The sequence below is a fragment of the Sphingomonas arvum genome (assembly GCF_026013565.1).
GTDB classification, from domain to species: domain Bacteria; phylum Pseudomonadota; class Alphaproteobacteria; order Sphingomonadales; family Sphingomonadaceae; genus Sphingomicrobium; species Sphingomicrobium arvum.
Map to the genome: position 1 here is coordinate 1,156,402 of NZ_JAPDOB010000002.1, position 53,721 is coordinate 1,210,122.

General features: G+C 67.3%; 62 protein-coding genes, 2 pseudogenes and 2 riboswitches (1 of these 66 only partly in view). Of the genes and pseudogenes, 28 read left to right on the plus strand and 36 right to left on the minus strand.

What is annotated here, in order from left to right; all coding sequences use genetic code 11:
- A protein-coding gene (gene fmt / locus OMW55_RS13360) for a methionyl-tRNA formyltransferase (RefSeq protein ID WP_264883837.1) crosses the window boundary here: on the minus strand, nt 1–378 show its start. The gene continues 528 nt to the left of window position 1, outside the view; only the first 378 of its 906 coding nucleotides appear in the window; its start codon is at nt 376–378; its stop codon lies beyond the left edge, outside the window.
- A gap of 47 nt (nt 379–425) precedes the next feature.
- Between fmt and recR the strand changes: the two genes are divergently transcribed.
- A complete protein-coding gene (gene recR, locus OMW55_RS13365) occupies nt 426–1,022 on the plus strand; it encodes a recombination mediator RecR (RefSeq protein WP_264883839.1) in 597 nt (198 codons plus the stop codon).
- Between the two features lie 31 nt (nt 1,023–1,053).
- Nucleotides 1,054–1,608, plus strand: coding sequence for a peptide deformylase (gene def, locus OMW55_RS13370; RefSeq protein ID WP_264883840.1), 555 nt, complete (start codon nt 1,054–1,056; stop codon nt 1,606–1,608).
- Here def and OMW55_RS13375 read toward each other — a convergent pair.
- Entirely contained in the window at nt 1,605–2,000 is a 396-nt protein-coding gene (locus OMW55_RS13375) for a four-helix bundle copper-binding protein (protein WP_264883843.1), read from the minus strand. The genes def and OMW55_RS13375 overlap by 4 nt on opposite strands.
- 105 nt (nt 2,001–2,105) lie before the next feature.
- Between OMW55_RS13375 and rmuC the strand changes: the two genes are divergently transcribed.
- Nucleotides 2,106–3,605, plus strand: a complete 1,500-nt coding sequence (gene rmuC / locus OMW55_RS13380) for a DNA recombination protein RmuC (protein ID WP_264883844.1) — start codon at nt 2,106–2,108, stop codon at nt 3,603–3,605.
- A gap of 6 nt (nt 3,606–3,611) precedes the next feature.
- Here rmuC and OMW55_RS13385 read toward each other — a convergent pair whose 3' ends face one another.
- From OMW55_RS13385 to OMW55_RS13420, 8 genes are read right to left on the minus strand one after another with little or no spacing between them, the layout of a single operon-like run.
- Nucleotides 3,612–3,971: a COG3650 family protein gene (locus OMW55_RS13385; RefSeq protein WP_264883845.1), complete on the minus strand. Its 360-nt coding sequence runs from the start codon at nt 3,969–3,971 to the stop codon at nt 3,612–3,614.
- A gap of 8 nt (nt 3,972–3,979) precedes the next feature.
- On the minus strand, nt 3,980–4,783 hold the full coding sequence (locus OMW55_RS13390) for a TrmH family RNA methyltransferase (RefSeq protein WP_264883847.1): 804 nt from the start codon (nt 4,781–4,783) through the stop codon (nt 3,980–3,982).
- 40 nt (nt 4,784–4,823) lie between these two features.
- The gene (locus OMW55_RS13395; protein ID WP_264883848.1) at nt 4,824–5,096 is read right to left on the minus strand and encodes an HPr family phosphocarrier protein; all 273 of its coding nucleotides are present in this window, start codon (nt 5,094–5,096) and stop codon (nt 4,824–4,826) included.
- Nucleotides 5,093–5,500, minus strand: coding sequence for a PTS sugar transporter subunit IIA (locus tag OMW55_RS13400; protein ID WP_264883849.1), 408 nt, complete (start codon nt 5,498–5,500; stop codon nt 5,093–5,095). Before OMW55_RS13400 ends, OMW55_RS13395 begins: the two co-directional genes overlap by 4 nt.
- A gap of 20 nt (nt 5,501–5,520) precedes the next feature.
- Nucleotides 5,521–6,453 carry an RNase adapter RapZ gene (gene rapZ, locus OMW55_RS13405; protein WP_264883851.1) on the minus strand — a complete coding sequence of 311 codons (933 nt, stop codon included), beginning with the start codon at nt 6,451–6,453 and terminating at the stop codon, nt 5,521–5,523.
- Entirely contained in the window at nt 6,450–6,884 is a 435-nt protein-coding gene (locus OMW55_RS13410; protein WP_264883853.1) for an HPr kinase/phosphorylase, read from the minus strand. Before OMW55_RS13410 ends, rapZ begins: the two co-directional genes overlap by 4 nt.
- Nucleotides 6,881–8,500 (minus strand): sensor histidine kinase, encoded by a 1,620-nt coding sequence (locus tag OMW55_RS13415; RefSeq protein ID WP_264883854.1) that lies wholly within the window; start codon nt 8,498–8,500, stop codon nt 6,881–6,883. The genes OMW55_RS13410 and OMW55_RS13415 overlap by 4 nt, the downstream gene beginning before the upstream one ends.
- Complete coding sequence (locus tag OMW55_RS13420) at nt 8,469–9,197, minus strand: response regulator transcription factor (RefSeq protein WP_264883856.1); 729 nt, start codon at nt 9,195–9,197, stop codon at nt 8,469–8,471. The genes OMW55_RS13415 and OMW55_RS13420 overlap by 32 nt, the downstream gene beginning before the upstream one ends.
- A gap of 205 nt (nt 9,198–9,402) precedes the next feature.
- Here OMW55_RS13420 and OMW55_RS13425 point away from each other — a divergent pair, with 205 nt between their 5' ends.
- Nucleotides 9,403–11,010 carry a phosphoenolpyruvate carboxykinase gene (locus OMW55_RS13425; RefSeq protein WP_264883858.1) on the plus strand — a complete coding sequence of 536 codons (1,608 nt, stop codon included), beginning with the start codon at nt 9,403–9,405 and terminating at the stop codon, nt 11,008–11,010.
- Between the two features lie 46 nt (nt 11,011–11,056).
- Here OMW55_RS13425 and OMW55_RS13430 read toward each other — a convergent pair whose 3' ends face one another.
- Nucleotides 11,057–11,512, minus strand: a complete 456-nt coding sequence (locus OMW55_RS13430; protein ID WP_264883860.1) for a vgr related protein — start codon at nt 11,510–11,512, stop codon at nt 11,057–11,059.
- Between the two features lie 109 nt (nt 11,513–11,621).
- Between OMW55_RS13430 and OMW55_RS13435 the strand changes: the two genes are divergently transcribed.
- From OMW55_RS13435 to mltG, 3 genes are all read left to right on the plus strand, one after another.
- The gene (locus OMW55_RS13435; RefSeq protein ID WP_264883861.1) at nt 11,622–11,858 is read left to right on the plus strand and encodes an acyl carrier protein; all 237 of its coding nucleotides are present in this window, start codon (nt 11,622–11,624) and stop codon (nt 11,856–11,858) included.
- A 102-nt stretch (nt 11,859–11,960) separates the two neighbouring features.
- Nucleotides 11,961–13,223, plus strand: a complete 1,263-nt coding sequence (gene fabF, locus OMW55_RS13440; protein WP_264883863.1) for a beta-ketoacyl-ACP synthase II — start codon at nt 11,961–11,963, stop codon at nt 13,221–13,223.
- Between the two features lie 35 nt (nt 13,224–13,258).
- On the plus strand, nt 13,259–14,224 hold the full coding sequence (gene mltG / locus OMW55_RS13445; protein WP_264883865.1) for an endolytic transglycosylase MltG: 966 nt from the start codon (nt 13,259–13,261) through the stop codon (nt 14,222–14,224).
- A gap of 70 nt (nt 14,225–14,294) precedes the next feature.
- Here mltG and OMW55_RS13450 read toward each other — a convergent pair whose 3' ends face one another.
- The 8 genes from OMW55_RS13450 to OMW55_RS13480 all read right to left on the minus strand — a co-directional run bounded on the left by OMW55_RS13450 (nt 14,295) and on the right by OMW55_RS13480 (nt 20,390).
- Nucleotides 14,295–14,633, minus strand: coding sequence for a hypothetical protein (locus OMW55_RS13450; protein WP_264883866.1), 339 nt, complete (start codon nt 14,631–14,633; stop codon nt 14,295–14,297).
- Between the two features lie 106 nt (nt 14,634–14,739).
- Complete coding sequence (locus OMW55_RS14000; RefSeq protein WP_407822148.1) at nt 14,740–14,961, minus strand: SH3 domain-containing protein; 222 nt, start codon at nt 14,959–14,961, stop codon at nt 14,740–14,742.
- A gap of 85 nt (nt 14,962–15,046) precedes the next feature.
- A complete protein-coding gene (locus OMW55_RS13455) occupies nt 15,047–15,448 on the minus strand; it encodes a MarR family winged helix-turn-helix transcriptional regulator (protein ID WP_319950677.1) in 402 nt (133 codons plus the stop codon).
- Between the two features lie 107 nt (nt 15,449–15,555).
- The gene (locus tag OMW55_RS13460) at nt 15,556–16,956 is read right to left on the minus strand and encodes a leucyl aminopeptidase family protein (protein ID WP_264883867.1); all 1,401 of its coding nucleotides are present in this window, start codon (nt 16,954–16,956) and stop codon (nt 15,556–15,558) included.
- A 19-nt stretch (nt 16,957–16,975) separates the two neighbouring features.
- Entirely contained in the window at nt 16,976–18,349 is a 1,374-nt protein-coding gene (gene rimO / locus OMW55_RS13465; RefSeq protein ID WP_264883869.1) for a 30S ribosomal protein S12 methylthiotransferase RimO, read from the minus strand.
- Between the two features lie 43 nt (nt 18,350–18,392).
- Nucleotides 18,393–19,202, minus strand: a complete 810-nt coding sequence (locus OMW55_RS13470; protein ID WP_264883871.1) for a TonB family protein — start codon at nt 19,200–19,202, stop codon at nt 18,393–18,395.
- 45 nt (nt 19,203–19,247) lie between these two features.
- Nucleotides 19,248–20,027: a potassium channel family protein gene (locus OMW55_RS13475; protein ID WP_264883873.1), complete on the minus strand. Its 780-nt coding sequence runs from the start codon at nt 20,025–20,027 to the stop codon at nt 19,248–19,250.
- A 90-nt stretch (nt 20,028–20,117) separates the two neighbouring features.
- On the minus strand, nt 20,118–20,390 hold the full coding sequence (locus tag OMW55_RS13480; protein WP_264883874.1) for a CsbD family protein: 273 nt from the start codon (nt 20,388–20,390) through the stop codon (nt 20,118–20,120).
- Between the two features lie 273 nt (nt 20,391–20,663).
- Between OMW55_RS13480 and OMW55_RS13485 the strand changes: the two genes are divergently transcribed.
- The 8 genes from OMW55_RS13485 (at nt 20,664) to OMW55_RS13520 (ending at nt 27,522) form a co-directional block, all read left to right on the plus strand.
- Nucleotides 20,664–20,945 (plus strand): DUF1294 domain-containing protein, encoded by a 282-nt coding sequence (locus OMW55_RS13485; RefSeq protein ID WP_264883876.1) that lies wholly within the window; start codon nt 20,664–20,666, stop codon nt 20,943–20,945.
- Nucleotides 20,946–21,047: 102 nt separating this feature from the next.
- A riboswitch (glycine riboswitch) is annotated at nt 21,048–21,139 on the plus strand.
- A gap of 1 nt (nt 21,140) precedes the next feature.
- A riboswitch (glycine riboswitch) is annotated at nt 21,141–21,216 on the plus strand.
- Nucleotides 21,217–21,279: 63 nt separating this feature from the next.
- Nucleotides 21,280–22,377 carry a glycine cleavage system aminomethyltransferase GcvT gene (gene gcvT, locus OMW55_RS13490; RefSeq protein ID WP_264883877.1) on the plus strand — a complete coding sequence of 366 codons (1,098 nt, stop codon included), beginning with the start codon at nt 21,280–21,282 and terminating at the stop codon, nt 22,375–22,377.
- A 5-nt stretch (nt 22,378–22,382) separates the two neighbouring features.
- Entirely contained in the window at nt 22,383–22,754 is a 372-nt protein-coding gene (gcvH, locus tag OMW55_RS13495) for a glycine cleavage system protein GcvH (protein ID WP_264883878.1), read from the plus strand.
- Nucleotides 22,751–23,500, plus strand: coding sequence for a class I SAM-dependent methyltransferase (locus OMW55_RS13500; protein ID WP_264883879.1), 750 nt, complete (start codon nt 22,751–22,753; stop codon nt 23,498–23,500). The genes gcvH and OMW55_RS13500 overlap by 4 nt, the downstream gene beginning before the upstream one ends.
- Nucleotides 23,500–24,858, plus strand: coding sequence for an aminomethyl-transferring glycine dehydrogenase subunit GcvPA (gene gcvPA / locus OMW55_RS13505; protein WP_264883881.1), 1,359 nt, complete (start codon nt 23,500–23,502; stop codon nt 24,856–24,858). Before OMW55_RS13500 ends, gcvPA begins: the two co-directional genes overlap by 1 nt.
- A gap of 2 nt (nt 24,859–24,860) precedes the next feature.
- The gene (gene gcvPB / locus OMW55_RS13510) at nt 24,861–26,471 is read left to right on the plus strand and encodes an aminomethyl-transferring glycine dehydrogenase subunit GcvPB (RefSeq protein ID WP_264884019.1); all 1,611 of its coding nucleotides are present in this window, start codon (nt 24,861–24,863) and stop codon (nt 26,469–26,471) included.
- A gap of 2 nt (nt 26,472–26,473) precedes the next feature.
- On the plus strand, nt 26,474–26,929 hold the full coding sequence (locus tag OMW55_RS13515; protein ID WP_264883882.1) for an ABA4-like family protein: 456 nt from the start codon (nt 26,474–26,476) through the stop codon (nt 26,927–26,929).
- Entirely contained in the window at nt 26,926–27,522 is a 597-nt protein-coding gene (locus tag OMW55_RS13520; protein ID WP_264883883.1) for a class I SAM-dependent methyltransferase, read from the plus strand. Before OMW55_RS13515 ends, OMW55_RS13520 begins: the two co-directional genes overlap by 4 nt.
- Here OMW55_RS13520 and OMW55_RS13525 read toward each other — a convergent pair.
- Nucleotides 27,476–28,105, minus strand: a complete 630-nt coding sequence (locus tag OMW55_RS13525) for a phosphatase PAP2 family protein (RefSeq protein WP_264884020.1) — start codon at nt 28,103–28,105, stop codon at nt 27,476–27,478. The two genes, OMW55_RS13520 and OMW55_RS13525, sit on opposite strands and share 47 nt — an antisense overlap.
- A gap of 45 nt (nt 28,106–28,150) precedes the next feature.
- On the opposite strand from OMW55_RS13525, the gene OMW55_RS13530 reads away from it, so the two are divergent.
- Nucleotides 28,151–28,561, plus strand: coding sequence for a PilZ domain-containing protein (locus tag OMW55_RS13530; protein ID WP_264883884.1), 411 nt, complete (start codon nt 28,151–28,153; stop codon nt 28,559–28,561).
- Nucleotides 28,562–28,571: 10 nt separating this feature from the next.
- Here the strand turns inward: OMW55_RS13530 and OMW55_RS13535 are convergent, their stop codons facing one another.
- The gene (locus tag OMW55_RS13535) at nt 28,572–29,210 is read right to left on the minus strand and encodes a PilZ domain-containing protein (RefSeq protein WP_264883885.1); all 639 of its coding nucleotides are present in this window, start codon (nt 29,208–29,210) and stop codon (nt 28,572–28,574) included.
- Nucleotides 29,211–29,364: 154 nt separating this feature from the next.
- Between OMW55_RS13535 and OMW55_RS13540 the strand changes: the two genes are divergently transcribed.
- Nucleotides 29,365–30,312 (plus strand): retroviral-like aspartic protease family protein, encoded by a 948-nt coding sequence (locus tag OMW55_RS13540; RefSeq protein ID WP_264883887.1) that lies wholly within the window; start codon nt 29,365–29,367, stop codon nt 30,310–30,312.
- A 15-nt stretch (nt 30,313–30,327) separates the two neighbouring features.
- Here OMW55_RS13540 and flaF read toward each other — a convergent pair whose 3' ends face one another.
- Complete coding sequence (gene flaF, locus OMW55_RS13545) at nt 30,328–30,669, minus strand: flagellar biosynthesis regulator FlaF (protein WP_264883889.1); 342 nt, start codon at nt 30,667–30,669, stop codon at nt 30,328–30,330.
- A 186-nt stretch (nt 30,670–30,855) separates the two neighbouring features.
- On the opposite strand from flaF, the pseudogene OMW55_RS13855 reads away from it, so the two are divergent.
- The 4 genes and pseudogenes from OMW55_RS13855 to OMW55_RS13560 all read left to right on the plus strand — a co-directional run.
- Nucleotides 30,856–31,041, plus strand: a pseudogene (locus OMW55_RS13855) (motility-associated protein); the annotation flags it as partial.
- 156 nt (nt 31,042–31,197) lie between these two features.
- Nucleotides 31,198–31,827, plus strand: a pseudogene (locus OMW55_RS13550) (FHIPEP family type III secretion protein); the annotation flags it as partial.
- Between the two features lie 280 nt (nt 31,828–32,107).
- Entirely contained in the window at nt 32,108–33,016 is a 909-nt protein-coding gene (locus OMW55_RS13555; RefSeq protein WP_264883891.1) for a flagellar hook-length control protein FliK, read from the plus strand.
- Between the two features lie 17 nt (nt 33,017–33,033).
- Complete coding sequence (locus OMW55_RS13560) at nt 33,034–33,717, plus strand: flagellar hook assembly protein FlgD (RefSeq protein WP_264883893.1); 684 nt, start codon at nt 33,034–33,036, stop codon at nt 33,715–33,717.
- 70 nt (nt 33,718–33,787) lie between these two features.
- Here OMW55_RS13560 and rpsD read toward each other — a convergent pair whose 3' ends face one another.
- Complete coding sequence (gene rpsD, locus OMW55_RS13565) at nt 33,788–34,402, minus strand: 30S ribosomal protein S4 (RefSeq protein ID WP_264883894.1); 615 nt, start codon at nt 34,400–34,402, stop codon at nt 33,788–33,790.
- A gap of 161 nt (nt 34,403–34,563) precedes the next feature.
- On the opposite strand from rpsD, the gene OMW55_RS13570 reads away from it, so the two are divergent.
- Nucleotides 34,564–34,872 (plus strand): chorismate mutase, encoded by a 309-nt coding sequence (locus tag OMW55_RS13570; RefSeq protein WP_264883895.1) that lies wholly within the window; start codon nt 34,564–34,566, stop codon nt 34,870–34,872.
- A gap of 6 nt (nt 34,873–34,878) precedes the next feature.
- Here the strand turns inward: OMW55_RS13570 and OMW55_RS13575 are convergent, their stop codons facing one another.
- The 5 genes from OMW55_RS13575 to OMW55_RS13595 are packed head-to-tail and all read right to left on the minus strand — an operon-like array spanning nt 34,879 to nt 39,639.
- The gene (locus tag OMW55_RS13575; protein ID WP_264883897.1) at nt 34,879–35,604 is read right to left on the minus strand and encodes an RNA methyltransferase; all 726 of its coding nucleotides are present in this window, start codon (nt 35,602–35,604) and stop codon (nt 34,879–34,881) included.
- Complete coding sequence (gene nrdR, locus OMW55_RS13580; RefSeq protein WP_264883899.1) at nt 35,601–36,092, minus strand: transcriptional regulator NrdR; 492 nt, start codon at nt 36,090–36,092, stop codon at nt 35,601–35,603. Before nrdR ends, OMW55_RS13575 begins: the two co-directional genes overlap by 4 nt.
- 3 nt (nt 36,093–36,095) lie before the next feature.
- Entirely contained in the window at nt 36,096–37,403 is a 1,308-nt protein-coding gene (glyA, locus tag OMW55_RS13585; RefSeq protein WP_264883901.1) for a serine hydroxymethyltransferase, read from the minus strand.
- On the minus strand, nt 37,403–37,849 hold the full coding sequence (gene rpiB / locus OMW55_RS13590) for a ribose 5-phosphate isomerase B (RefSeq protein ID WP_264883903.1): 447 nt from the start codon (nt 37,847–37,849) through the stop codon (nt 37,403–37,405). The genes glyA and rpiB overlap by 1 nt, the downstream gene beginning before the upstream one ends.
- Nucleotides 37,850–37,899: 50 nt before the next feature.
- Complete coding sequence (locus OMW55_RS13595) at nt 37,900–39,639, minus strand: hypothetical protein (RefSeq protein WP_264883904.1); 1,740 nt, start codon at nt 39,637–39,639, stop codon at nt 37,900–37,902.
- Nucleotides 39,640–39,814: 175 nt separating this feature from the next.
- Between OMW55_RS13595 and OMW55_RS13600 the strand changes: the two genes are divergently transcribed.
- On the plus strand, nt 39,815–41,320 hold the full coding sequence (locus OMW55_RS13600; protein ID WP_264883906.1) for a DUF1570 domain-containing protein: 1,506 nt from the start codon (nt 39,815–39,817) through the stop codon (nt 41,318–41,320).
- A 38-nt stretch (nt 41,321–41,358) separates the two neighbouring features.
- Here the strand turns inward: OMW55_RS13600 and hemA are convergent, their stop codons facing one another.
- Both hemA and murI read right to left on the minus strand, forming a co-directional pair.
- Nucleotides 41,359–42,570 (minus strand): 5-aminolevulinate synthase, encoded by a 1,212-nt coding sequence (gene hemA, locus OMW55_RS13605; RefSeq protein WP_264883907.1) that lies wholly within the window; start codon nt 42,568–42,570, stop codon nt 41,359–41,361.
- A 63-nt stretch (nt 42,571–42,633) separates the two neighbouring features.
- Nucleotides 42,634–43,416 carry a glutamate racemase gene (gene murI / locus OMW55_RS13610; protein WP_264883909.1) on the minus strand — a complete coding sequence of 261 codons (783 nt, stop codon included), beginning with the start codon at nt 43,414–43,416 and terminating at the stop codon, nt 42,634–42,636.
- A 71-nt stretch (nt 43,417–43,487) separates the two neighbouring features.
- Between murI and plsY the strand changes: the two genes are divergently transcribed.
- From plsY to topA, 4 genes are all read left to right on the plus strand, one after another.
- Nucleotides 43,488–44,087: a glycerol-3-phosphate 1-O-acyltransferase PlsY gene (gene plsY, locus OMW55_RS13615; RefSeq protein ID WP_264883911.1), complete on the plus strand. Its 600-nt coding sequence runs from the start codon at nt 43,488–43,490 to the stop codon at nt 44,085–44,087.
- Complete coding sequence (gene dprA / locus OMW55_RS13620) at nt 44,084–45,169, plus strand: DNA-processing protein DprA (RefSeq protein WP_264883913.1); 1,086 nt, start codon at nt 44,084–44,086, stop codon at nt 45,167–45,169. Before plsY ends, dprA begins: the two co-directional genes overlap by 4 nt.
- A gap of 93 nt (nt 45,170–45,262) precedes the next feature.
- The gene (locus OMW55_RS13625; protein ID WP_264883915.1) at nt 45,263–46,207 is read left to right on the plus strand and encodes a phosphatase PAP2 family protein; all 945 of its coding nucleotides are present in this window, start codon (nt 45,263–45,265) and stop codon (nt 46,205–46,207) included.
- Nucleotides 46,208–46,260: 53 nt separating this feature from the next.
- Nucleotides 46,261–48,756 carry a type I DNA topoisomerase gene (topA, locus tag OMW55_RS13630; protein WP_264883917.1) on the plus strand — a complete coding sequence of 832 codons (2,496 nt, stop codon included), beginning with the start codon at nt 46,261–46,263 and terminating at the stop codon, nt 48,754–48,756.
- On the opposite strand, the gene OMW55_RS13635 is transcribed toward topA, so the two are convergent.
- The 5 genes from OMW55_RS13635 to OMW55_RS13655 all read right to left on the minus strand — a co-directional run bounded on the left by OMW55_RS13635 (nt 48,753) and on the right by OMW55_RS13655 (nt 51,754).
- Entirely contained in the window at nt 48,753–49,496 is a 744-nt protein-coding gene (locus tag OMW55_RS13635) for a HesA/MoeB/ThiF family protein (protein ID WP_264883918.1), read from the minus strand. The two genes, topA and OMW55_RS13635, sit on opposite strands and share 4 nt — an antisense overlap.
- Nucleotides 49,493–49,930: a dUTP diphosphatase gene (dut, locus tag OMW55_RS13640; RefSeq protein ID WP_264883919.1), complete on the minus strand. Its 438-nt coding sequence runs from the start codon at nt 49,928–49,930 to the stop codon at nt 49,493–49,495. Before dut ends, OMW55_RS13635 begins: the two co-directional genes overlap by 4 nt.
- Nucleotides 49,927–51,153, minus strand: coding sequence for a bifunctional phosphopantothenoylcysteine decarboxylase/phosphopantothenate--cysteine ligase CoaBC (coaBC, locus tag OMW55_RS13645; protein ID WP_264883921.1), 1,227 nt, complete (start codon nt 51,151–51,153; stop codon nt 49,927–49,929). Before coaBC ends, dut begins: the two co-directional genes overlap by 4 nt.
- 299 nt (nt 51,154–51,452) lie before the next feature.
- A complete protein-coding gene (locus OMW55_RS13650; RefSeq protein WP_264883923.1) occupies nt 51,453–51,596 on the minus strand; it encodes a hypothetical protein in 144 nt (47 codons plus the stop codon).
- Nucleotides 51,593–51,754, minus strand: a complete 162-nt coding sequence (locus OMW55_RS13655) for a hypothetical protein (RefSeq protein ID WP_264883925.1) — start codon at nt 51,752–51,754, stop codon at nt 51,593–51,595. The genes OMW55_RS13650 and OMW55_RS13655 overlap by 4 nt, the downstream gene beginning before the upstream one ends.
- A 123-nt stretch (nt 51,755–51,877) precedes the next feature.
- Here OMW55_RS13655 and yghU point away from each other — a divergent pair, with 123 nt between their 5' ends.
- Complete coding sequence (yghU, locus tag OMW55_RS13660) at nt 51,878–52,738, plus strand: glutathione-dependent disulfide-bond oxidoreductase (protein ID WP_264883927.1); 861 nt, start codon at nt 51,878–51,880, stop codon at nt 52,736–52,738.
- A 20-nt stretch (nt 52,739–52,758) separates the two neighbouring features.
- Here yghU and rpoH read toward each other — a convergent pair whose 3' ends face one another.
- On the minus strand, nt 52,759–53,664 hold the full coding sequence (rpoH, locus tag OMW55_RS13665; RefSeq protein WP_264883928.1) for an RNA polymerase sigma factor RpoH: 906 nt from the start codon (nt 53,662–53,664) through the stop codon (nt 52,759–52,761).
- Nucleotides 53,665–53,721 lie beyond the last annotated feature (57 nt).

The following is a 53,721-nucleotide window of genomic DNA, read 5'->3' on the forward strand; positions in this document are numbered from 1 at the left end:
CGCCATGATCGCGCGGTGGACGGGCGCGGCGCCTCGCCAGCGCGGCAGCAGCGACGCGTGGACATTGACGCACCCCCGCCTCGGCGCGTCCAGCACGGGCTGCGGCAGGATCAGCCCATAAGCCGCGACTACCGCGGCATCGGCGCCAAGCTCGGCGAACGCCCGCTGCTCCTCCTCGCCGCGCAGCCGGGCTGGGGTGCGCACCTCCAACGCAAGCTCCTCCGCCCGCACGTGCACCGCCGTCCGCTGCAGCTTCTTGCCGCGCTGCGCCGGCCGCGGCGGCTGGCAGTAGACCGCCGCAATCTCGTGCCCGGCCGCGACCAGCGCCTCCAGCGTCGGCACCGCAAAGGGCGGCGATCCCATGAAGATGACCCGCATGGGGCCGCGCTATGGCCTAGTGGGCCACAAATTCCTACATCGCTTGCATGGCATCGCAGGAGATTGAGGCACTGGCCGGGGCGCTGGCGCGGCTTCCCGGACTGGGTCCGCGCTCGGCCCGCCGGGCCGTGCTGCATCTGATGAAGCGGCGGGAATCGGCGCTCGTCCCGCTGCTCGCCGCGCTTCAGACCGTGGCTGACAAGCTCTCCACCTGCTCCACCTGCGGCAATGTCGACACCGCGGACCCATGCAGCATCTGCCGCGATCCCCGGCGCGACACCGCCAGCCTGTGCGTGGTCGAGGAAGTGGCCGACCTGTGGGCGCTCGACCGCGCCCGGCTGTTCCCCGGCCGCTACCACGTCCTCGGCGGCCGCCTGTCCGCCCTTGAAGGCGTTCGGCCTGAGGACCTCGCGATTGACACCCTGGTCCGCCGGGTGTCGGCTGGCGGCGTGGACGAGATCGTGCTGGCGATGAACGCCACGCTGGAGGGTCAGACCACCGCCCATTATCTTGCCGAGCGGCTGGAGAAGTATCCTGTCCGCCTGACCCAGCTCGCCCACGGCCTGCCGGTTGGCGGCGAGCTCGACTATCTCGACGAAGGCACGCTCGCTCAGGCTCTCCGCGCCCGCCGCCCGGTCGCTTGATGCCCGGGCGCCATGCGCCTACCTGCCGTGCATGAGCCTGCTGCCGATCATCGAAATTCCCGATCCCATCCTCCGTGCCCCCTCCGCACCCGTGGAGCGCATCGACGAGGACCTGCAGCGGCTGATCGCGAACATGTTCGAGACCATGTACGAGGCCCCCGGGATCGGACTCGCAGCCGTGCAGGTCGCCGTGCCCCGCCGGCTGGTGGTGATCGACCTTCAGGATCCCGATCCCGACGCCCCGGAGGGCGAGGAAGCACCCCCGGTTCGCCGCCCGCACGTGTTCATCAATCCCGAGATCCTGATCCGTTCGGACGCGCGCAAGGTCTACAACGAGGGCTGCCTGTCCATCCCCGAGCAATATGCCGAGATCGAGCGTCCCGACCTCATCCGCCTCAAGTGGCTCGACGAAGCGGGCCAGTCACAGGAAGGCGAGTTCGACGGCCTGATGTCCGTCTGCCTTCAGCACGAAGTCGACCACCTCGATGGCGTGCTGTTCATCGACTATCTGTCCCGCTTGAAGCGTGACATGATCGTCAAGAAAGTGGTCAAGGCCCGCGGCGTGCGCGGCGGCGCCGCCCTCTAGGCAGCCAGGCTAGCCGCCGCATTCCGGCAGTCCGCCGCACACTCGCGGCAGATTTGCGCACACAACTTGCAATGCTCATGGTCGTGCCGCTCGCACTCCGCCGCGCACTGCTCGCACATGCGGGCGCACAGCTCGAGCAGCTCCTTGAGGATCAGGTTGTCGTCACCCGTGCGCCGCAGTCCCAGCCGTGCGGTCGCCTCGCAGATGTCCGAACAGTCGAGGCACAACCGGATGCACTGCGTCATGTCCATGCCGGTCTCGGCCAGGCACGCATCGGCGCAACTGGCGCACATCTTGGTGCAGTACATCAGGTGGTGCACCGCGTCGGCCAGCGCCTGGTTGTGGTGGGTCGCGCTGGCCGGATGAAGGCCGATCATCTTGCGAATGGACATGGGTTCTCCTCTGTCGTGCAAGCGTCACACTGGCCGCAAGGTTCCGCTTGAGCAAGCCGCGTCGGCGGCGTAGAGTTCTTGCTCTGTTCTGATGGGGCGTAAGGCATGGAAGCGGCGTTGATCCTGGGTGCGGCAATCGTTGCGCTGGTTGCCGGTGTAATGCTCGGCTGGTTGCTTGGACGGCAACCGATTGCCGCCCTGCAGAAGGAAGCTGCGGACCTGCGCGACTGCCGGGTGACGGCGGAGCGAGAGCTTGCTCTCGCCGCCGAACAGGCGCGTCGGCTTCCGCAGACCGAGGAGATGCTGCGCCTGGTCACCGAAGAGCGGGACGAAGCGCGGCAGAAAGTCGCTAGCTTGGCGCCGGTGGCCGAGCGCGCCGCCGCCCAGGAGCAGGAACTCGCCACCGTTCGTGCCGAGAAGGAGCAGCTCGCCGCCGCCAAGGCTGCGTTCGAGCGCGGCGAGGCCGAGCGCCAGCGCGCCTTCGCCGAGCAGTTGAGCCAGGTGAAGGAGCTCGAAACCAAGCTCGAGGCCCGCTTCGGCGAGCTCGCCGGCAAGGCGGTCGAAACCGCCCACGACGCCTTCCTGAAGCGCGCGTCCGAACGGCTCGGCACCGAAAGCAAGGAACACCACGCCAAGCTGCAGAATCTGCTCGGGCCGGTCGAACAGACGCTGAAGCGCTACGAGGAAGGCCTCCAGCGAGTCGAGAAGGAGCGGGTCGACCACTACGCTGGCCTGCGCGAGGCAGTGGAGCTGGTCCGCACCGGCCAGGGCCAGGTCCGCGACGAGGCCCGCCGACTGGTCACCGCGCTGACCTCCAGCCCCAAGCAGCGCGGCCGCTGGGGCGAGAAGAGCCTGGAGAACGTCCTCACCCAGGCGGGGCTGGTCAAGAATGTCGACTTCCGCATGGAAGTATCGGTCGACGGCGGCGAGGAGGGGCGGCTACGCCCCGACGCGGTGGTCAACCTGCCCGAAGGCCGCAAGCTGATCATCGACGCGAAATGCTCACTGAACGCCTATCTCGACGCCTGCGACGAGGTCGACGATGACAAGCGGGCCGTCTGCTTCCGCGCGCACCTCGCTTCCATCGTCCGCCACGCCCAGCAGCTGGGCTCCAAGAACTACTGGGCGCAGTTCGGCGAGTCGGCCGAGTTCGTCGTCATGTACATTCCGGGCGAGCACTTCCTGTCGGCCGCGCTCGAACAGGACCCGGAACTGTGGGAGAAAGCGTTCAAGGACAAGGTGCTGCTGGCGACTCCTACGAACCTGGTTGCGATCGCTCGCACCGTCGCCAGCGTGTGGCGGCAGGAGAGGTTGCAAGGCCAGGCAGAGGAAATTGCGGCGCTCGGCAAGGAACTCCACTCGCGCCTCGCGACCATGGCCGACCATGTCGCACGCATGGGCCGCAACCTCGCCACCGTGAACAGCGCCTACAACCAGATGGTCGGCAGCTTCGAAAGCCAGGTGTTCACCCAGGCCCGCCGGTTCGAGACGCTCGGCGCCGGCAGCGCCAAGGAGATCGCCGCTCCGGCACCGGTCGACGCCGCCCCGCGCCCGCTGACCAAGCTTGCGCCGCCGCTGCCTGAGCTGCCCGAGGCTGCGGAGTAGGGGAAGTTAGCGCGGCTCTCCGCCGCAGCCCTCGAACGCTCGACCATCGATCCGCACCTGCACCTTGTCCGGGTAGGTCCGGTCGCTCATGCCGTCGCTGCATTGTCCATGGACGATGTTCACGCCGATCCGGGGCGACTGATAGATCTCACCCGCGAAGCCGATGATCACCTTCGGCTGCGGCTGAACGATCCGTTGTCCCGGCGCGTTCGCTTCCGTGAACACCATCTCTCGCCCGTCCAGCGTCAGGCTCCAGAACGGCTCCGTCCCCACAGCGCGATAGACGGCGGGGGCAGGGGAGGGTGGCGGCACGGTGGCACAGCCGGCGAGGCCGAGCAGGGCGGCCAGGGGGGCGAGTCGTTGCATAGCCGTCATCATCCGTTCCGCCAGCTTGCTCGAACCTGAAAGGCCATCACCGCTGCCGCGATCGCCGCATTCAGGCTGTCAGCGCGCCCAGCCATCGGGATCTTCACCAGCACGTCGCATTCCGCCTCATAGGCCGCCGGCAGCCCTTGGCTCTCGTTGCCGATCAGCAGAAAGCAGGGCTGCCGGTACTGCGCGTTCAAATAGTCGGTCTCCGTTCGCAGACTGGTCCCGACGAGCTGGCCCGGCCCGTTCCGCAGCCATTCCACGAACTCGCTCCACGTCGCCTGCACCACCTTCTGCGTGAAGACCGCGCCCATCGATGCCCGGACGGCCTCGACCGAATAGGGATCGGCGCTGTCATCCACCAGGATCAGCCCGCCGGCGCCGACCGCATCGCCGGTCCGCAGCACCGTCCCGATATTCCCCGGATCGCGCAGCCGCTCGGCAACGAACCACAAGGGCGCCGTCAGCCGGTCGAGGTTTCGAAGCTGGGTCCGCGGCTGGCGGTAGGCCCCGATCAGCGCCTGCGGGTTATCCTTGCCGCTCATCTTGGCCATAATGTCGGCGCTGGTCTCGATCGCCTCGCCGCCGGTCGCTTCGGTCGCCGCTACGATCTCGGCGGCGAGCGGATGCAGCGGTTGTCCGCCGGCGTAGGCAATCACGCCCGGCAGCACGCCGCTGTCCCGCGCCTCGGCAATGATCCGCAGCCCCTCCGCCAGGAACATGCCGGTTTCCCGCCGCGCCTTCTTGTCGCGTAAGGCTCGCAGGAACTTAACGGTATCGTTGGTGAGCGAGGTGATCAGGCGCGGCATGGCCCGCTCCTAGCGGCTCTGGGCCAAGCAGGGGAGGGTGTTACTCCTCGCCGAACTTGCCCTCGACGAGCTCGACCAGCTGCGCCAGCGCGTGGTCCGCGTCTTGGCCGCTGACTCGGATCTCGATGCTGTCGCCCTTGGCCGCGCCCAGCATCATCAGGCCCATGATCGACGTGCCGCAGACGGCCTGGCCGTCCTTGGCCACCTCGATCTCGGCGGGCAACTGGCTCGCAAGATTGACGAACTTGGCGCTGGCCCGGGCATGCAGGCCGCGCTTGTTCTCCACCAGCACGGTTCGGCTGAGCGCGTTCAAGCGGCCGCCTCGCCCAGGATCTCGGACGCGACCGAAATATACTTGCGCCCGGCCTCGCGCGCCGCCGCCACCGCCGCGCGCACGCCCATCGCCTTGCGGGCGCCTTCCAGCCGGATCAGCATGGGCAGGTTTACGCCCGCGATCACCTCCACGTTCTCGCTCTTCATTAAGCTGATGGCGAGGTTGGACGGGGTGCCGCCAAACAGGTCAGTGAGGATGATGACCCCATCACCGCCGTCAACGCGAGCGATCGCATCCGCGATGTCCTGCCGTCGCGCCTCCATGTCGTCGTCGGCATCGATGCACACCGACTCGATCGCCTCCTGCGGGCCGACCACATGCTCCATGGCGGTGACGAACTCGGCCGCGAGCCGGCCGTGGGTCACCAGAACTAGTCCGATCATTGTGCTTTTGTGTCTCGTTCTCAGATGCTTGCCGCCGGCTCCAGCCCGGACTCGTCCTCGATGGAATCGCTTGGGCTCAGCGACAGGTCGCGATGCCTGATATTCGGCGAAAAGCCTCGGCGGCGCAACCGTTCGGCCATGTCAACCGCCGCAGCCACCGACCGGTGTCGCCCGCCGGTGCACCCGAATGCCACCGCTACGTAGGTCTTGCCCGCCTGCCAGTAGCGCGGGATGAGGTCGGTCAGCAGCTCCTCCACTTGGTTCATGAACGGAGTCCAGCCGTCCTGCGCCGCGACATAATCCTGCACCGGCTGCTCACGCCCGGTCAGCGGCCTGAGCTCATCCACCCAGTGGGGATTGGGGATGAAGCGGAGGTCGAACACTAGGTCGGCCGTGCGGCTGATCCCGCGAGCGAAGCCGAAGCTGGTGATCGTCACCACCGGCTCGTCCGCCTCGCCCCCGTAGCGCCGCCGTAACTCGTCGCGCAGGTCTGCCGGTATGAAATCGGTCGTATCAAGCACCGAATCGGCCGCGAGCCTAAGTGCTGTGGTCAGGTTCCGTTCGCGGGCGATCCCATCTTCGGCCGGCCGATCGGGGGCGAGCGGATGGCGACGGCGGGTCTCGTCGTAGCGGCGAATCAGCTCGGCGCCGCTGGCATCCAGGTAGAGGATCTCGGGGGCGACCCCCTCCACTGCGCGGAACACTGCGGGCAGGTGCTCCGGATCGAACCCGCGGCTCCGGCAGTCCATTCCGATTGCAACGTGCGCCTCACGCCGCGATCGGTCTGCGCCATGCACGAAGTCTTGGATGAGGGCGGTCGGCAGGTTGTCGACCGTGTCCCAGCCCATGTCCTCTAGCGCATCGAGCACGCTCGATTTGCCGGCGCCGGACATGCCGGTCACCAGCAACAGGCGCGGCAGCCTCCGTCCGGTGCGCCGCGCCGCGGCGTTCACTTGAGGCCAAGCCGGTCGAGCGCCAGCGCCACCTTGGAGGGGGCGGAGGCGGTCTTCGCGTCCACGCTGATCAACGGCACGGCGATGCCCAACACTACCCGCTCCCGCGAATCGTCCGGCAGCCGTTGGATGTCGCTGGTTAGTTCCACCACCAGCGCAACGCGGACATCGCTGACGCGCTCCATGTCGACGATGCCGACACCGCGGATCTCCAGCTTGCCCGCAATCGTGTCGGGCGCGTCGGCGAGCAGCTTGTCGCCGGATTTGCGGACCAGGGTCTGGTCGTCGCTGACCAAGATGAAGCCGCGGTCGATCAGCTGCAGCGCCAAGTCCGACTTGCCCGACCCTGAAGGTCCGCAGATCAGCACGGCCCGGCCGTCCATCGCCACGGTACTGGCGTGCATGGTCTCGCTCGACAGGCGCAGGTTCATTGTGTGTTCTCCGGAGTCTCGGGGGCGGCCGGCAGGCGGATGGTAAAGCGTGCGCCCGATGGCGCGTCGTCGCGATTGGCCACGTCAATCTCCCCGTCATGGCCGGTCACGATCGCCTTGGCGATGGCCAGGCCAAGCCCCGAGTGGCGGCCAAACCCGCCACTCTCCGGACGTACTGAATGGAACCGGTTAAAGATCGCTTCACGCGCTTCGGCCGGAACGCCGGGACCCTCATCGTCGATGCGGATGCGCACCTGGTTGCCCAGGCGGGATACCGCCACTTCGACCAGCCCGCCGGCCGGCGAGAAGCTCACCGCATTGTCGATGATGTTGTCGATCGCTCGGGCCAGGCGCCCCGGCTCGCCCAGCACCAGCGCGCTGCCGCGGCGCGGACGGGCGAAGGCGATTCGCACGTTGCCGGTCAGGCGCCGTCCCTCCCAGGCCGACACGAGCTGCCCGACCACGTCGCCAAGGTCGACCGCCTCAAAGCGCGCACGGGCGAGTTCGGCATCGGTCCGCGCCGCTTCGCCGATGTCACCGATCAGCCGGTCGAGCCGGAGCACGTCCTGCCGGACGATGTCGAGCAGCTGCCGCTTCAGCGCCGGATCGTCGATCCGCTCCAGCCCGTCGACCGCGCTGCGCAAGGATGCGAGCGGGTTCTTCAGCTCATGGGTGACGTCGGCGGCGAACGCCTCGATGTTGTCGATCCGCTGGCGCAAGGCCTGGCTCATGTCGCTGACCGAGCGGGCGAGCAGGCCCAGTTCGTCACGCCGGCTGGGCAGGCGCGGGACCTTCACCTCGCGGGCGCGGCCGAGCCGCACCCGGTGGGCAGCCAGTGCCAGTCGATGGAGCGGCCGCGCAATCGTCCGGGCCAGGAACAGCGACAGCAGGATGGAGCTGATCGTGGCGAACAACAGGCCGGCGGCCAGCTTGCGTCGCTCTGCCCGCAGCGTCCGCGTGAAGTTGCGGTCATTGTAGGTGACCAGCAGCACGTTGCCGCTGGCCGTTGGCGTCGCCACTGAGATCACCGGGGTCAGGTCCGGGGCGTTGCGGATGCGGGTCGCGGCCCGGTGATGGCGCGCCGCCTCCATGGCTTCCGGCCAGGCCTGCAGCCGATCGACCGCCGGATCCTCGTAGTCGATCGCCGTTTCCTCGCCCGTGATCAGGTCGAACCCACGGTCAAGCGCCCGCGCGATTGCCTTGGTCCACGGCTGATCGGCTGGATCACGGAGGCGGTAGGTCGGACCAGTGGTCGTCCAGCTGTCCACCAGCACTTGCCCCTCGGGTGCATAGAGCCGGAAGCGGCTGTTGCTCGCTTCGCCGATCCGGTCGAAGAACAACCGCCTCGCGTTTTCGGGCAGGCTGGCGAGGGCCGCGGCCGCCATATGCGCCTCCCGCCGGACCTGCCGCTCGCGTTCGCCTTCCAGCTGGTTGCGGAAGCTGTCCAGGAACAGGATCGCCAGCGCCACCAGCAGCAGGGTGATGACGTTCACCGCCAGAATGCGGCGGCGAAGCGACCAGCCGCGCGACCAGCTGAGCCGCAAGCCGCGCTCGATCGGGTCGTCGCCCGTGACGGCGGGCGGATCACTCCTCGCCAAAGCGGTACCCCACGCCATAGAGCGTCTCGATTGCGTCGAACTCGGGGTCGACGCCGCGGAACTTACGGCGCACCCGCTTGATGTGGCTGTCGATGGTGCGGTCATCGACGTAGACGTCGTCCTGGTAGGCGACGTCCAGCAGCTGGTTGCGGCTCTTCACCACCCCGGGCCGTTGAGCCAGCGCTTCCAGGATCAGGAACTCGGTGACGGTCAGGGTCACGGCCTTGCCGTCCCACACCACCTTGTGACGGGCAGGGTCCATGACGAGCCGCCCGCGTTCGATCAGCGGCTGGTCAGGCCCATCCTGCTCGGCCGTGGCAGGATGGGTCGTCCGGCTCGCGTCCGCCCGACGCAGGATGGCTCGGATGCGGGCGATCAGCAGGCGCTGGCTGAACGGCTTGGCGATATAATCGTCCGCGCCCATCGCGAGCCCAAGCGCCTCGTCCTGCTCGTCGTCCTTCGAGGTGAGAAAGATGACCGGCATCAGTGCCGCCGGCCCATCGCTCTCGCGCAGCCGCTTTAGCAGCTCCATCCCGTCCAGGCCCGGCATCTTGATATCGAATACACCCAGGTCCGCGGGATTGTCGGACAAGGCCTTCAATGCGCTCTGACCGTCCGTGTAGACCCGGGTGACGAAGCCTTCCGCCTGCACCGCGATCGAAACGGAAGTGAGGATGTTGCGGTCGTCGTCGACCAACGCGATGACCTGGCTCATCCTGTCTGTCCTTGCCCCGGGGCAGCGTTAGCACGGTGCCGAAGCGAGACAAGCGGGGGGCATGTTTTTGACCCCATGCAACCGGATCGGTATAGGACCGTTACGACGTTTGTAGCGGCGGCAGCCTCCCACCTGGGGCTTCGCCGCCGTTTGTGTATGAGCGGGGGCTCACGGCTCCCCGGGCAAATCTACAAGGGAGTGGCGAGTGGCAAATCGGGTTCCGCATCATGGCCTGGAGCAGCAGGGTATCAAGACACAGGCCGAGATCTTTTGGAACCTGACCACCGCACCGCTGGTCGAGCAGGCGGTCAGCAGGGGCGAAGGACTGCTGGCCAAGGAAGGGCCGCTGGTGGTCAAGACCGGCCGCCACACGGGGCGCTCGGCCCAGGATCGCTTTGTCGTTCGCGACGAGACCACCGAAAACACCGTGTGGTGGGGCAAGTCGAACAAGCCGATGGACCCGACCGCCTTTGACCGGCTCTACGTCGACTTCCTCAAGGCGCTGGCCGACAAGCCGACCCTGTTCGTCGCCGATCTCCATGGTGGCTCGCAGCCCGAGCACCGGGTCAAGGTCCGCGTCGTCAACGAGTACGCCTGGCACAACCTGTTCATCCGCACGATGCTGGTTCGTCCCGAGGTGCAGGAACTCGCGGACTTCGCGCCCGACTACACCATCATCGATCTGCCCAGCTTCCGCGCCGATCCGGAGCGCCACGGCTGCCGCACCGAGACCGTGATCGCCATCAATCTGACCCGCAAGCTGATCCTGATCGGCGGCACGGAATATGGCGGTGAGATGAAGAAGAGCGTGTTCGGCCTGCTCAACTTCCTCCTGCCGGAGCAGGGCATCATGCCGATGCACTGCTCGGCCAACATCGGCCCTCACGGCGACACGGCCGTCTTCTTTGGCCTGTCGGGCACCGGCAAGACGACGCTGTCTGCCGACCCGAACCGCACCCTCATCGGCGACGACGAGCACGGCTGGTCTGACACGGCAGTCTTCAACTTCGAGGGCGGATGTTACGCCAAGATGATCCGCCTGTCGGCCGAAGCCGAGCCGGAGATCTACGCCACGACCAAGCGCTTCGGCACCGTGCTCGAGAACGTGGTCATGGACCCCGAAACGCGGGAACTCGATCTCGATGACAACAGCCTCGCGGAGAACAGCCGCGGCGCTTATCCGATCGATTACATCCCGAATTCGTCGGAGCGGAACCTGGGTCCTGTCCCCAAGAACATCGTGATGCTGACGGCCGACGCGTTTGGCGTGCTGCCCCCGATCGCCCGGCTCACCCCGGACCAGGCGATGTTCCACTTCCTGTCCGGGTACACCGCCAAGGTCGCTGGTACCGAGATCGGCGTTACCGAGCCGGAAGCGACGTTCTCGACCTGCTTCGGCGCGCCGTTCATGCCGCGCCACCCGTCGGTGTACGGCAACCTGCTGAAGGAGCGGATCGCCCGCGGCGGCGTATCGTGCTGGCTGGTCAACACCGGCTGGACCGGCGGCAAGTATGGCGAGGGCAAGCGGATGCCGATCAAGGCCACTCGCGCCCTCTTGAACGCCGCGCTCGACGGCAGCCTCAACAACGCCGAGTTCCGCAAGGACCCGTACTTCGGCTTCGAAGTGCCGGTCGCCGTACCGGGCGTCGACACCGCCATCCTCGACCCGCGTTCGACCTGGTCCAACCCGGCCGACTATGACGAGATGGCGGCCAAGCTCGTCGACCTGTTCTGCGAGAACTTCCAGCAGTTCGCCGACCACGTCGACGAAGGCGTCCGCCAGTGCCAGCCCAAGGTGGCGCAGGCCGCGTAAGATCGGTGCCTCCCCGCTTGGCCGAGCCAGGCGGGGAGGGGCTCACCTAGGCCCTGAACGGCAGCTCCAGCGCGGCCAGCCGCACCTGGTCCGGTACCAGCGCGCCACGCGCGGCGAGAAAGCGATGCCGCACGATCTCGGCCTGCTGTTCCAGGCCATAGCGATCGAACCTCTGCCCGTCCTTGATCCGGTAGGCGTAGCGGCAAAAGGGATGGCGCATCAGCGGAAGGTACCAGCGCCCGCGCGTCTGCGTCTGCCAGACGTGGGTCATCTCGTGCACGAATAGCCCCTGCAGTCCGCTGCGCTCGCGGCTGAAGTCGTCCGACCAATTTGGGTCCTGCGGGTGGAAGTGGATGTTACCGGTCGGCGCCATCACGATGCCCTTTGGCTGGAACGGCCACCACTTGCCGCGGACAAGATGCACGGCGGAATAATCCACGGCCTCGCCAAACATGGTCCGGGCAAGTTCGACCTCGCCACCGGTGAGGAATCGCGCGCTCATGCTATTCCCTTAAGCAGGCAGAGGCTCGAGCAAAAGGCGAGGCTTGCCGCCGCCCGTCACCGCCGCTAACGCGAGCGTCAAAGATCACCATCTGAAGGGAAGCTGTACCATGAGCGAGACCGCCGAGCGCGTTAAGAAGATCGTTGTCGAGCACCTCGGCGTTGAAGCCGACAAGGTCACCGAAGAAGCGAGCTTCATCGACGATCTGGGTGCGGACAGCCTCGATATCGTCGAGCTGGTGATGGCCTTCGAGGAAGAGTTCGGCGTCGAGATCCCGGACGATGCGGCCGAGAAGATCACCACGGTCAAGGACGCGATCGACTACATCGACCAGAACCAGGGCTGACGCCCTCGGGTCATGGCCCGCGCCGCTTGCCTGAGCGGATGAACTACGTGCAGGCTCAGTCCCGACGGGTCTGAGCCTGTATTTGCATTTGGAGATGAATTGATGCGCCGTGTGGTCGTAACCGGTCTGGGGCTTGTCACGCCGCTCGGGGCGGACGTCGAGACCACGTGGAAGAACATCCTGGCGTCGAGGAGCGGCGCCGGGCCGATCACGCGTTTCGACGCGGCCGATTACAAGTGCCGCATCGCCTGCGAGGTGAAGCCCGCCGACCACGAGTACGGGTTCGACCCGGGTAAGCGCGTCGACCACAAGGTCCAGCGCCAGGTCGATCCCTTCATTGTCTTCGGCATCGACGCCGCCGGCCAGGCAATCGAGGATGCCGGCCTGACGGACATGCCTGACGAGTTGAAGCTGCGGGCTGGCGTTTCGATCGGCAGCGGCATTGGCGGCCTGCCCGGCATCGAGTCCGAGAGCCTGGTGCTGCACGAGAAGGGCCCGGGCCGGGTCAGCCCGCATTTCGTCCACGGCCGCCTTATCAACCTCATCTCCGGCCAGGTCTCGATCAAGTACGGGCTGATGGGCCCGAACCACGCGGTGGTCACCGCCTGCTCGACCGGCGCCCACTCGATCGGCGACGCCGCCCGCATGATCCGCGACGACGATGCCGACATCATGCTCGCGGGCGGCGCGGAAGCGACTATCTGCCCGATCGGCATCGCCGGCTTCGCGCAGGCCCGCGCGCTCAGCACCGCCTTCAACGACCAGCCCGAAAAGGCCAGCCGGCCCTACGACCAGGACCGCGACGGCTTCGTCATGGGCGAGGGTGCCGGCGTCGTCGTGCTCGAGGAATATGAGCACGCCAAGGCGCGCGGCGCCAAGATCTACGCCGAAGTGGTCGGCTACGGCCTGTCGGGCGACGCCTACCACGTCACCGCACCGCACCCCGAAGGCTCGGGCGCCTTCCGCTCCATGCAGATGGCGATGAAGAAGTCGGGCCTGGACCTTGGCGACATCGACTACATCAATGCCCATGGCACCTCGACCCCGCTCGGCGACGAGCTGGAATTGGGTGCGGTCCGCCGCCTGTTCGGCAATCACCTGGGCGAGATGTCGATGAGTTCGACCAAATCGGCGATCGGTCACCTGCTCGGCGGTGCCGGCGCGGTGGAGAGCATCTTCTGCATCCTCGCGCTGCGCGACCAGGTCGTGCCGCCCACCCTCAACCTCGACAATCCGTCGGAGGGTTGCGCCGGCGTCGATCTCGTGCCGCACACCGCCAAGCAGCGCCAGGTCCGCGCCGTGCTGAACAACAGCTTCGGTTTCGGCGGCACCAATGCCTCGCTGGTGATGAAGGCAGTCGACTAGCTGGACGGCGGCGCGGGGCCAGATAGAAGGCTGCCATGCTCAAGCGCCTTCTGATTGCCCTGCCCATCATCGCCATCCTCGGCGCCGTCCTTGTCCTGTGGCTGTTCTGGTGGGGCGGCGGCGCCGCGACGGCCCAGACGATCGTCGTCGAGGAAGGCGCCACGCTGCGCAGCCTCTGCCCGGGCCTCGAGCGCAAGCAGCTGGTGCCTGGTAGCTGCACCACCTACCGCGGCATGGCCCGCCTGTTCGGCTCCAAGGATCCGATCCAGGCCGGCGAGTTCGAGGTGCCGGCGGGCACCGGCGGCGCGAAGCTGCTCGACCTGTTGCAGCACGGCCAGCCCGTGTCGCGGCTCGTCACCATTCCTGAAGGCACCCCGTCCGTGCTGGTCCAGGAAAAGCTCGCCGCCACCCAGTATCTGACCGGCCCCGCGCCACTGCCGGCGGAGGGTACTGTCCTGCCCAACAGCTACAGCTATCAGCGCGGTGAGGCGCGCGCCGCCGTTGCCGCCCGGATGGAGGCGGCGATGTCAAAGGCCATTCGTGAGCTATGGCCCAGGCGGAAGGGCGGCTGCCCGGTCAACAGCGCGCAGGAGGCCGTTACGCTGGCCTCCATCGTCGAGAAGGAAACCGGCAAAGCTTCCGAGCGGCGCACGGTGGCAGGCGTCTATTGCAACCGGCTGAGGATCGGCATGAAGCTCGATGCCGACCCCACGGTCATCTATCCGGTAACGAGGGGCAAGCCCCTCGGCCGCCGCATCCTCCGCTCGGAGCTTGACGCCGACAACGGCTACAACACCTACCGTCGTGCCGGCCTGCCGCTCGGACCCATTGCCAATCCTGGCCGAGCCAGCATTGCCGCTGTCCTCGACCCCGAGCCGCACCAGTTCGTCTACTTCGTGGCCGACGGCACGGGCGGCCACGTCTTCGCCCGCACGCTTGCGGAGCATAACGCCAACGTCACCAAGTGGCGTGCAATCAGGCGGTCACGCGGCGAGTTGTAACTGGTCTCGTGAGCCCCTCCGGACTCTCGTCCACCGACCGTCGTTCGGTCGAGGCTTGGCAACCAAGGAGCTAGCCGAGGAGCTTACGCAAGCGAAAGCCGGTGATCCGGTCCGTGTAGGTGCATTCAAAGGATTGTCGCCCGGCGGCGCCGGCCGCGGTGCCCCACACCACGACCTTACGAGCGCCGCGCTGTTCGAGGTCGATGATCTGGACGTCGCCGTAGCTCGCGGCACGCGCGCGGCAGGCTTGCGCGGCAGCGAGCTTCAGGGGCTCGTTGTTATAGTAAGCATTGGGATCGCCTTGCGTGCTCCGGGCCGCCGCGCCAAGCGCACCGGCGGCGATGCCGGCCGCGCAGCCGCTCAGGGCCAGACAGGAAGCGAGCGCAATTAGCGGGGCAGGGCGGAGCATAAGCGATCCTCGCAAAGGGTTAGCACTTCGTACTCGTCACGAACCGATCTGCTGACCCGGGTTCATGGCACCATTGGCGGCTGTAGCCCGCCAGTCCCAGGCAGTGCTAACGGACCGCTGCGCTTCGCACATATCCGACAAGGCCGGCCGCATAGCCCCAAGCCCAACCACGGCTATTATCAAGCATCGCAAGCTCCGCATTCTCGACAAGCTGGGCCAGCACCTCGGCGCCGTCCTCCGGGGCCGCCAGTAAAGCGGCAGGAGCGCTCAACCGTCGCACGAGCGGCTCCGCGAAGTGCGATGCGATCACGCGCCCAGCCAGCGCCACGTCGGCCAGGTCCTTGCGATAGGCATGGGTGCGTGGGTTGGGCAGGTCCGACGGGCCGGCGAGAGGATAACCTCCCGCCGGTGGCTCAGTGACTATGGGCGAGCTGCCCGAGCGCCGGCCGGTTGCCGCGCCGTTCGGCGTCGCCGTCGACGCGTTCGGCAGTCCGCTCGCCAGATCCGCGGATGTTGCGCTTGAACCCTTCAAGAAATTCTGCCCCGACCGGTGTTCGGACAACGAACACGTTCCGCCGGTCGTCCTGGTCGCGTTCACGACGCAGATAGCCGAGGGCACCCAGCGTGTTCAAGGCGCGGGTGACGACGGGTTTGCTCACCCCCAGCACCTTGGCCAATCCGCGAACCGTATGCGGTCCCGGAGTTAGATAAACGATCATCAGAAGCGCCATTTGCCGGTTCGTCAGATCGGGCTCACCGGAGCGCACGTAACCGACTAATGCACGCATCCACCCGCTCAGCGAAACCTCGCTCATTGGACTGGAAACTCCTCACCCAAGGCTTGGCTTCGTTAACCGGCGAGGTTGGGAATTGTTGCGTTAGCGACAGGACCTTGATGGAAAAAAGACGATAACTGTTCGCATTAGACGACGAAACGAGCTTTGAGCGCGCCGTGGACGGCCCGCAGGCCCAGTGCCTCGCCTCCCTTGGGCCGCCCGGGTCGGGGAGCCGGCCGCCACGCGAAGGTGTCGAGGTGCGCCCATGGCGTACCTTCCGGCACGAAGCGACGCAGGAACAATGCCGCCGTGATTGATCCCGCGAACGGCCCGTCGGCGCTGTTGACCATGTCGGCCAGGTCCGACTTCAGCATCTCGTCGTAACCGTCCCATAACGGCATCCGCCACAAGGGGTCGTGCACCTCCTTGCTTGCGGCCAGCAGCTCGCCCGCGAAACCCTCGTCATTGACGAACGTCGCCGGCAGGTCAGGCCCCAGCGCCACGCGCGCCGCGCCGGTCAGGGTAGCGAAGTCGACGATCAGCGCCGGCTTCTCCTCGCCCGCGCGGGTCAGCGCATCGCCCAGGATCAGTCGCCCTTCCGCGTCCGTGTTGTCGATCTCGACCCGTGTGCCCGCCCGGCTCTGCAGCACGTCGCCCGGACGAAACGCGCCGCCGGCCACCGCATTTTCCACCGCCGGGATCAGCAGGTGCAGCCGTACGGGCCAGCGCTCCGCAACGATCAGTCGCGCCAGCGCCAGCGCATGGGCCGCGCCGCCCATGTCCTTCTTCATTAGCCGCATGCCGCTGGCCGGCTTGAGGTCCAGCCCGCCGCTGTCGAAGCAGACACCCTTGCCGATCACCGCGAGCCGCGGTGCGTCCGGGCGACCCCATTCAAGCTCAATCATGCGCGGCGCGCGGCTCGGCACCGCCGCACCGCCGACCGCCGATACCATCGGGAAGCCACGCTCCAGCTCGTCGCCCTTGGTGACCGTCAGTGTGCCGCCACACTCGTCGGCCAGGTCCCGCACGGCCTGCTCCAGCTCGGCCGGCCCGAGGTCGCCCGCCGGCGTGTCGACCAGCTCGCGGACCAGCGCCGTCGCGCCGGCCACCCGCACAGCCTCGTCGACCCGCGCCGGCTCGCGCGACAGCAGCACGCGCTCGCCCTTGGGCTCGGCCGGCTTGCTCTTGTAGCGCTCGAACCGATGCTGGGCGAGCAGCCAGCCAAGCGCCGCCAGGCCGGGCTGAGCACCATCCGCCAGCCTGTACGCACCCGGGGGCAGCTTGTCAGCGGCACCCGCCAGACACCATGGGGTGAGGTTGCCCGGATCGGTTACACCCAACAGCACGTCGAGCTGTTCGGCACCGTCCTTGCCCGGCAGCACCAGCAGCTGCCCGGCGGATCCGTCAAAACCCGCCGCCTCCACCAGCGCCCGCCGCGATCCCGCCTGCGCCTTGATCCACCCGGGCGCTGCGGCCTTGTCGAGCAGATGGATGGTCCGCGCGGGTTCGTCGCGGTCAGGGCGGATCAGGGCGGCGAAATCGGTCATGCCGCCCCAGATAGGCGGATCAGGCGGCGGCGGCTACCGAGACCGGCACGCCGAAGAGGTCGTGCTCGTCGCTGTCCTCGATGCTGACCGGCACTATGTCGCCGAGCTTGAGGTGCCCCGCGTCGCGCAGGTGGACCTCGCCATCGATCTCCGGCGCGTCCGCCTTGCTGCGGCCCGTCGCGCCACCCGTCTCCAGGTCCACGGAGTCGACGATCACGTCCAGCGTCCGGCCGACCTTGGCCGCCAGCTTCTCGGCCGAGATGCGGGCGGTCAGCTCCATCACCCGGGCGTAGCGCTCCTCCTTGAGCTCCTCCGGCACCTGGCCCGGCAGGTCGTTGGCCGGAGCGCCCGCCACCGGCTCGAACCGGAACGCACCGACCCGGTCCAGCCGCGCCTCGGTCAGCCACTGCAGCAGATAGTCAAAGTCTTCCTCGGTTTCGCCCGGGAAGCCGACCACGAAGCTTGAGCGTACCGCGATGTCCGGCACCTGGGCGCGCCACTCGGCCAGGCGTTCCAGTACCTTGGCCTCGTTGGCCGGCCGCCGCATTGCTTTCAGCACTTTCGGGGATGCATGCTGGAACGGAATGTCGAGGTAGGGCAGCACCAGGCCCTCGGCCATCAGCGGAATGACCCGGTCCACGTGCGGGTAGGGGTAGACGTAGTGCAGCCGCACCCACGGCCGCTCGCCGGCCGGCGTCCTGAGCTCGCCCAGCGCACGAGCCAGGTCGGTCATGTGGGCCCGCACCTCCGAGCCCTTCCACGGCCACGCCGCGTGCTTCAGGTCCAGGCCATAGGCACTGGTATCCTGGCTGATCACCAGCAGCTCGCGCGTGCCCTGCGCCAGCAGCTTCTCGCCCTCCCGCAGGATGGCGTCGGGCCGGCGGCTGACCAGGTCGCCGCGGATCTGCGGAATGATGCAGAACGCGCAGCGGTGATTGCAGCCTTCGGAAATCTTCAGATAGCTGTAGTGGCGCGGCGTCAGCTTGAGGCTGGGCGCGGCCTGCGGCACCAGGTCGAGGTAGGGCGAGCGCGGCGGCGGTGCGGCCTCGTGCACCGCATCGACCACCTGTTCATACTGGTGGGCACCGGTCACCGCGAGCACCTGCGGGAAGCGGTCGCGGATGACCTCCGCCTCGCGGCCCATGCAACCGGTGACGATCACCCGCCCGTTCTCGGCAATGGCCTCGCCGATCGCCTCCAGGCTCTCCTCCTTGGCGCTGTCGAGGAAGCCGCAGGTGTTGACCAGCACAACGTCGGCCCCGGCATAGTCGGGCGACATCTGGTAGCCGTCGGCGCGCAGCTGCGAGAGGATGCGCTCGCTGTCGACCAGGTTCTTGGGACAGCCGAGCGAGACCATGCCCACGCGGGGCGGTGAGGGAAGTTGCGTTGCCATGAAGGGCGCGGCCTTTACCCGAAAAGTGCGGCGGAATCGAGGCTTAGTCGCCGCGGACCAGCACGGGGTCGACCCAGCGGTCCGGCGGCGGAGCGCGCGGGATCCATTCATTTTCGCCCGGCGCCCATGCGTCCACAGGCCGCCCCGCCGTGTCGCGGGCCGGCGCAAAGCGCAGGCGCCTGAGCGCGGCTGCGCAGGTCGCCGCATCCAACCCGCGATTGCCTGACGAGCGTGTCACCTGGCAGTCGTGCAGGCGCCCGTCGCGCCCGACCAGCAGGCGAAACCCGACCACCCCGCGCGGCCGCTGCGCCAGCACGGACGAGGGTACGTCTCTCCAGCCGATCTCGCCGCTCACATACTCCGGTCCCTCGGCGACACCGCCACCGCCACCGCCACCGGTGCCGTCGCCGTTAAGGCCAGAGCCCAGCCCGTTGCCGATGCCGCCGCGTCCAGTCCCCGGTCCGGGCACCGGCGCAGCGCCCGCGGCCGGCGCCGTGCCCTGGCCCGCGACCGGAGCGGCGGGCAGGGGCGGCGGCACCGGCAGAACCACCTTCGGCTCCGGCGCAACCACCTCTGTCGGAGTGTTGCGAATGTTGGGCGGTGCGGCCGCGCCCTCCGGATCCTTCGGCTTCTGCGTCGGCTTGGGCGCCGGCTCCGGCAGCATCTGCACGACCGGCGGCGGAGGGTCGGGCTCGTCCGCCAAATCGATCAGCGCGAGTGGCCGCTCCAGCACCGTCGGCCGCGAAGTCACCCCCAGCCCGGTCAGCAGCGCCCAGCCGAAGGCCAGATGAATGACCCCGACGATGGCAGCCGACCGGGCCGAGTCGCGGCGATCATGGAGGGAACGGCGCATCGCCCGTTCCTGGCCCGAGCCGACTGAACTGCCGCTGAGTGACGGTCACACCGGCTCCGCCAGCATCCGCCCGGTGACCGCCACCGGGTTGATCACCTTGGTGGCCCCGGCATTGTGGGCGATGTCCTCATTGTCCTCCTCGCGGATGGTGACCGCGATCGGCAGGGTGGGGTTCAGCTTGCGCGCCGACAGGACGATCAGGATGGACGTGTCGTCGCGCCCGGCCGAGACGATCAGCCGCTCGGCCCGCTCAATGTTCACCGCCCTGAGCAGCTCGTCGCGGCTGGCGTCTCCTTGCATCACCGCCGCGCCAAGGTCGCGGGCATTGGCGCAGGCCTCCTCCGTGCAGTCGATCGCGACCAGTCGCGCGGGCGGCAGCCCCAGCCGCAGCAACTCGGCCGCTGCAGTGCTGCCGTTCTTGCCGAACCCGGCGATGACCACATGGCCGGTCAGCCCTTCCTGGATCCGCGTCATGCGCCAGCGCTCCCAAACCCGTTTCAACAATAAATCGAAGGCTGTTCCCAGGAACAGCAGCCAGATGAACAGCCGGATCGGCGTCAGCAGGAAAGCGTCGATCAGCCGCGCCCGCTCGGTCACCGGTACGATATCGCCATAGCCGACGGTCGTGATGGTGATCATGGTGAAATAGAGCGTGTCCGCGAAGGTCACGACCCCGTCGATATTGTCCTTCAGTCCGTCCCGGTCGAACCACAGCAGGGCGAAGGCAGTTACCAGCAGCGAAATCGCGATGCTCGCCCGAACACCCAGCGTGCGCCACGGACTGGCATAGCGGCGGCGGGTGAGGGACGGAATTTGGCGCGTCACGGGTGCGTAACGAGAAAGTCCCGGCGGCGGTTGCCACCGGGAGCCTCGGTTCGTGTGAATGGCGCGGACGAACGGTCCGCCACGGCTTGCTTAGCGCGCCCGGCGCCGCCCGCTGCCCGTGTTCGGCCGCCCACGCAGCCCGCCCAGCAAGGCCAATCCGGCCACGCCGGCGATGGCGGCCGCCGCCAGCGGCTGGCGGCTGGCGAAGTCGCGCACGGCGCCGAAGCCCTTGCGCGCCTGGCCAGAAAGCTGGTCGATTGCGCCGTCCTGCTGCAGCGCGGGATCGCCGGTCGCATCGCCCAGCGAGGTCTTGAAGCGGCCCTTGAGGTCGGTGCCTTCACCGGCCAGCGTATCGATGTTCATGCGTGATGCTCCGTCTTTTTCTGGAATGGGCAGTCAACGCTTCGGCGCGGCGAAGGGTGCCAGGGCCTAGATTCATGAACTTACTTAAAGGCCCAGTGCTGATGAAGCCGGTAATCTCGGGCAGCCGCGACGGCTCCACTTTCGAGTGCATGCCAGAGGCGCAGCGCTGCTTCATGAAGCAAGCTCAACCACTCACAGCGGCAGAACCGCTGGCAACGCGCTACGCTACCACCCCGCAACCAACAGGTAAGCAACTCGTGCCAAGTGGAGCTGATGCTCACTCTTCCGCTCGTTGCCGGCGCAGCATTGCTCGTCCTGAATAGCTGCACCATGGCCTGCTTCTGGCATGACAAACGCAGGGCGATCGCTGGCGGGCGTCGCGTTCCGGAGCGGGACCTGCTCGCCCTTGCGCTGTTGGGCGGATCGCCAGGCGCATTGCTGGCGCGTCGGCTGTTTCGTCACAAGACGCGCAAGGAGCCGTTCTCGACCCAGCTGTTCGTCATCGTGGCGCTTCAGGCCGGGGCTGCGACTGGCTCTCTGTTAGCCTTCCATTAGGCGACGGGCACGGTCTTCGCGCCGAGTTGCGGAGGCTTTCCGTTGACTTGAGGTGAGCGCCCCGCCAAGGCTCCGGCGTCGTCTCGCCGGCCTGGCCGGAGGGAGGGCCGCGCGGGAGAGTTTGGCGGGAACGCCGACGCCGAAGGAGCAACCGCCCCCGGAATCTCTCAGGCACCCAGGACCGCGCGGGCCAGACAGTCTGGAAAGTGCTTCAGGCGCATGCCTGGGGCCGCCGAAGGGGCAAAGCTCTCAGGCCGCAAGGGACAGACGGGGGTTCGTGATCGAAGGGGCGCCCCATGGCGCCCGCACGGACTTGGGCTGGAGCGGCAGGCGAATGGCGGACGAACTCAACACATTGCCGCTGGACGGCTGGCACCGGGCCCGCGGTGGACGAATGGTGCCGTTCGCGGGCTACCGGATGCCAGTCCAGTACGAGGGCATCATGGCCGAGCACCTGTGGGTGCGCGAGCATGCCGGGCTGTTCGACGTCAGCCATATGGGGCAATTGGTGGTGCACGGCGCCGATGCCGACGCGGCGCTGGAACGGCGGCTGCCGGGAGAGCTCAGGGCGCTCAAGGATGGGCGGCTGCGTTACTCGCTGCTGCTGAACGATGCGGGCGGGATCGTCGACGACCTGATGGCGACGCGGCGCGGCGACCACTTCTACGTGGTGGTGAACGGCGCGACCAAGCATGGCGACATGGCGCTGCTGAAGAGCGACGGCGTGCCGTATACCTATCTGGAAAGCCAGGCGCTGCTGGCGCTGCAGGGGCCGCGCGCGGTCGAGGCGCTGGCCGCGCTGGCGCCTGAGGTCGAGGGACTGGTGTTCATGCAGGGCGGCGCGTTCACCCTTTGCGGGGTCGAAGCCTGGATCAGTCGGTCGGGCTATACTGGCGAGGACGGCTTCGAGATCTCGGTGCCGGCGAGCGCGGCGGAGACGGTGGCGGAGGCGCTGACGGCGAGCGAGCTGGTCAAGCCGATCGGACTGGGAGCGCGCGATTCGCTGCGGCTCGAGGCGGGCCTGCCGCTGTACGGGCACGATCTTGACGAGCAGACCACACCGGTGATGGCCGACCTCACCTTCGCCATAAACAAGCGGCGGCGCGAGGAAGGCGGCTTTGCTGGAGCCGAGCGCATCCTGGCGGAGCTGGGGCAAGGCCCCGTGCAGCGCCGGGTCGGTTTTACCGTCGAAGGCCGGCAGCCGGTGCGCGAAGGCGCCCGGGTGATTGACGATGAGGGCAATGAGGTTGGCCGGGTGACCAGCGGCGGCTTCTCGCCTTCACTGCAGAAGCCGATCGGCATGGGCTACATCGCCGCCGCGCTGGCCGAGCCGGGCACGCGCCTGACGCTGGAGCAGCGCGGCAAGCTGTTCACCGGGGAGGTCGCCGCCATACCGTTCGTCCCCCATCGTTACGTTCGCAAGGGAGCCTGAGTGCAATGAGCCTGTATTTCACCAAGGAACATGAGTGGATCCGGGTCGAAGGCGACACCGCGACCGTGGGCATTTCGGAGCATGCGCAGAGCGCGCTGGGCGACATCGTGTTCGCCGAGGCACCCGAAGTCGGGCGAACGCTGAACAAGGGCGATGAAGCCGCGGTGGTCGAATCGGTCAAGGCGGCAAGCGACGTCTATGCGCCGGTCAGCGGCGAAGTGGTCGAGTCCAACGGTGCGATCGCGGACGAGCCGGCGTTGATCAACACCGATCCGGAAGGCGAGGGCTGGTTCTTCAAGTTGCGCCTCACCGACACGTCCGAACTGGACGGGCTGATGGACGAGGCGAGCTACCGGGAGTGGTCGTCGAAGCTGTGACGACCGAGGTCGCTTCGACCAGCAGTTGGGATGCGGCGGCTTATGCGCGGGTCGGCAGCTTCGTGCCGGCGCTAGGCGCGGCGGCGCTCGACCTGCTGGACCCGCAGCCGGGCGAAGCGGTGCTGGACGTCGGTTGCGGCGACGGGACGCTGACGCTGCGGATCAAGGAGCGCGGCGCCGACGTGGTCGGGATCGACAACGACCTATCGATGGTCGCGGCCGCCAAGGCCAAGGGGCTTGATGCTCGGCTGATGGACGCGGCCGACCTGCGGTTCAGCGAGGCGTTCGAGGCGGCTTTCTCCAACGCAACGCTGCATTGGGTGTTGAACAAGGAGCGGGCAGCGCGGGCGATCTTCTTCGCACTGAAGCACGGGGGACGGTTCGCAGGCGAGTTCGGCGGAGCGGGTAACCTGAAGCTCCTCCGTCGGGCGCTGGATCAGGAGCTGGTTGCGCGGGGCTATCGACCGCCGGTGGAAGCCTCCAACTGGTATCCTTCGCCGGACGAGTTCGCCGCCGTCTACGAAATCGCCGGGTTCCGCGTCGAACAAACCGAGCTGATCCCGCGGCCGACTCCGCTGGAGCATGGCGTGGAGGGCTGGGTGACGGTCTTTCGGGCCGGTTGGCTGGACCGCGCCGGCGTCCCACATGACGAACGAGACGAACTGGCCCGCGCGGTCGCGGCCCGGGTCGGCAGCAATCAAGCGGATTACGTCCGCCTCCGTTTTCTCCTCAGGAAACCAAACTGATGCGTTACTTGCCCCTGACCGATGCCGACCGGCGCCAGATGCTCGACGTGGTCGGCGCCGGCTCGATCGACGAGCTGTTCCGCGATGTGCCGGAGGCGGCGCGGCTTTTCGGGCCGATCCAAGGCCTCCCCATGCACGCCCCCGAGATGGCCGTGGAGCGGCACCTGTCCGCGCTGGCGGCGAAAAACGTGCCCGCAGGCAGCGTTCCGTTCTTCCTGGGCTGCGGCGCGTACAAGCACCACGTTCCGGCCAGCGTCGATCATCTGATCCAGCGCGGCGAGTTCCTGACCGCCTACACGCCCTATCAGCCGGAGATCGCGCAGGGCACGCTGCAGGTCTTGTTCGAGTTCCAGACGCAGGTCGCTCGCCTGACCGGTTGCGAGGTGGCGAACGCGTCCATGTACGACGGTTCGACCGCCTGCTGGGAAGCAATTGGCATGGCGCGGCGGATCACGCGGCGGAAGAGGACTCTGATTTCGTCCGGCCTGCACCCGCACTATGTGGCGGTGTGCAACACCATGGCGCGATTCACCGGCGACACGCTGGTGACCGGCACGCCCGAGCTGGCGGCCGAGACGGACATTGAGCAGCTGATCGGTCAGATCGATGGCGAGACCAGCGCCGTGGTGGTGCAGTACCCGGATATCCTCGGCCGGATCGCCGACCTGACTCCGCTGGCGGAGGCGGCGCATGCCAAGGGTGCCCTGCTGATCGCGGTGGTGACGGAGCCGGTCGCGCTTGGGCTGATCAAGCCGCCGGGCGAGATGGGCGCGGACATCGTGGTCGGCGAAGGGCAATCGATCGGCGTCGGGCTGCAGTTCGGAGGCCCGTATGTCGGACTGTTCGCCTGCCGCGAGAAGCACATCCGGCAGATGCCCGGGCGTCTTGCCGGCGAGACCATCGATGCCGAGGGCAAGCGCGGCTTCGTGCTGACCCTGTCGACCCGCGAGCAGCATATCCGGCGCGAGAAGGCGACCAGTAATATCTGCACCAACTCAGGGCTTTGCGCGCTGGCCTTCTCCATCCATCTCACCTTGCTGGGTGAGAAAGGGTTGCGGCAATTGGCCGAGCTGAACCACGCCCGCGCGGTGCAGGTTGCCGAGCGGCTGGCGGCGATCCCCGGCGTGAACCTGGTCAATGACAGCTTCTTCAACGAGTTCACAATCGAGCTGCCCGTCGAGGCGCGCCCGGCGGTGCACCGGATGGTCGAGCAGAACGTGCTCGGCGGTGTGTCGCTGGGGCGGCTCTATCCGGGCTCGGCAGCGCTGGCGAATGGTCTTGTGGTGGCGGTGACCGAGATGGTCACGGACGAGGACATCGACGCGCTGGAAGGCGCGCTCAAGGAGGTGGTGGCGTGACGATCAACCAGAGCGGCTGGAAGCCCGCGGCGCCCGTCCAAGGCCCGGGCGACACTGGCACGATCACCGGCAATCGCGCACTGATGCTCGAAGAGCCGCTGATCTTCGAGCTGGACGGGGCTGACACGACGGGCGTCGACCTCGCGCCCGCGCCCAAGGTGGCGAGCCGGCTGGGTGGGCTGGAGCGGTCGGAGGCGATCGGGCTGCCGGGCCTGAGCGAGCCGGAGACGGTGCGGCACTATACCCGCCTGTCCCGCCAAAACTACGGGATCGACCTCGGGCTGTTCCCGCTCGGCTCATGCACCATGAAGCACAATCCCCGGCTGAACGAAAAAATGGCCCGATTGCCGGGCTTCGCCGACATCCACCCGCTGCAGCCGCGCGAAACCGTGGCGGGCGCGCTGGAGCTGATCAACCAGCTCGCCTTCTGGCTGATCGACCTGACCGGCATGCATGGCGTCGCGATGAGTCCCAAGGCCGGCGCTCATGGCGAGCTGTGCGGGCTGCTGTGCATTCGGGCGGCGCTCGAAGCGCGCGGCGACGCGCGCGAGGTGGTGCTGGTGCCGGAAAGCGCGCATGGGACCAACCCGGCTACCGCCGCCTTCTGCGGCTACCGCGTCGAGAATATTCCGGCGACCTCGGCCGGCCGCGTGGACCTGGAAGCGCTCAAGGCGCGGCTGGGGCCGGACGTCGCCGCCGTGATGATCACCAATCCCAACACCTGCGGCCTGTTCGAGCCGGAGATGAAGGCGATCAGCGACGCGGTGCACGCGGCCGGCGGGTTCGTCTACTGCGACGGCGCCAACTTCAACGCCATCGTCGGCAAGGTGCGGCCGGGTGACCTTGGCGTCGATGCCATGCACATCAACCTGCACAAGACCTTCTCCACCCCGCACGGCGGCGGCGGGCCGGGATCTGGGCCGGTGGTGCTTTCGGAAGCGCTCTCGCCGTTCGCCCCGCTGCCCTACACGGCCAAGACCGCAGACGGCGTGGTGCACCTGGTCGAGGAGGAGCAGGCCGAGGCATTCAGCCAAGAGCACTTCGGCGGGGCAATGCAGAGCTTCGGCCGGATGACCGCCTTCCACGGGCAGATGGGCATGTTCACCCGCGCACTGACCTATATCCTCAGCCATGGGGCCGATGGTCTGAAGCAGGTCGCCGAGGACGCGGTGCTCAACGCCAACTACGTGCTGCGGAGCCTGGAGGACGTGCTCGACGCGCCGTTCGCGCACTCGGGGCCCTGCATGCACGAGGCACTGTTTTCGGATAAGGGCTTCGCCGACGGGTTCAGCACGCTCGACCTCGCCAAGGCACTGATCGACGAGGGTTTCCATCCCATGACCATGTACTTCCCACTGGTGGTGCATGGCGCTATGCTGGTGGAACCCACCGAGACGGAGAGCAAGGCAGCGCTGGACCAGTTCATCGCCGCGCTGCGCCATGTGGCGGAGCGGGCTCGGGCCGGTGACGAGGCGCTCAAGTCGGCGCCGATCTATGCCCCGCGGCGGCGGCTCGACGAGACGCTGGCCGCGAGAAAGCCGGTGGTCGCATTCCGTACGCCGGCACCGGACGCCAACAAGGTCAGTGGCTTGAACGAGGCCGGCGGGCAGTAGGCGTGGGCTGGGGCGCCGTCTGGTCCCTGGTTCACGTCGCGATGGCTGTCGGCTGGGCAGCGCTGTTTTTCCTGCCGCGCCGGCCAGCAATTCATTCGTTCATCCTGTATGCGGGCGTGGGTGCACTGTGCGCGGCCTATCTTGCGATGTTCGTCGCGCTGTTTGGCGGGCTGGCCGATCCGGTACCGGTGGCGGGGCAGGGCGAGCCCGACCTCCTCAACTACAGCATCGGCGGAGTCCGCAGCCTGTTCATGAGCGATGGCGGGACCGTGCTGGGCTGGACCCATTACCTCGCCTTCGACCTGTTCGTCGGCCTGTGGATCAGCCGCGATGCGGACGCCAAGGGCTTTTCCCGTTGGGCGCAGGCCCCCGTGCTGTTCCTGACGGTGATGGCGGGGCCAATCGGCTTGCTGACTTGGCTGATCGTGCGCGAGCGGCGGGCGAGGCGGGGCGCGTGAAGCTGCGCGCGCCGGCTGCGGGTCGCAATCGTGGGCCGATCGCGGCGGTGCTGCGCGAGTGGCTGCCGGCGAGCGGGCTGGTGCTGGAGCTGGCCAGCGGAACGGGCGAGCATGCCGTGCACTTCGCTCGCAACTTTCCGCAGCTGACCTGGCAACCGAGCGACTGGGACTCAAAGGCGGTGGCGTCGATCGCGGCCTGGGGGGCGGATGGGCGGCGGCCGAACCTGCGAGAGCCAGTGCTGCTGGACGTGGTGGACGTGCCCTGGCCGGTCGAGCATGCCGACGCGCTGCTGTCGATCAACCTGGTGCACATCAGCCCGTGGGAGGTGAGCCTGGCGCTGCTGGACGGCGCGGCGCGGGTGCTGCCGCCGGAGGCGCCGCTTATCCTTTATGGTCCGTGGCGGGTGACGGATGAGCCGGTGGCCGAGTCGAATCTGGCGTTCGAAGCGCAGCTGAAAGCGCGCGACGAGCGGTTCGGGCTACGGGAGGTCGGCGCGTTCGCAGCGGAGGCGGAGAACCGTGGCCTGCGGCTCGCCGAACAGCGGGTCATGCCGGCGAATAACCGGATGCTGTTGTTTCGCCGCGCCGGCTGAACCACCACCACAGCCCGACCCACAGCAGTCCGAACGTCCAGCCGCCCATCACGTCGGTCGGCCAGTGCACGCCCAGCATCGGCCGCGACCAGCCGATCGTGCCTGCCAGCAGCACCGCGACTGCCAGTGCTTGGGGGCGCCAGCGTTCCGGCACCGCGAACAGCGCAATGGCCAGGTAGGTGAGAGTGGAATTGCCGGCATGGCCGCTTGGGAAGCTCTTGCTGGATACGAACACCGGATAAGGGTCGAACGCCGGGCGCGGCCGGTCGATCAGCAACTTGATCAATTCGATAAGTGCGCGTCCGGTCCAGGTGGTGCCGAGCAGCAGCAGGGCGGAGCGGCGGCGCCCGCGCCACCACAGCAGGCCGGCCACCACCAGCGCCAGTGGAACAAGGAAGAAAGACCCGCCGAGCTGGGTGTACCAGATCAGCGCTTGCGTCAGCTGCGGATGTGCGATGCGCCAGCTGGAGTAACCGGTGATCACGGGAAGGTCGAAGGTGCTGTGCGGCCCTCCGAGCGCTCCGGCGAGGGCGAGGACGAGCAGCAGCGGGAGGGCGCCGGCGAGGGCTGGGAGTGTTTTCATCACCGTTAAACGAAGTTTTACCTGTGCGGCCTACGCGTTGGGATCATGGACGAGAGCTTCACCGTGCAGAACAGACGCCAGCGCCGCTCCCAGGTGTTCATGGCGGCAGCGCTGGAACTGTCCGGAGGTTCCCACGCCGTCAAGCTGCGCAACCTGTCCGCCGACGGCGCTCTGGTTGAAGGCAGCCACTTGCCGGTGGAAGGCTCCGAGGTCGTGTTCAGGCGTCAGGAGCTGAACGTACCGGCGAAGGTGGTGTGGGTACGGGGCGAGCGGGCCGGCCTCGCTTTCAAGGAACAGCTGCCCCCTGAAGCCGTGCTTCGGCATATCCCGACGCCGCGGCCGCGCGTACTGCCGGAATATCGCAGGCCCGGGCTGCACGCCCGGCTGACGGACGCGGAGCGCCAGGCGGCGGAGGAATGGGCCTGGCGGCCGAGCTTCGACCGGCCCGGCGAGTAGCGCTCGCCGGTCAGGCTGCTCGGGACGAGTCCCGCTGCCCCTGCAACCAGCCGACCAGGTCAGTCAGGGACAACGGCCGGTTGAAGGAAATGCCGGCATGTTCCCCGGCGCTCCACCGGACGACGCCGGGCTGCGGCGGCAGGCCGGACAAGGTGACCACCACGTCCGAACCGGCCGTCAGCGGAGCCGCCGCCACCAGTTTCACACCGCCCTGACTGACGTCACAGCATTGCAGGCGCCAGGTCTGCGCTCCCGCGCGAACGTAGACGGCGGCCTGAGTTTCGATGCGCGGCATCCGAGGGCGCGGGCCTTCCTCGTCGGTAGCCAGGATGGACAGCACGTCAATCGGCTGGTCGAAGGCCATGCCCGCCTGGCTCTCGCCCACCCAGCTGACACTGCCGGCGATTGGCTGGCCGGTCTTGAGCTCCACCGCAATCCGCTGACCCACGTGCAGCTGGCAGTAGCGCCGCAACATCAGGCCGCCGGCGGATATGTTCTTGATCAGGCACAGGTCGCGCCGATCGCCGACGATCAGGGTGCCGACCCGGAACAGCGTCATGTGACGCTCGTCGTCACGGCGTTCCGGCTGTTGTGCCGGAGGCTGGTTACTGAGCGAATACAGGGTCGTCTCGACCGGTCGCTTACCCACGTTGCTGATGCTCCTGCTCTCAGATGCGGAGCGTAGGGAAGCTTCCTTTCGCAATGGTTTAGGCGTGCGCTGGCGAGGCGTTGAAAATGAGCGTAGAATGCGATCGATCCGTTTGGGAGGTTAGCTTGCGATGAAGAGCCGGCTTGGACTTGCCATGGCAGCTCTCCTTACCGCGCAACCGGGCCACGCACAGACGGTAACCCGTCTGGACGCGGTCAGCGCCCCGCAGGCGGTGGACAGCACGACGCAGACTCAGGACGTCACCTTCCGCAAGGATGACGGCGACCGGATGACGGTGCCGGTGCGAGTGTCCGGGACGGGGCCGTTCCGCTTCGTGGTGGACACGGGCGCGGACCGGACGGTGGTGTCGCGGCAGATCGTACAGCGGCTGCGGCTCCGCTCGGGGCCGGTCGCCAGCCTGCATAGCGTCACGGGCGTGGACCAGGTGGGGACCGCGCTGGTCGACCGCATCGACCTCAGCACCAAGCGGATGAACGACGTCAACGCGGCGGTGCTGGAAGCGGAGCACATGGGCGCCGACGGGATCCTCGGCACCGACAGCCTCAAATCGCAGCGGGTCCAGTTCGACTTCGGCCGCAACCTCCTGTCGATCACGCCTTCGCGCATGGCGTGGCGCGACGAGCCGGGCACCATCGTGGTGAAGGCGAAGCGCCGCTCCGGCCGGCTGATCGTGACCGAGGCATATGCCAACGGCCGGCCGATCACCGTCGTTGTGGACACGGGCTCGGACGTCAGCATCGGCAATGCGGCCATGAAGGCGATGCTGGAGCACCGGCGCATGCTGCGCCAGCGGGGCACGATCGAGCTGATGTCTGTCACTGGCGCGAAGCTCAGCGGCGAATACACCATGCTGCGGCAACTGGAGCTGGGCGGCGTCACCCTGACCGACCTGGCGGTGGTGTTCGCCGACGCCCATACCTTTGCGCAGATGAACCTCAACGACCGGCCGGCGCTGCTGCTCGGGATGAACGCGATCCGTGCCTTCGACAAGGTGTCGATCGACTTCGCGAACAAGAAGTTGCGGGTGCTCCTTCCGACCAGTTCCGAGAAGCTGATAACCAGCCAATTGGCGGAGCGCTGATCCGCTCGGCCCCGGTTAGCCGAGCCCGTCGATCATCGTCCGGTTGATTTCCAGCAGGTCGCCCAGCGGCTCGCGCCCGGCGACCACCGCGCTGGTGTGCCGGTCGACCCACAGTGCGATGGAGATGATGCTGGCGCGCAGCGCATCCGGCAACGCATTGCCGGGCGCCCCGCAGGCGGCCGAAAAGGTCGCCCACATCTCCCGATTGCGGTGAAGGGCGGGCATCAGCTCGATGCCGCGCCGCCCGGAATTCCAGGCGTCTTCCATCTCGCGGCTGATCTCGCGCAGCAGGCGCTGCTCGACGCTGCGCGGGTGTTCGGCGGCCCGGTGGGCCCGTTGGTAGGCAGTCAAGGACATGTCGGCTCCCCTGCGGACACCCGCCCATCTTAGGACGGCGCGGGGTCGCAAGGTGCCGGCGCACAGGAAATGGCGCGCGCTTCGTCAAGGGATGCGCAGCCCGTCCTATAACTCAGGGGAGCTTGGAACAGACATTGGACGTGGCCCGTGATCAACGGCGTTGGTTTCGTAATCATCTTTGCGTGCGTGTTCGGCAGCTTCATCGCGTCGGGCGGCAAACTCGAGGTCGTGTTAGAGGCGCTGCCGCATGAGCTGACCGCCATCCTCGGCGCGGCGATCGGCGCCTTTCTGGTGGCCAATTCGCTGCCGACTGCCAAGCTGGCCGGCAAGGGACTGGTGCGGGCGTTCAAGGGACCGCGCTGGACCAGCGACATGTATCGCGACCTGCTGACGTTGCTGTTCGCGCTGCTGACCACTTTCAAGAAGGGCGGGGCCACCGGCATCGAGCCGCACCTGGACGAGCCGGAGGGAAGCCCGATCTTCTCGCGGCACCCGAAGATCCTGGCCGACCATCACCTGATCGAGTTCCTCTGCGACTACTCAGAGGCACAGAAACTGCTGACTGACGTCCACAAGGAAGCGGACCGGCTGGTGGCGGACCTGGTGCCCGGAAAGATCAGCATCTCGGGGGTACAGCGCGTTTTGCAGAACCTGCTCGGCGAAGGGGTATCCATCCGCGACATACCGACCATCCTGGAAGGGATCGCCGAGGCGGTGCCGCTGACGGGGAACCTGTCACAGATCACAGAGCATGTGCGGGCGCGGCTGGCGCGTCAGATCTCGGCAGCCTGCACGATTGACGGAGCGATCCCGGTCGTCACCCTAGCGCCGGAGTGGGACCAGGCCTTTGCCGACGCAATCATCGGAGAGTGCGACGCGCGGCAGCTGGCGATGGCGCCAAGCGCGTTGCAGGCCTTCATGGCTGGGGTGCGCGAAACCTTCGATCGGCTGGCTCAAGCGGGCGAGATCCCCTGCTTGCTGGTTAATCCCTCTCTACGCCCGTTCGTCCGCTCGATCATCGAGCGCGTGCGGCCCGCGACAGTGGTGCTCAGCCAGAGCGAAATTCACGTGCGTGCCCGAATCCGGTCGCTTGGCTCGGTCGGCGGTGCGGCGACCTATAATGGCCATGATGAACAGCCTGTCCTTGCAGCCGCTTGAGCCCGGTGGAGCGGGCGTCCCTTCCGGTCTGACCGGGGCATCGCCTTCTGACCTTGCCACCGTGCCCGATTTCGCGAGCCTTGTTCCGGTGGTAGCGGACGGTAGCGCTAATCCCGCTCTCGACCCGGCGAGATCGATTGTCGCGGTGGTAGGTATCGAACTGCAGGGTGCACCGCCACGGGTTGGGGCGCCGGTCGAGGCTGGTGCAAGATCTCCTCGCATCGGACCCACCGTTCGCCCGTTGGCTGGGGACACGACCTTGCCTCAGCAGCTTGCGCCAATGCCTCATGACCTCGCGGAGGCGACTTCCGTAGTGGAGGCCAGCGCCGAGCAGCTGCTTACGACGGTACCGAACGTCGAGGATACCGGGCCCGGTGGGCCGCCAGACGTGGACCCAAGTGGAGAGGCGACCGAGCCGGTCCCAGTACTCTCGCCTGGGGTGACGCTGGCAGCTGTGGTCCACCGGCCGCAGCCCGAACCCGTAAAACCATCCGAGGTAACTTGCGAGGAGAGCAGTGGCTCAGCGAGTGTTCGCCTTCCTAACGACGCCCGGCCCTCGTCGACGCTGGCGGCCGTTTCCGGCGAAACAGGCAAGGTCGGTGATGCTGCTGCGCCGATGCCGGCCGGGATCGAACGTGCCGCAGCCTCGCAGCCTGCCCCCGCGCCGTTCACGGTCGCTCCCCTTGCGCCGGTAACCGTGCCGGTCCCGGCTGCGGTGGCGGCTCCGGCCTCGATGCCTCGAATGACCTTGTCTGGTGAGTTCGGCGAGCGGCTCGGGGTCGCCATCGCCCGGCAAGTGAAGAATGGCCAGGAGGAGCTGACCGTACGCATGGATCCGGCGGAGCTCGGCCGCATCGAGCTCAAGCTTGCGTTTGACGAGAGCGGTAGCCTGCGGGTGGTGGTCAGCGCGGACAGCACAACGGTGATGGACGCGATGCGCCGCGACCTAACCGAGATCACGCGTGCGCTGAACGATGCCGGGGTGCGAGCCGATGGACAGAGCTTCCGGTTCGAGCGCGCCAGCGGGGATCCCGGCGGCTCGGCCGCAACCGGCTCCGGATCCGGCGGGCGAAGCTGGGGCGAGCAGCGCGGCCAACGGCAGGGCCATGGTCACGGACAAGAACGCCGGGGCGGGGCGGTGTGGGAGCGGGTGCGCCTGCGGTCCGGCACGCTCGACCTGTTGGCCTGAAGGGGATTGGAAGCAGCATGACCGTCAGCACCACCATCGCGACTACCGCCGCCTCCACGGCGCCGACCAAGGGCGCGAGCCTGACCGGCGCGGACGCGGCCGACCAGTTCAACATGTTTCTGAAGCTGCTGACGACGCAGATGCAAAACCAGGATCCGCTCGATCCCATGGACACTTCGCAGTACACGCAACAACTCGCGCAATATTCACAGATCGAGCAGTCGATCCAGCAGACCGGCCTGCTCAAGGACGTGCTGGCACGCATGTCGTCGGCCGACATGACGGACGCCGCGGGGCTAATCGGGCGGACGGTGGAGTTCGATAGCAAGGTAGCGGCCTTGTCGGACGGCTCTGCTGCGCGCTGGAACTGGATGCTGCCGCAGGCGCCGGGTTCCGTCACCGCCGAGATCCGCGACAGCAGCGGCAAGCTGGTCGCCACTCCGACCATCTCGGCCACGGGCACCAGCGGCGCGTACAGTTGGGACGGCAAGCTTCCTGACGGAAGCCGTGCTCCCGCGGGCGCTTACGTGCTGAAACTGACGGCCAAGGACAACAGCGGCAATGCCCTGTCACCGACGACCCATAGTCTCGGCACGGTGCAGGAAGTTGTGCAGCGGGATGGCGAGCTGTGGCTCGGTCTTGGCGGTGCGGTGTCGCTGCCGTTGTCTGACCTCAGCCGGATCAGCGCAACGCAAGGCTGAGGTAGCCGCAAACAAGAACGGACGGCCGCGCTGGCGACCGTCCGTCCGTTTGCTTCGGGTGAGCCGGCGATTAGCGGCTGTAGAACTCGACCACGAGGTTCGGCTCCATCCGCACCGGATAGGGCACTTCGTCGAGCTTCGGCACGCGAGTGAAGGTCACCTTGGCGGTGCCGTCCGCAACGACGTAGTCGGGCACTTCACGCTCGGCGAGGCTCTGCGCCTCCATGACCAGCGCCATCTCCTGCGCCTTGGGGCCCAGCTCGATGATGTCGTTCACGTCGACGCGGCGGCTGGCGATGTTGCACTTGGTGCCGTTGACGCGGATGTGGCCGTGGCTGACCAGCTGGCGGGCAGCCCAGATCGTCGGCGCGAACTTGGCGCGGTAGACGATCATATCCAGCCGGCGCTCCAGGAGGCCGATCAGGTTCTGGCTGGCGTCGCCCTTCATGCGGCTCGCCTGCTGGAAGGTCTGCTTGAACTGCTTCTCGGTGACGTCGCCGTAATAGCCCTTCAGCTTCTGCTTGGCGCGCAGCTGAATGCCGAAGTCCGACATCTTGCCCTTGCGGCGCTGACCGTGCTGACCGGGGCCATATTCGCGGCGGTTGACCGGGCTCTTCGGGCGACCGAAAACGTTTTCGCCCATGCGGCGGTCGAGCTTGTACTTGGCGCTGGTGCGCTTCGACATGTGTTCTTCCTCAATTGCGTTTCTGTCTTGCCCGGAACCGCGCTACGTCTGAGTACTTCAGGGCAGGGCCACCACTTCACCGGACGTGCGGGGCCAATTGCGTGGCGCGCGCTTAGCCGGGGGGCTTGCGGAGGTCAAGGTTGGGCGGGCAAGGGGCCCGCATGAGCAACATTCGCGACCCGCAGGACTGCACCACGATGGCCGAGGTCCGAGCCGGCGTGGATGACGTTGATCGGCGGATCGTGGCGCTGATCGCACGGCGGTTCGGCTACATGGACGCGGCGGCGCGGATCAAGCCGGACCGGACCGCCGTGCGCGACGAGTGGCGCAAGGCCGACGTCAAAGCGAAGGTTGATGCGGCCGCGGCGGGCGCGGGCATCGACCGGGCGCTGCTCAGCCGGCTGTACGAGGACCTGATCGAGACCTCGATCGCGCACGAATTGGACGTCTACGACCGGACCAGGAGCTGATCTCGGTCAGGCTCGGGGCGGACGGCGGTTCACCACGGCCCGGAGCATCCCACGAACGGCCTTGATCTCACGGGTAGACCAGCCGGTCTTGGTGAAGATGGTGCGGATGGTATTGCGGGTGGCCTGGGTGCGCTCGGGCGGGAAGAAGTAGCCGACGGCGTCGAGCTCGGCTTCCCAATGGCCGATGAGGCCGTCCACGTCGGCGTGCGGTGCCGGTGGTTCGACCTCGCGGACGGTGGGCTGGGCGAGATCCTGCGACCGCGACCATTCGTAGGCGAGCAGGATGACAGCCTGCGCGAGATTGAGGCTGCCGAATTCGGGATTGATCGGGACGGTGACGATCGCGTCGGCGACGGCCACGTCTTCCGTGGCAAGGCCGGAGCGCTCGGGGCCGAACAGGATGGCGGAGCGACCGGTTAAGCCGACGATACGCTGCGCCATCTCCTCGGGGCCGATCACGGGCACAACGAGTTCGCGGCGGCGGACGGTGGAGGCGTAGACGGTGGAGCAGTCGGCCACGGCCTTGGCGAGCGTGTCGAAGACCTGCGCCTGTTCGAGCACGAGATCCGCGCCGCTCGCCGCCGGACCGGCAGACGGGTTGGGCCATCCGTCGCGCGGGGCGACCAGCCGCATCTCAGTCAGGCCAAAGTTCAGCATGGCGCGCGCGGCCTTGCCGATGTTCTCGCCCAATTGCGGCTGGACGAGGATGATGACCGGCTTGGGTGCGGTCACAGGAGCTTGTCGGGCTGCGCCGGAGCCGGAGCGTCGTCGGGAACCTCAACCACCTCGCCCGCGATCTCAGCGAAATCGCTAGCTTCGTTGAAGTCCTTGTAGATGCTTGCGAAGCGAATGTAGGCCACGTGATCGAGGGTCTTCAGCCCGTCCATCACGAGCTCTCCGATCTCCTCGGCGCGTACCTCGTCCCCACGTGTTTCGAGCTGGCGCTGTATGCCGCTGACCAGTCGTTCGACCCGTTCAGGCGCGATATCGCGCTTGCGGCAGGCGAAGCCGATGGCACGCGCAAGCTTGCTCCGATCGAACGCCTCGCGACGCCCGTTCTTCTTGACCACGGTCAGGTCGCGCAGCTGGATGCGTTCGAAGGTGGTGAACCGCGCCCCGCAGCCCTCGCACTGGCGGCGGCGGCGGATGGCCGCGCCGTCCTCCGACGAGCGGCTGTCCTTTACCTGGCTGTCGGTGTCACCGCAGAATGGACAGCGCAAGGATCAGCCCTGATAGATGGGGAAGCGGGCGCACAGGTCGCGAACGCGGCCGTTGACCTGCCGCTCGACCGGGCCGTTCCCGTCGAGGCCGTTAGCCTTGAGACCGTCCAGCACGTCCGCGACCATGTCGGCGATGTCGTGGAACTCCGGTTCGCCGAAGCCGCGGGTGGTGCCAGCAGGGGAGCCGACGCGGATGCCGCTGGTCTTCAGCGGCGGCAGCGGGTCGAACGGAATGCCGTTCTTGTTGCAGGTGATGCCCGACCGCTCCAGACTCTCGTCCGCGTCCTTGCCGGTGAGGCCGAGTGGGCGGAGGTCGACCAGCGCAAGGTGCGTGTCGGTGCCGCCGGCGACCAAATCGGCGCCGCGCTCCTTGAGGCGGCTGGCGAGCGCCTGAGCGTTGCGGATAACCGCCTGAGCATAGGTCTTGAAGTCGGGCTGGAGCGCTTCGCCGAAGGCGACCGCCTTGGCGGCGATGACATGCATCAGCGGGCCGCCCTGAAGGCCGGGAAAGACGGCCGAGTTGACCTTCTTGGCGATTGCTTCGTCGTCGGTCAGCACCATGCCGCCACGCGGCCCGCGCAGGGTCTTGTGGGTGGTGGTGGTCACCACGTGGGCATGGCCGAAGGGCGACGGGTGCTCGCCTGCGGCAACCAGGCCGGCGAAGTGGGCCATGTCGACCATCAGATAGGCGCCAACGCTGTCCGCGATCTCGCGGAACTTGGCGAAGTCGAGGTGACGCGGATAGGCCGAGCCGCCGGCAATGATCAGCTTGGGGCGGCTTTCCTGCGCAACCCGGGCGACCTCGTCGAAGTCGACCAGGTGATCCTCTTGGCGCACGCCATACTGGACGGCGTTGAACCACTTGCCTGATTGGGCCGGGGGAGCACCGTGGGTCAGGTGGCCGCCGGCGGCCAGGCTCATGCCCATGATTGTGTCGCCGGGCTGCAGCAGCGCCAGGAACACGGCGCCGTTGGCCTGCGCGCCCGAGTGCGGCTGGACGTTGGCAAAGCCGCAGCCGAACAGCTGCTTGGCGCGGTCGATCGCGAGTTGCTCGACGGCGTCGGACGGGACGCAGCCCTGATAGTAGCGGCGGCCGGGATAGCCCTCGGCATACTTATTGGTGAGGACGGAGCCTTGCGCCTCAAGGACGGCGCGCGAGACGATGTTCTCCGACGCGATCAGCTCGATTTGCGTCTGCTCGCGCGTCAGCTCGGCGCCGATCGCGTCGGCGACCGCGCGGTCGGCCTCGGCCAACGGGCGAGTAAAGAAGCCCTGCGGCTGGACGTCGTTCAGATTGGCGGCAGTGGCCATCAGTCGGATCCTTGAAGTGCGGGAGAAAGGAGGTCGACGCGACGCTGGTGGCGGCCGCCGGCGAAATCGCTGGAGAGAAAAGCGGTCACGCAGGCTCGCGCCAGGTCGGGTCCGGTCAGTCGAGCGCCCAGAGCAAGAACATTGGCGTCATTATGCTCGCGGGCCAGCGCGGCCGATAGTGGCTCGCTGACCAGAGCGCAGCGGCAGGCCGCGTGGCGATTGATCGCAATAGAAATGCCGATGCCGGACCCGCACACCGCGACCCCGCGCTCCGCGTCGCCCTCGGCGATCGCGTCAGCCAGGCGGGCGCCGAACGCCGGATAATCGACGCTCTCCGGTCCGTTCGTGCCGAGGTCCAACACCTCGTGTCCGCTCTCGCGCAGCCAAGCCGCGAGCTCGTCCTTCAGAACGTACCCGGCATGATCGGCGGCAAGGGCGATGCGCATGGCGCTGCCCTAGGGCAAGCAGCAAGGATTCGCCAGTGCCGAGCAACGCTTCAGGCGGGCCTGGGCGTGCCGCCTTCAAGCTGCGCCAGCCGCGCCGCCATGGCCTCTAATTGCTGCTGCAGCACGGACTCGCGCGAGTGCCGGCTGCGGGCGACCCGCAGGGCATCGGCGAGGTTCGGCACCAGCTCTCGCACGGCCTTTAGCTCCTGCGTATTGTAGCGGTTGCCGTCCGAGCGGCGGCCGAGCAGCAGCCGCCCGACCGGGCCTTCCTCGTCCTCCAGCAGCAAGCGATCATGCACTCGGCGGTCGGTCGGTGAATGCATGCCGCGCGCCGCAACCATCACCGGTCCGCTTGGCAGGTCGAGCACAATCCCCGCAACGAGCGGATGCATTGCCTCGTCGACGATGCCCAGCGCCCGTGTGGCCACCTCCTCCGGCGTTTCGGTCAGACCCCAATTCTTCAGGCGCTCGGCGGCGCTGCGGACCCGATCAAGCGGGCCGCCGAACTTGCGGCGGGTCCAGCCGAGCACTGCGGATTGGGTGGGGGCAAACACGCCCGCGGCGATCATCGCGCTGATAGCCGTCGCGCCTGCCTCGCTTTCCCGGCCCATGACTTCCGATACGACCAGCTTCACCAGGTCCGCGCTGGCGGCCCAGACTACGCCAACGATCAGAGTGACCACGGCATAAGCGGCCGAGCGGGTGATCACCGTGTCCGCTTCCCACAGCCGGAACTGGGTAAGTGCGATCAGCAGTCCGAACGGGATTGCCGCCATACCGAGCGAAAAGAACACCAAGGTCGCAAGATTGAACAGCGGATTCCTGAGCGCGGGGTCGTCTGGGATGGCAGCAGCCATCAGGAAGGCGACGAGCAGCAGGACGAACCCGGCGGCGAAGCCGAACGCCGCCCACTTGATCTGCTGTCGCTCGATGCCAGGAGTAAGCCGGCGGTAACGGGTCACCTGGCCGCCGAGCATCGCCAGCAGGGCGACCAGGGCGACGACCACCTGCACGGTTTCGTTCACATCTGGCAGGCTGGCGAAGATCACTAGGGGCACCGCCGCGTAAATCATCCAGCGCATGGCGCGCGGAACGAAGATGCCGTCCGGGAACAGCGCAAGGGCGACCAGCAGAAGGTAGAACCAAGTGCTGGCGAGCACGTCCTCGGCCCAGCCCACGCCGGTCCAAAGCCAGAGCTGCACCGGTGGGTCGATCGACGCCGCCATCAGCGCGAAGACCAGCGCGAACAACATGGCGACAGGGTCTTCCGGTCGGCGAAGCGCCAGCAACGAACTGCACAGCAGCAGCACGGCGCAGGCGAGCAGCGCGAAGCCGAGCCGGGTCGCCACCCGCAGGTCGCGGGCGTGCGCGTCCGCCGGGGACAGTTTCGCAGGGTGGCGGAGGCGGACGGACCGGAACTGTCGGCCTTCGGGTGATTGAAGCAGAAGCGAGATGGTCGGGCCAGGCGCCTGCGCCAGCCGATGGGCCACGTCGGCGATCAGGTCGCCCCGCTCGACCGTCCGGCCGTTGATTGCCAAGATGCGGTATTGCCGGCTGCTGCCACTGCCGTTGGCTGTCGCCTGGCTGACCAGCACGGATGCATCGTCCTGAACCTGCGCGCTTAGCCCGAACGCCGCGAAGGTGGGCGAGTAGGAGTAGGTCGCGCGCAGCGAATGGGCGGTCGCCAGCACGACGACCACCAGCGCAAAGCCGAACAGCAGTGCCCAGACGAGCCGCAGCAACCGGGCGTAGCGCTCCGGAATGGCCCGAAGACGTGCAGGCGGTCGCAAGGCGGTAGTCAAACTGTGCACTCGGGCCCCCGACTGAGTCGCGCAGACAGGAATAGCAGGAAGTTAACCGCAGGGCATTTCCCTGTTTTTGCCGGTCCTGCGCGGCTTGCATTGCGCCCTAGCCCCGTTACGCTTGCCGCCGCTCGGTCAACCTGCTGACGATGTTGGGGGAAAGATGGTTCGGTGGAAGAAGTGGGGCCTGCTTGCCGGCGCTCTGTGCGGCGCTCAGCCGGCCAGTGCCGAGTGGGTCGAGGCGAGCAGCGATCACTTCCTTGTCTACGGCGACCTGAAGCCAGCCGAAGCGTCTGAGTTCGCCGAACAACTCGAGCGGGTCGACAAGCTGCTACGGGCCGTGACCAACACACCCGACAGCGCCGCGGAACGCGCCAACAAGGTAACAGTCTACTTTGTGTCCGACCTGGGCACCGTCGAGCGGCTGGCCGGCCGGGATGACGTTGCCGGATTCTACAAGCCAGGGGCGCAGGGCGCCCTCGCGGTTACGCCCCGGAGTATGGGTACGGTCTCCGAATACATGCGGCCACAGCAGGTCCTGTTCCACGAATACTTCCACGCGATTCTGCTTGGTGGAGCAAAGGTCGCTTATCCATTGTGGGTCAGCGAAGGGCTGGCCGAGTTCTTCGGAACCGTCGAGCCCCGCCCGGATGGCAGCCTTCTTCTTGGCGGCTTGCCGCAAAGCCGCGGCTTTGCCCTTGCCGAGCAAAATCAGATGAGCGCGGAGGAACTGCTCACGGCCGACAAACGCCGGCTTGGCGGCACGGACCAGGATCATCTTTATGCGCGCGGCTGGGCGATGGTGCACATGCTGATGCTCAACAAGGCACGCGCTGGCCAGCTGGACACGTACATGCGTCTGATCGGTGATGGAGCGCCGAGCCTGGACGCCGGCAAGCGGGCGTTCGGTGACTTAGGTAAGCTCGATAGTGACCTCCGGGTACACCTGCGCTCGCGCAAGTTCCCGAGCATCGCGGTGCCAGCGGCAAAGGTCAGTGGCGGCAAGGCGACCGTCCGTACGCTGTCTGCCTGCCAGGCAAAGATCATGCCCGTGCGGGTGCGCTCTGCGGTCGGCGTGAATGAGCAGACCGCTGCGAAGGTGGCTCAGCAGGCGCGCACGGCCGCGGCCGGATGCGAGAACGATGGCTTCGTCCAGCGCGCACTCGCCGAGACTGAGTATGACGCCAAGAACAATGCGGCGGCCGCAGCCGCTGCAGAGCGCGCACTCGCACTTGATCCGAACAACATGATGGCACTGGTCTATCGCGGGCGGGTTTACGCCCGGGCTGGCGACTGGGCGAACGCGCGCAAGTTCTTCGTCCGTGCGAACCGCGTAAACCCGGACTACGCTCTGCCGCTGGTGCTCTACCACGATAGCTTCACTGCGGCGGGCCAGACCCCGAGCAAGGCGGCTCAGGACGGCTTGCTCCGCGCGCTGGTGCTGGTTCCGCAGGATGAGGCAGTCAGGACCCGGGTTATCGTTGCCGCCATCCGCCAAGGTGACATGGCAACTGCGCGCAGTGCACTAGTGACGCTCGCCGCCGCGCCGCACGCCAAGCCAGACGCGCCCGCTGCCAAGATCCTCGGGATGATCGACCAGAACCAGGACAAGGCGACGATCCTGGCGGCGATCGACAAGACCAACTGGAAGGATGCCATTGCGTTCTGAATGGAGAGGGCTCGTTTCCACGAGCCCTTCCGAACGGCTCAGGCCGCGGCCTTCAGCTCCAGCCTGTCCCAGATCTCGACCAGTGCACCGACCAGCTCGTCCTGCTTGTCCTCGCTGTGCCACGGACCTGGCGTGAAACGCAGGCGCTCGGTCCCGCGTGGGACCGTGGGGTAGTTGATCGGTTGAACGTAAAGGCCGTACTCGGCGAGCAGCACATCACTGATCCGCTTGGCCTTGACCGGGCAGCCGACCAGCAGCGGGACGATGTGGGTGACGCTTTCCATCACCGGCAGGCCCGCGTCGGCGAACTTGCGCTTGAGCATGGCGGCGGCATCCTGCTGGGCGTCGCGCTCCATGGCCGAGGCCTTGAGGTGGCGGACGCTGGCTAGGGCGCCAGCGACGAGGACCGGCGACAGTGACGTGGTGAAGATGAAGCCGGGCGCATAGCTGCGGATGCAATCGACGATGTTGCGGTCGGCGGCGATGTAGCCGCCCATCACGCCAAAGGCCTTGCCAAGCGTGCCCTCGATGATGGTGACCCGGTCGGCGACCGCGTCGCGCTCCGAGATGCCGCCACCATGCTCCCCGTACATGCCCACCGCATGGACCTCGTCGAGGTAGGTGAGGGCGCCGTAGCGGTCGGCAAGGTCACAGATGGCGGCGATCGGAGCGACGTCGCCGTCCATCGAGTAGACGCTTTCAAAGGCGATCAGCTTGGGCGTGCCAGGCTCTTCGCCCTCGAGCAGTTCCTCAAGGTGCGCCAGGTCGTTGTGGCGGAAGACGCGCTTTTCGCAACCCGAGTTCTTGATCCCGGCTATCATGGAGGCGTGATTGAGCTCGTCCGAGAAGATCACGCAGCCGGGCAGCAGCTTGCCGAGAGTCGACAAGGCCGCCTCATTCGAGACATAGCCGCTGGTGAACAGCAGCGCCGCTTCCTTGCCATGAAGCGAGGCGAGCTCCGCCTCCAGCTCGACATGGTAATGAGTGTTGCCGCCAATGTTGCGGGTGCCGCCCGAGCCGGCGCCCACATCGTGCAGCGCTTCCTCCATGGCGGTCAGCACGGCCGGATGCTGGCCCATGCCAAGGTAGTCGTTGGAGCACCAAACGGTGATCGGCTTGGGGCCGTTGCCCCCAAAGCACTGCGCGTCCGGGTACTTGCCGCGGGTGCGCAGGATGTCGATGAACACCCGATAGCGGCCCTCGTCGTGCAACCGATCGATCGCGGCCTGGAAGATATGCTTGTAATCCAAGTGCCTGTGCCTCGCCTACCCGCTGGGCCCATTACCCGTATAGCGCGGCTTTTGCCAGACGGGTCAGAGCCGCTCGATCCGGGAAAGTCCGTAATCCCCCAGCGCCGCCTGCAGCGGCAGCGATGGAGGATTGCCGGTGAAGACTGCGATACCGCCGGATGGCTGAACCGGCCATGGCTGGCGGGAGGTAAGATGGGCGATACGGCGGGCTATTCCGGCGGCGCCATCCACTTGGGCGGCATGGGGGAGGGCCGCGCGCAGCTCTTCGCCGAGCAGTGGGAAGTGGGTGCAGGCGAGCACGACCATGTCCATGTCCCGCCGCTCGGCAAGAGGCTGGACGGCGGCGGAGATTGCGGCGGGATCGATCCGCTCGCCAGCGATCTTGGCCTCGCCCAGCCGCACCAGTTCGGCTGAGCCGTGCCGCAGTACCTCACAGTCGGCCGCGAAGCGGGCGGAAAGGTCGTCGACGTACGGCTGGCGCACCGTGGCTTCGGTGCCGAGGACGCCGATAACCCGGGTACGGCTTTGCTCGGCCGCCGGCTTGATCGCGGGCACGGTGCCAACCACCGGCAGGTCCAGCGCGGCGCGGACGTGGGCAAGCGCGATGGTGGAGGCCGTGTTGCAGGCGATCACGACAAGGCGTGGATGGTAGCGCTCGACCAGCCGGCCGAGCAGGGCTGGAACCCGCGCCGCAAGCTCCGCTTCCGGCTTCGTGCCGTACGGGAATCCGGCACTGTCGGCAGCATAGACGATTGACGCCGTCGGCAGCTGGCGACGGGCATCTGCGAGGACAGATAGGCCCCCCACACCGGAATCGAAAAACAAAATTGGGGCATCGGCCGTCATGACGCAGCAATGGCTGCGCGGTCGCCATCCGGCAAGATTGCGAAGGACGCGTGGTCTGCTACCAACCCGCAATGCCTGCCTACCTGCAGCCAGGATTGCTGGCCTTCGCCCTTGGCTACCTGCTTGGCGCCATTCCGTTCGGCCTGGTACTGACGCGGCTGGCGGGCAAGGGCGACATCAGGGCCGTCGGTTCCGGTAACATCGGCGCCACCAACGTCCTCCGCACCGGGTCGAAGGGGCTGGCTGCGGCGACCCTGCTGCTCGATGCGCTGAAGGGCGCGGCGGCGGTGTGGATCGCCGCCAGCCTGTGGCCGGACGGCGGCCGGTTCGCGGCGGCCGGCGCGCTGATCGGTCATCTCTATCCCGTGTGGCTGCGCTTTCGTGGTGGCAAGGGCGTCGCGACCCTGCTTGGAGTGCTGCTGCCCTTGCTGCCGGTCGCGGCCGCCATCTACGCCGCGATTTGGATCGCCATGCTGCTGGTTATCCGAGTCAGCTCGGTTGCAGGGATGGCCGCGGCGGTGAGCGCGCCGGTGATCGCGGCGGTCACCGGTCGCTCGGAGCTGGTGCCGATGCTGGCCGTGTTCGCAGTGCTGGTCATCTGGAAGCACAAGGAGAATCTAGCCCGGCTGCGCGCGGGAACGGAGCCGCGGGTCGGACGGACCGCACGTTGAGCGAGGACCTGCTCGCCCGCCTCCGGCTAATCCGCACGCCGAGCATCGGGCCGATTACCTACCGCCAGCTGATCGGCCGCTTCGGCAGCGCCGCGGCGGCGCTGGCCGCCGTTCCCGACCTTGCGGCACGAGGCGGCGGGCGGGCTCCCATCGTCTTCACGGAGGCGGCTGCCCTTCGAGAGGTAGAGCGGGTGGAGCAGCTAGGCGCCCGCTATGTCCTTGCAGGCCAAGGGCTCTACCCGCGCGCCCTTGCCGAGGTGGATGGCGCACCCCCCATTCTGATTGCGCGCGGGGATCTTAGCCTGCTCGATCGCTCGCTGGTAGCCATCGTTGGCGCCCGGAATGCCAGTGCCGCCGCGTGCCGCTTCGCCCGCACGCTGGCGCACGACCTTGCCCGCGAGGACGTGGTAGTGGTCTCAGGCCTCGCTCGAGGGATCGACGCCGCGGCCCATGTCGGCGCGCTCGATGGCGGGACCATCGGGGTGATTGCAGGTGGGATTGACGTCTTCTACCCGCCCGAAAACGAGGAGCTACAGCGCGAAATGGGCGAGCGTGGGCTAGTGCTGGCGGAAATGCCGCCGGGCACCGAGCCGCGCGCCCGTCACTTTCCCCACCGCAACCGCATCATCGCTGGCCTCAGCGCCGGAACGGTGGTGGTCGAGGCCGCGCCGCGTTCCGGCTCGCTGATCACCGCCCGCCTGGCCGCCGAGATGGGGCGGGAGGTGATGGCGGTACCAGGCAGTCCGCTCGATCCCCGAGCGCAGGGCTGCAACGGCCTGATCCGCGATGGCGCAACCTTGGTACAGAATGCCGCGGAGGTGCTGGAGGCAGTGCGGCCAGGCATAAGCCGCGTGCGCGCACCCGCCCAGCCGTTCACCGCAGCCGTGCCAGTGTCCGAACCGGAGCCCGATGAGCGGGCGCGGGTCGAGGAGCTGCTCGGGCCATCGCCTGCGCCGGTGGACGACGTGGTGCGAATGTCGGGCCTGGCCAGCGGCGCGGTGCAGCTGATCCTGCTCGAACTCGATCTAGCCGGTCGGCTGGACCGCCACGCGGGCGGCAAGGTCAGCCTGCGGACGGCATGATCGACGTGCCCGAACGCGGCGGGGGAACTCTGCCTTAACTCCCTCCGTGCGACAGCAGTCATGATGACAAGCACTGTGCAAGGCGCCGATCGGGTGGATGACGCGGTGCGCTTCTACCGCCGAGCGACCCGCACCCTTGCGCTCGTCAGCCTTGGCTTAGCGCTCACGATGATTGCCACCTCCGACGTCCGCCTCCAAATAAGCGCCGGCTCCTCGATGCTCGCCACGACGGTTCTGGCCATGGTGATCGGGGTGGTGCCGTTGCCGATCGGCGACCGCATGAAGGACGCCGGTGCGGCACTCGGGGACATCTGGTTGGGTGGTCTGGCATGCGGCTTCATCAGCCTGCTGGGTCTACGATGGCACCTGCCGCTCGCCGATGCTGCCTTGCTGCAGGCCGATCGTTCCATCGGCTTAGATAGTGCAAGTTACGCAGAGTGGATCGGTCATCGGCCGAGCGGCTTCCAGATGGGAATAACCGGTGCGTACAACCTCACAACACCGATCCTGTTTGTCAGCATGGCGGCTGCCGCATTGCTTGGTCGACGGGTGGTGCTGTGGCGCGCCGCTTGCAGCTTCATGGGCTCATTGCTGACCGTCTGCGTGATCTCGGTCATGACGCCGGCAAAGGGTATCGGCGTCTGGGTGAGTTCGGAGACGCTCGCCCTGCTCCCTCCGGGTGCAATGACGTATTTCTGGCCAAGTTTCGAGCAGTTCTACAGGGCAGCAACGCCGGTCCTGTCGTTCGATGCCATCGACGGCGTGGTCTCCTTTCCGTCGTTCCACGTGATCATGGGGCTGATCGGCGTTGGGTTGTGGCGCGATCGGCCAGTGACGTTTGCGCTGGCGTCCGGATGGTTTGGCCTGATGTTGATGGCCACCATTCCACTCGGCGGACACTATGCGGTCGACCTGCTCGGCGGCGCTCTGATCTGGGCGGGCTGGCACCTTGGGCTGCCTAGACTGTTGCGCTTGGACCTGAGTTCGCCCGCCTGGCGGAGCGGACGAACAGTGGAGGGAGCGGTTTTGGCCGCTTGACGGACCCGGGCGACACTCCCCACCCTCGTACGCATGCGTAAGGGACAGAACTCGTGAAGCTGGTCGTCGTCGAATCGCCGGCTAAGGCAAAGACCATCGAAAAGTATCTTGGGCCGGGCCACCGGGTGCTGGCCTCCTACGGACACGTGCGCGATCTGCCGCGGAAGGACGGGTCGGTAGATCCGGAACAAGGTTTCGCGATGGAGTGGGACACCTATCCGGACAAAGCCAAGCAGCTCAAAGCCATCGCAGACGAGGCCAAGAAGGCGGACACGCTGATCCTGGCGACCGACCCTGACCGCGAGGGCGAGGCGATCAGCTGGCACGTGCAGGAGGTCCTGCGGAAGAAGAAAGCGCTTCCCGCCGACGTCGAGCGGGTGACGTTCAACGCGATCACCAAGTCGGCCGTGACCGAGGCCATGGGACGGCCACGGCAACTCGATACCGACCTCATCGACGCCTACAAGGCGCGGCGGGCGCTGGATTATCTAGTCGGCTTCACCCTGTCGCCGATCCTGTGGCGCAAGCTGCCCGGTGCGAAGAGCGCAGGCCGCGTTCAGTCGGTCGCACTGCGGCTGATCGTCGATCGCGAGCGAGAGATCGAGCTGTTCAGGGCGCAGGAATATTGGACGGTTTCGGCCCAATTCGAGCAGGACGGTCAGAAGTTTACCGCCCGGCTGGTCGGGCTCGATGGAAAGAAGATCGACCGGCTCAGCATTGGCGACAAGGGCAGCGCCGATGCGGCGCGAGCGGCGGTCGAAGGCGGGCGTTTCACCGTTGCCTCGGTCGAGACCAAGCCGCAGGCCAAAAACCCGCCGCCGCCGTTCACCACCTCGACCCTGCAGCAGGAGGCCGCGCGTAAGCTCGGCTTTTCCGCCAGCCACACCATGCGGGTGGCACAGCAGCTCTACGAGGACGGGCTGATCACCTACATGCGGACGGACGGCGTGCAGATGGCCGACGAGGCGATCTCCGCTGCCCGCAAGGCCGTCGCGAACCGGTATGACGCCGGCTACTTGCCCGACAAGCCGCGCCATTATGCGACCAAAGCCAAGAACGCGCAGGAAGCGCACGAGGCGATCCGCCCGACTGACTTCTCGCGCGCCAAGGCGGCCAGCGGCGACCATGGTCGGCTGCACGAACTGGTCTACAATCGGGCGCTCGCCAGCCAGATGGCCTCGGCACGGCTGGAGCGGACCACGGTCGAGCTGGTCGATGGCGCAGGCCGAGCGACGCTGCGGGCGACCGGTCAGGTGGTGCTCTTCCCAGGTTTCATGGCGCTGTACGATGAAGGTCGCGACGATCCGCAGGACGAGGAAAGCGCGCGGATGCCGCACCTTAGCCGGGGTGACTCGCCGGCCAAGCTGGGCGTCGATGCGGTGCAGAGCTTCACCCAGCCCCCGCCGCGCTATTCGGAGGCGAGCCTGGTCAAGCGGCTGGAGGAGCTTGGGATCGGGCGGCCGTCGACCTATGCAGCTACCCTGCAGACGCTCAAGGACCGCGAGTACGTGGTGCTGGAGAAGAACCGCTTCCTACCCCAGGAGAGTGGACGGCTCGTAACGGCGTTTCTCGAGCGCTTCTTCGAACGCTACGTCAGCTACGACTACACCGCCGAGCTCGAGGACGAGCTGGACGACGTGTCGGGCGGGCGGCTCGACTATCTCAAGCTGCTCGAGGCCTTCTGGCGGGACTTCAAGCCCAAGGCGGGCGAGGTCATGGAGCAGAAGCCGTCCGACGTGACGCTGGCACTGGACGAGTTCCTGAGCCCGTGGCTGTTCCCAGACAAGGGTGATGACAGCGATCCGCGGCTGTGCCCGGCATGCGGTAACGGGCGGCTGGCGCTGCGCGGCGGCAAGTTTGGCGCTTTCGTCGCCTGCTCCAACTATCCGGAGTGCAAATTCACGCGTAAGCTGGGTGAGTCCGGCGCCGAGGGCGCGTCCGACGGACCGCAGGAACTAGGCGAAGGTATCGTCCTCAAGAGCGGGCGGTTCGGGCCGTATGTCGAGCAGGGGGACAAGCGGGCGTCGGTGCCGAAGGACGTGCCGCTGGCGGACCTCGACCTCGACATGGCGAAGCGGCTGCTGAGCCTGCCGCGGGAGATCGGGGCGCATCCGGAGACGGGCGAGCTGATCGTGGCGTCGATCGGGCGCTACGGGCCATACCTGCAGCACCAGGGGAAGTATGCGCGGCTGGCGAGCACGGCGGAGGTGTTCGAGACCGGCATGAACGCGGCGGTGGCCAAGCTTGCCGATGCGGCGAACGGGGCGGGCAAGGGCCGCGGGGCAGCGCGCGAGCCGCTGGCGGTGCTTGGCGCGCATCCGGAGACTGCCAAGGAGCTGAAGGTGTTGGAGGGCCGGTTCGGACCCTACGTGACCGACGGTACGACCCACGCGACCTTGCCGAAGAGCGCCGATCCGAAGGCGGTCACGCTGGACGAGGCGGTTCGCCTGATCGACGAGAAGGCGGCCAAGGCGCCGGCCAAGGGTAAGGGTCGCAAGAAGGCGCCCGCCAAAAAGGCTCCAGCCAAGAAGGCGGCGAAGAAGGCCTAGGTGCCGCAGGCCCGGCACGCCGGATCGGCGGGCAGGCGCATGATGCGCCACTCGCCGGTCAGTCCGTCGAACAGGTGGAGCTTGCCGGCGGGGTCGTCGCCGACCTGGGCCAGCGCGCGGATGGCGAGCAGGGCGGCGGCGTTGCCGACGGTACCGGTAAGGGCGCCGAGCACGCCGAGCTCGGCACAGGTATCGCAGTCGTCGCTGTCAAAGGCGTCGCCCACGAAGCAGCGGTAGCACGGTGCCCCGCGGAACAGGCCGAGCTGGCCCTGGAACTGGACGGCGGCGGCGCTGACCAGCGGAATGCCGAGGCGGACGGCCGTGTCGCTGACGACAAGGCGGGTCGCGAAATTGTCGGTGCCGTCGAGGATCAGGTCGTGCCCGGTGAGCAGGTCGGATGCGTTGTCACCGGTGATGCGATGCTCAACGGGATTTACGTCGGTGAACGGGTTGAGGCGGCGCACGAACTGCCCGGCGAGCGCGGCCTTGGGCTCGCCCACCTCGCGAGAGCGGTAGAGCGGCTGGCGGTGGAGATTGCTGAGATCGAGAATGTCGCCATCGATCACCGTCAGGTGGCCGAGGCCCGCGCCGGCTAACGCAGGGATCACCGCGCAGCCGATGCCGCCTGCGCCGACCACGCAGACGGACGCCGCCTTCAGCCGCTGCTGCCCGACGCCGCCGAACTGCGGCAGCACGATTTGGCGGCTGTAACGGGCGAGTTCCTCGTCCTTGAGGCTCATTGGCCTGTGGAGCCGAACCCGCCGGCGCCGCGGTCGGTCTGGTCGAGGTCGGCGACCTCTTCCCAAGCGGCTTGGGTCACGGCAGCGGGCACGATCTGCGCGATGCGCTCGCCGCGGCGAATGGGGAAGGGCTGGGCGCCAAAGTTGATCATGATGATCTTGAGTTCCCCGCGATAGTCGCTGTCGATGGTACCGGGGGTATTGGGCACGGAGATGCCGTGCTTGAGCGCGAGGCCGGAGCGCGGGCGGACCTGGATCTCGTATCCGTCCGGAATGGCGACCTTGAAGCCGGTGGCCACCGCGTGGCGCTCGCCGGGGTGAAGGTCGAGGTCCTCGGCCGCGACCACGTCCATGCCGGCGGCGCCGGGCGTCGCATAGGCGGGCAGGGGCAGGCCTTGCCCATGGGGCAGGCGGGCAATCTGGATGCGGATCATTGCTTGTTGAGTTCCTCCGCGATGCGGGCGACCAGCCGGCGTGCGACCTCGTCCTTGGGCGCGCTGTCCCAGGCTTCGTCGCCAACGGCGGTGAGCAGGTGAACCTGGTTATGGCTGCCGCCCATCACGTCACCGGACACGTCGTTGGCGACAATCCAGTCGGCGCCTTTGCGGGCGCGCTTGGCAGCGGCGTTGTCGAGCAGGTCATCGGTCTCCGCCGCAAAGCCGACCAGCAGACGCGGGCGCAGTGGGTGCTGAGCAAGCGTGGCAAGGATGTCGGGGTTGGGCAGCAGCTCGAGCGCGGGCGGGCCGCCGTTCTTCTTGAGCTTCGTAGCCGAGGAGCGGACCTTCCAGTCGGCGACCGCGGCGACCATGATTGCGGCGTCGCACGGCAGGGCGCTCTCGACCGCGGTGAGCATCTCATCCGCGCTTTCAACGTCGATACGGGCGACTCCGCCGGGCGTGGGCAGATGGACCGGACCGGCGACCAGAGTCACCCGGGCGCCGGCCTGGGCCGCGGCGGCAGCGATGGCGAAGCCCTGGCGGCCGGAGGAACGGTTGGCGATCACCCGGACGGGGTCGATCGGTTCGTGAGTTGGGCCGGCGGTGATGAGGATGTGGGTGCCAGCGAGTGACGGACGCTGGTTCTGGCGCACGTCGACTTCGGCTGCTCTTCCGCTCGGCACGAGTGTGGGGGAACTGAGAGGCATTTGAGCAAGGATGTCGGCCGGTTCGGGCAGGCGGCCCGGCCCATACTCGCCGCACGCCATCTCGCCCTCGGTCGGTTCGAGCACGGTGGTGCCGCGGGCGCGCAGGGTGGCGACGTTGGCCTGGGTGGCGGGATGGAGCCACATGCGGACGTTCATGGCCGGGGCGGCGACCACCGGCTTGTCGGTGGCGAGCAGCAGGGTGGTGGCGAGGTCGTCGGCGATACCGGCCGCCATCTTCGCCAGCAGGTCGGCGGTGGCGGGGCAGACGAGGACGATGTCGGCGGCGCGGGACAGCTGGATGTGGCCCATCTCCGTCTCGTCCTTGAGGTCCCACAGCGACGTGTAGACCGGGCTTTCGGCCAGCGCGGCAAGGGTCATAGGGGTGACGAAATGCGCGCCGGCTGCGGTCAGGACGGGGGTGACGCTATGACCACGACGACGAGCCAGGCGGATCAGCTCGGCCGCCTTGAATGCCGCAATGCCGCCCCCGACGATGAGCAGGACTCGGGCCATCAGGCGAGCTTGCCCGAGCGTGGAAGGCGACAAAGGCGATACCTAGAACCCAACAGGATCTCTTCGCCCAAGGAGTACTGACGCAGGCGAGCGGCAAAGGCCGGAACGGCGGCGAACGCGGGCATGCCGATGCAGTGGCATGCCAGTTCCTACTTTGGAAGAGCGGCGTTCGGGGCGGCGGCTATCCGTGCAGTTCATTCACGCCAGCCCGCGAACGCGGGATCCCGCCTTTGCCGATGGAACGGCAGAAGCGGGGTCCCTGCTTTCCGGCGATGACGACGGAAAGGTTGCGGGGCGCTTTACTTGTGCCCGCCGTGGCCGGCGTTCTGCTTCGATCCAGTGCGGCTGTTGCTTTCGCCCTTGTCGTGCGCCTTCTTGTTGCCGCCGACCTCGTCGTCTCGGCCGGTCGAATTGAAGTCGCCCTTCTTCTTGTGGTCGGTCACTTGCGGCCTCCGCGGGTGTCTGATGGTGCCTTGGGCTGTTCGGCGAACTCACGGTCGCGCAGGGCCGTCTGGGCCGGGCCCTTGCCGCCCTCATGATCCCTGAGGGTGGGATCGTGGTTGTTGTTCTTGGCCTTGCCGTCGCCGCTGTTGGTACGCATCGGGCTTCTCCTCTCGCCGGATCAACGCGCGAGGCGGCGGAGGGAGGCTCAATCCGCCGCGCTGGAAAGTCGGACGGCGGCTGCCTACCTGCTCGGTTACGCTCCGCCAGAGCAGGAGGGCATATGGCCGACACCGAATACACGCCGCCGAGGGTCTGGACCTGGGAAGGGGAGAATGGCGGACGTTTCGCCAGCATCAACCGACCCATCGCCGGACCGACCCACGACAAGGAACTGCCGGTCGGCGAGCATCCGCTGCAGCTCTATTCGCTGGGTACGCCGAACGGGCAGAAGGTCACGATCCTGCTGGAGGAGCTGCTGGCGCGGGGTCATGCCGAGGCGGAGTATGACGCCTGGCTGATCAACATCATGGAAGGCGACCAGTTCGGGTCCGGCTTCGTTAGCGTCAATCCGAACAGCAAAATTCCGGCGCTGGTGGATCGGTCCGGCGCCGAGCCGGTGCGCGTGTTCGAAAGCGGTGCGATCCTGATCTACCTAGCCGAGAAGTTCGGCGCGTTCCTGCCTTCCTCCGGGCCGCAGCGGGCGCGGGTGCTGTCGTGGCTGATGTGGCAAATGGGCTCCGCGCCGTTCCTGGGCGGCGGGTTCGGGCACTTCTTCGCCTACGCGCCGGTGAAGATCGAATATGCGATTAACCGCTATGCGATGGAGGCCAAGCGGCAGTTCGACGTGCTGAACAGGCAGCTGGCGACGAGCGAGTATGTCGCGGGGCCTGAGTACAGCATCGCCGACATGGCAATCTGGACCTGGTACGGCGGCGTGGCGTTGGACCGCACCTACGAAGGCGCGGCGGAGTTCCTCAGTGTGCACGAGTATGAGCATGTGATGCGCTGGGCGCGACAGCTCGACGCGCGCGACGGCGTGCGGCGGGGGCGGATCGTCAATCTGACGCGGGGCGACCTGCAGGTCCGCGAGCGGCACTTGGCCGCGGACATCGACGCGGTGCTGAACCCCGCGACCGTGTGAGGTCGCGGGGGCTCAGGTGATCAGGCGGCGGGCAGCAGGCGCTGCTCGCCGGCGATCCGGAGCAGCGAACCCTGCAGCTTCTCGAACGCGCGGACCTCGATCTGGCGGATGCGCTCGCGGCTGACGCCGTAAACCTGGCTCAACTCTTCCAGGGTCTTGGGATCGTCGGCCAGCCGGCGCTCAGCCAGGATGTGGCGCTCGCGGTCGTTCAGCGACTCCATCGCCCTGCCGAGCAGCTCATGCCGGACGTGCTTCTCCTCGTCCTCGGCGATCAGTTCGTCCTGGAGCGGACCGTTGTCGACCAAAAAGTCCTGCCACTGGCCTTCGCCATCCTCGTTGCCCTTCAGGGGAGCATTGAGGCTGGTGTCACCGCCCATCGACATGCGACGGTTCATCGACACGACCTCGTCCTCGGTCACGCCGAGATCCGTGGCGATCTTGAGGACGTCCTCGGGCTTGAGGTCGCCTTCCTCGAACGCGTCGATCTGGTTCTTCATGCGCCGCAGGTTGAAGAACAGCTTCTTCTGCGCGGCCGTGGTGCCGATCTTCACCAGGCTCCACGAGCGCAAGATGAATTCCTGGATGGACGCTCGGATCCACCACATGGCGTAGGTCGCCAGGCGGAAGCCCCGGTCGGGCTCGAACTTCTTGACGCCCTGCATGAGGCCGATGTTGCCTTCGGAGATCAGCTCGCTGACCGGCAGGCCGTAGCCGCGGTAGCCCATGGCGATCTTGGCCACGAGCCGCAGGTGCGAGTTGACCAGCTTGGCCGCCGCGTCCGTATCCTCATGCTCGCGCCAGCGCTTGGCGAGCATATATTCCTCCTCGGGAGCGAGGATGGGAAATTTCTTGATCTCCGACAGATAGCGGTTGAGGCCAGCCTCACCGCCGGTTGCGGGGATCGATAGTGCCTTCGCCTGTGCCATGAGTGAGTGCGTTCCTCTGGGGGCCGGGCGGTCCCGAACTGACCTGCCTAGCGAGTG

Excerpts from the sequence above, each read along its gene's own strand:
- rpiB (WP_264883903.1), bottom strand. The coding sequence starts at position 37,849 with ATGCGCATCGCCCTTGCCGCCGATCATGCCGGGTACGTTCTGAAGGAC.
- rpoH (WP_264883928.1), bottom strand. The coding sequence starts at position 53,664 with ATGGCACAGGCGAAGGCACTATCGATCCCCGCAACCGGCGGTGAGGCT.
- OMW55_RS13410 (WP_264883853.1), bottom strand. The coding sequence starts at position 6,884 with ATGAACCTGCGCCTGTCGAGCGAGACCATGCACGCCAGTACCGTGGCG.
- OMW55_RS13525 (WP_264884020.1), bottom strand. The coding sequence starts at position 28,105 with ATGAAAACACTCCCAGCCCTCGCCGGCGCCCTCCCGCTGCTGCTCGTC.
- OMW55_RS13450 (WP_264883866.1), bottom strand. The coding sequence starts at position 14,633 with ATGCTCCGCCCTGCCCCGCTAATTGCGCTCGCTTCCTGTCTGGCCCTG.
- yghU (WP_264883927.1), top strand. The coding sequence starts at position 51,878 with ATGGCCGACACCGAATACACGCCGCCGAGGGTCTGGACCTGGGAAGGG.
- def (WP_264883840.1), top strand. The coding sequence starts at position 1,054 with ATGAGCCTGCTGCCGATCATCGAAATTCCCGATCCCATCCTCCGTGCC.
- OMW55_RS13635 (WP_264883918.1), bottom strand. The coding sequence starts at position 49,496 with ATGAGCCTCAAGGACGAGGAACTCGCCCGTTACAGCCGCCAAATCGTG.
- OMW55_RS13420 (WP_264883856.1), bottom strand. The coding sequence starts at position 9,197 with ATGAGCCAGGTCATCGCGTTGGTCGACGACGACCGCAACATCCTCACT.
- fabF (WP_264883863.1), top strand. The coding sequence starts at position 11,961 with ATGCGCCGTGTGGTCGTAACCGGTCTGGGGCTTGTCACGCCGCTCGGG.
- rimO (WP_264883869.1), bottom strand. The coding sequence starts at position 18,349 with ATGGCAACGCAACTTCCCTCACCGCCCCGCGTGGGCATGGTCTCGCTC.
- OMW55_RS13385 (WP_264883845.1), bottom strand. The coding sequence starts at position 3,971 with ATGCAACGACTCGCCCCCCTGGCCGCCCTGCTCGGCCTCGCCGGCTGT.
- gcvPA (WP_264883881.1), top strand. The coding sequence starts at position 23,500 with ATGCGTTACTTGCCCCTGACCGATGCCGACCGGCGCCAGATGCTCGAC.
- rmuC (WP_264883844.1), top strand. The coding sequence starts at position 2,106 with ATGGAAGCGGCGTTGATCCTGGGTGCGGCAATCGTTGCGCTGGTTGCC.
- OMW55_RS13435 (WP_264883861.1), top strand. The coding sequence starts at position 11,622 with ATGAGCGAGACCGCCGAGCGCGTTAAGAAGATCGTTGTCGAGCACCTC.
- OMW55_RS13460 (WP_264883867.1), bottom strand. The coding sequence starts at position 16,956 with ATGACCGATTTCGCCGCCCTGATCCGCCCTGACCGCGACGAACCCGCG.
- recR (WP_264883839.1), top strand. The coding sequence starts at position 426 with ATGGCATCGCAGGAGATTGAGGCACTGGCCGGGGCGCTGGCGCGGCTT.
- OMW55_RS13470 (WP_264883871.1), bottom strand. The coding sequence starts at position 19,202 with ATGCGCCGTTCCCTCCATGATCGCCGCGACTCGGCCCGGTCGGCTGCC.
- OMW55_RS13555 (WP_264883891.1), top strand. The coding sequence starts at position 32,108 with ATGCCTCATGACCTCGCGGAGGCGACTTCCGTAGTGGAGGCCAGCGCC.
- OMW55_RS13480 (WP_264883874.1), bottom strand. The coding sequence starts at position 20,390 with ATGAACATCGATACGCTGGCCGGTGAAGGCACCGACCTCAAGGGCCGC.
- OMW55_RS13570 (WP_264883895.1), top strand. The coding sequence starts at position 34,564 with ATGAGCAACATTCGCGACCCGCAGGACTGCACCACGATGGCCGAGGTC.
- OMW55_RS13455 (WP_319950677.1), bottom strand. The coding sequence starts at position 15,448 with ATGAGCGAGGTTTCGCTGAGCGGGTGGATGCGTGCATTAGTCGGTTAC.
- glyA (WP_264883901.1), bottom strand. The coding sequence starts at position 37,403 with ATGGCCACTGCCGCCAATCTGAACGACGTCCAGCCGCAGGGCTTCTTT.
- mltG (WP_264883865.1), top strand. The coding sequence starts at position 13,259 with ATGCTCAAGCGCCTTCTGATTGCCCTGCCCATCATCGCCATCCTCGGC.
- OMW55_RS13530 (WP_264883884.1), top strand. The coding sequence starts at position 28,151 with ATGGACGAGAGCTTCACCGTGCAGAACAGACGCCAGCGCCGCTCCCAG.
- gcvT (WP_264883877.1), top strand. The coding sequence starts at position 21,280 with ATGGCGGACGAACTCAACACATTGCCGCTGGACGGCTGGCACCGGGCC.
- OMW55_RS13400 (WP_264883849.1), bottom strand. The coding sequence starts at position 5,500 with ATGATCGGACTAGTTCTGGTGACCCACGGCCGGCTCGCGGCCGAGTTC.
- OMW55_RS13415 (WP_264883854.1), bottom strand. The coding sequence starts at position 8,500 with ATGGCGTGGGGTACCGCTTTGGCGAGGAGTGATCCGCCCGCCGTCACG.
- OMW55_RS13655 (WP_264883925.1), bottom strand. The coding sequence starts at position 51,754 with ATGCGTACCAACAGCGGCGACGGCAAGGCCAAGAACAACAACCACGAT.
- plsY (WP_264883911.1), top strand. The coding sequence starts at position 43,488 with ATGCCTGCCTACCTGCAGCCAGGATTGCTGGCCTTCGCCCTTGGCTAC.
- gcvH (WP_264883878.1), top strand. The coding sequence starts at position 22,383 with ATGAGCCTGTATTTCACCAAGGAACATGAGTGGATCCGGGTCGAAGGC.
- OMW55_RS13430 (WP_264883860.1), bottom strand. The coding sequence starts at position 11,512 with ATGAGCGCGCGATTCCTCACCGGTGGCGAGGTCGAACTTGCCCGGACC.
- dut (WP_264883919.1), bottom strand. The coding sequence starts at position 49,930 with ATGATCCGCATCCAGATTGCCCGCCTGCCCCATGGGCAAGGCCTGCCC.
- OMW55_RS13375 (WP_264883843.1), bottom strand. The coding sequence starts at position 2,000 with ATGTCCATTCGCAAGATGATCGGCCTTCATCCGGCCAGCGCGACCCAC.
- coaBC (WP_264883921.1), bottom strand. The coding sequence starts at position 51,153 with ATGGCCCGAGTCCTGCTCATCGTCGGGGGCGGCATTGCGGCATTCAAG.
- OMW55_RS13600 (WP_264883906.1), top strand. The coding sequence starts at position 39,815 with ATGGTTCGGTGGAAGAAGTGGGGCCTGCTTGCCGGCGCTCTGTGCGGC.
- OMW55_RS13485 (WP_264883876.1), top strand. The coding sequence starts at position 20,664 with ATGCTCACTCTTCCGCTCGTTGCCGGCGCAGCATTGCTCGTCCTGAAT.
- flaF (WP_264883889.1), bottom strand. The coding sequence starts at position 30,669 with ATGTCCTTGACTGCCTACCAACGGGCCCACCGGGCCGCCGAACACCCG.
- OMW55_RS13540 (WP_264883887.1), top strand. The coding sequence starts at position 29,365 with ATGGCAGCTCTCCTTACCGCGCAACCGGGCCACGCACAGACGGTAACC.
- murI (WP_264883909.1), bottom strand. The coding sequence starts at position 43,416 with ATGACGGCCGATGCCCCAATTTTGTTTTTCGATTCCGGTGTGGGGGGC.
- OMW55_RS13390 (WP_264883847.1), bottom strand. The coding sequence starts at position 4,783 with ATGCCGCGCCTGATCACCTCGCTCACCAACGATACCGTTAAGTTCCTG.
- OMW55_RS13560 (WP_264883893.1), top strand. The coding sequence starts at position 33,034 with ATGACCGTCAGCACCACCATCGCGACTACCGCCGCCTCCACGGCGCCG.
- rpsD (WP_264883894.1), bottom strand. The coding sequence starts at position 34,402 with ATGTCGAAGCGCACCAGCGCCAAGTACAAGCTCGACCGCCGCATGGGC.